We start from the raw sequence: 40,928 nt of genomic DNA on the forward strand, positions 1-40,928 counted from the left end.
CGGTCGGCGCATCGGGGATGCCACCGAGCGGCGTGGTCTCCCGGAACCGGTCCTGCACCGTGTCGGTGGCTTTCGTCCTGATGAGCTCCCATGTGGTTGGAAGGCACGAGAGGACGGTCAGTGTGCGCCGGGTCATCTCCCGGAGCGCCATCAGGCCGCCCGCGATCCCGTCCAGGACCGCCGTCTGAGGCCAGGACTCCTGGCCGCCGTCCGTCATGGCGACGGACGACTGCGCGATCAGGACGTCGATCTGGTCCACCGCGATGACGGCGGGCCCGGTGAGCGCCACCAGCCGGGACAGGTCTCTGACGATCTCCTGCGGGGACTTGGCGATCGGGGTGAAACCCCAGCGTGCGCGTTCGCCCGGCTCTCCTTCCGGCGCGGAGGTGAGGTAGGCGTCCCCGACATCCTGCGCGGAAAGGTCGCCGCAGGCACGCAGGACGAGGGCCCTCGCGACGTCCTGGGCGACGCCGCCGACGTGCCGGTCGTACCGGCGAAGGGCACGCACGAAGGCGTCCAGGTCCCCCTGGGAGAGCGCCTCCTCACCGGTCACGGGCCGCCGCGCGTCCTCCGGCACCTCGGCCAGCAGGCAGAGGCGCCACAGAAGCTCCTTGAGCTGTGTCCCCGATCCCGGAACCGGCCGGGAAAGGCTGTCCAGCATGGACAGCAGCACGCTCTCCCAGAAGCTCCTGGCGTCGAGCAGACTAACCAGGAAGAAGTAGCCGTCCTCCTCGTGGACCTTCTGCCTGACCCAGCCGAGCAGGTGCGTCTTGCCAGTGCCGCGCTGCCCCTGGACGACGACGCCGATGGGGCTCGCGTCGGCGCTCTCCTCGGCCTCGATGAACCCGTCGAGGATGGTCTGCGCGGTCTGCCGGTGCAGGGCTCCGACGTGGAACGGGAGCGGCCGCCAGACGTCGTCGGGAACCTTGGCGTAGTTGAACCGCAGCGCCGCCAGAGCGTCCAGTTCCTTGCCGGTCATCATGCCCCGATCCAGATGCGGTGCTTGGGCTGGTCACCGATGACGACCGCCGCGTCCCGGTCGGCGGGCGTGAGGGTCTTCTGGTTCTCCCAGGGGACGAGACGCACGTCGGGGAGGGCGATCATCCGGCGGAGGGTGGCGTCGACCTCGTCCCTGGGGGCGTCGCCCAGCAGCGGGCGCAGCCGGGTCAGGCTCACCCAGGCGTTCGGCTTGTCCGCGAGCTGCGCGTACGCCTTGCGGATCAACGTCTCGATGTCGTCGGACGGGCGCGCGAGCACGTTTGAGGTGGCCGCCTCCACTGTCGCGACCGGCTCTGCCGCCGCCTCTGCCGCCGCCTCTGCAGTCGGTGCCTCGGTGACCGCCGGGACGAGGTCCTCCTCCCGGCCGAAGATCTCGGCGAGCGGGGCGCCGCTCCGCTCCAGGTGCCGCTGGAATCCCGAGACCATGGCCCGGACGACCGCTTCGAGCAGTCGTGGGGCGAGACGGCTGGATTTGGGGATGCCCTCACGGAACATCGCGGTGGTCCTGGCCCAGCCGTCGTCGCTCAGCGTGTAGGTGAACGACGGGCCTCTCTTCCCGACCTCGATCAGCTTGAGCCGCTGCAGGTGCTCGCGTTCCTTTTTGCCGATCTCGAAGCCGAACTGCTCGCTGAGTTCCGGGTTGGTGAACTCGCGGGCCTCGGCCATGAGCAGCAGGAGGATGGCGGTCTCGCGCTGGGATAGCGACGTGTCAGGCATGGAGTGACCCTTCGAACGTTCCACGGCGGCACTGGTGGAGGAAGCGTTCCAACTCGGCGAGCACGGTGCCGAGACGCTCCAGCACCTGGTCGTTGGTGAAGCGGCGGACGGCGTAGCCGTCCCGGCGCAGGCGCAGGTCGCGCTGCCTGTCCGAGGCGAGGCGGCGCGGGCTGAGATGCTCGGGGCCGTCGATCTCGACCACGCAGCGCTCGGTCCGCCAAAGCAGGTCGACGCGGATCGGGTTTCTGAGCGGTCCGGAGGCGTGGAGCTGGTTCCACTCGCGGCCCGCCGCCCAGGCGCACGGCGACAGCGCCGCCTCCAGCCGCCGCTCGGCGGCGCTGCCCGGGTGCGGCGACCCGGCGAGAGGCGGGAAGGTGAGCGCCGGCGGCGGAAACCTCTCGGCGCCGCCGGGCGCGACCTCGCGGACGAGGGCGGCCACCGTGTCGGGGATCGGGGCGGACACACTCTCGATCCGGTCCACGAAGCGCGGGGGAGGACCGGTGAGCCAGATGCCGAACCCGCCGTGGTGGGCCAGCCATTCGCACGCCGCGACCAGCACCTCCTCCGCGGACGGAGTGAGATCGGGCGGCATCCGTACGAGGATCGCGGCCTCGGCCCGCCGGTAGCCCGAGCACAGCACCCGGGCCAGCCCCGCGGCGCGGATCTCGGGCGGGAACGTCCCGGCCCGGCCCGCCGTGCCGCCTCCGGCCGTGACCCCGTTCGCGGCGGCCCGCTCGCGCAGTGCTCTTTCGGCCAGGTGGGCGAGGAAGGGCGCGAAGTGCCGGGTGGCGGAGCCCGCACGCAGGGCGTGGGCACGGACGGCGGGGACGGCCGCCCCGCCGGTTCCGGTGATGCCGTCCGCCTCGGGCAGCCAGGCGGGGAACATCGCCAGCGCGGCGGACTCCAGCTCCCTCAGCACGTCGGCGACCACGGCCGCGGGGGTCCCGGCCGGGCGGGGGACGTAGGTGACCAGCGCGGGTGCGTCATCGGGCAGGGGGCCGATCGCCAGCGCGACGGCGTCCGGGTCGCCCTGCAGATGCACGTCCTGTCCCGCGTGCAAGTGCACGTCCTGTTCTGCGTGCAGATGCACGACCCGGCCCGTGGGAAGCTCCCTCCACGAGCGCGCCACGCCGTCCCCGCCCTGTCGTTGAAGATCCGACAATCTTGACCCGGCAGAGGGTATCGGGCAGTGACAGGACCGTCCACAGAATCGGGAATTTCCGGTTCTGTGCTCCTGTGCCCTCGGCCCACACCGCTTGTCCGCAGCTCGGCGGACGGCGGGAGCGGCGATCCCGGGGCTCGCGTCAGTCGGCGCGAGCCGCACGGTTCCCCGGGCTGTGCGGCGAAGGTCGTGACGCGGCCCGTGCCCTCGGCCGGACGGCACGGGCCCCGTCGCCGCGGTTACGGCCGATCGCCGATCTTCTCGACCCAGCCGGAGGATTCGTACCCGGTCTTGGCGCCGTCGGCGGACACGATCGCGGCGCCGGAGCGGCCGATCGGGTCGGTGACACCTCGTTCCAGCCTCAGGCCCGGCTGATCGGCGAGGATCCGCAGCATCGCGGCCCGGGTGGCCGGAGTGGTCGGACCGGACAGCACCAACCTCGTCATCCAGAACGTGAATTCCCCTGCGGGTTCTCCCCGCCGATGGGCCTCCAGCCAGCGGCGCAGGCCTTCGACCTCGCGGGGCAGCCGCCAGAAGTCGTCCTGGGACAGGCTCTCGCCGCCGATGCTCGTCAGCAGCGTCATCCGGAAGTCGCGGGTGCGGGGCGTGGGTTTCGCCTTCGCGGTGGCCCCGCCCACGACGACCTCGGCGTCCAGGCCGCTCGTGGTCCGTCCCCGGCCGGTCTCGCCGTCGTACCTGCCCGGTTCGCCGGGGCGGACGCGACGCCGCCGGCCGGTGCGCCCGCCTGGCCGGGCATTGTGGCACCGGACATGAGGGCCGGGACCGCCAGCGCGGCGGCCACGGCTGCCGCCGCGCCCGCGAGCACCAGCCGGGTATACGGGTGCGGGGCGGCGAGAGGGACGGCCGGCGATCGCGAAATCTCGCGAACTACGCCGTCTCGGATCTGATCAGACGGAGGAACGCCTTGATGCCCGACAGGACCTCCTGGTTGTCGGTGAGGCGGCTGAGGGAGTCCTCGAACGTCCTGCCCATGGCGTCGAGCCGGTGGTCGAGAGCGTCCCCCCGGGCCGTGGCCGTGTGGAACCCGGCGCGCGTCTCCCCCGCGAGGGAGTCGAGGAGCTCGGCCAGCTCGGCGGCCCGGGCCTCGGACTCCTCGGCCCGCGCCTCCAGCGCGTCGACGCGCCCGGTCAGCGTGACGACGTCCTCGCGGGGATAACGGACCTCCTCCAGCATCGTGGTCATCCGGCTGCGCAGGTGGGAGAACCAGGCTCCGGCCGGCCGGAAGAACGTGCCGAGCAGGTAGAAGACGGCGAAGTAGTAGCCGACGGTCTCGCCGGAGAAGTAGGTGATCGCCGCGAGCAGGACGGCCGACACCAGGTGGGCGGCGACGGCGGCCCGGCGCATGCGTACCGCGATGCGACGGGCCTCCGCCTCGCGCTCCGGCGAGACCGCCACACCGCGCTCGCGGCTGACACGTATCTCGTGGATCAGGGTGTGGGCCTGGAAGTACAGGTTCCACGGCACCGTCAGGAGCACGATCAGCCAGAGCAGGCACAGCGCCCCGAAGCCCAGCGAGACGACCACCGGCGGCGGCACGTCCACCACGTAGACGAGGACGATCCCCGCGATCGTGGAGACGATCGTGAGAAAGACGATCCCGCTTCTGCTCACGGTCATCCTTTCCGTCGGTGTCGTGACACGTCAGTGTCGCCGCCGGATCGGCGCGCGGGCATGAGCGCAATCACCCAAGATCGGGTGAGTACGACCGCTCAACGGAAAAAGGGGGTGGCCCGGGACCCGGACCACCCCCCACTGGTCAGTTGAAGACGGGGACCCCGTCGCGGACGAGCTTCCAGTTCGGCTCGGCGAACGTCGCCGGGTCGATCGTGCCGGTCGCGGCGGCGTACTCGATCAGCGCCTGGCGGATCTCCACCTGGGCGTTGTAGACCACCGGAGCGGCCGAGACGTGCGGGAAGCCGCCGCCGCCCGACTGGCGGTAGTTGTTGATGGCCACGACGAACTGCTGGTCGGCGGTGACCGGCGTGCCCTGGTAGGACAGGCCGGCGATGCGCTGGCCGACCGGCTTGGAGATGTCGATGTCGTACGTCACACCGGAGAGCTGGTCGTAGTTGTAGTCGGGCGTGCCGCCGGCGTTCGTGAGCGTGCCGAGGTCGACCGGCGCACCCGGGGCGACCTGGGCGAAGTACTTCGCCGAGTACTCCAGGAAGTCCTTGATCTGGGCGCCGGTCAGCTTGATGCCGAGCAGCGTGTTGTCGTAGACGTACAGTCCGGCCATGTCGCGGACGCTGACCGGCCCGGCCGGGAAGACGGCGGTGCGGCTGAACGGCGCGGCGATCGACAGCACCGGCAGCGAGGCGTCGGCGGTGCCGGCGATGGCCTTGCTCACCAGGTCGGTCTGGACCTTCTGGATGTAGTCGAGGATCGGCGTGTCCTTGTACGGCGACTCGGCCGCCGACAGCTCCTGGGTGGACTGCGCGATGACCTTGTTGACGTAGCCGACGGTCTTGTCGTGCTGCGCCTTCATGAGCGCGACGATCTTCGGGTCCTCGGTCACCGTGTTGGTGTTGAGCGTGGTGGACGACTTGCCGGTGACCGCCCACTTGCCGCGCTGCTTGGCGAGTGTGAAGTCGACGACGCTGAGGCGCTGGCCCCACCTGCTCGGCTCGGTCAGCAGCACCTGCTGACCGGTGGCCTTGTTGGTGACGAAGCGCTGCGGCACGTCGTTGTGGGCGTGGCCGAACAGGACGGCGTCGATGCCGGGCACCTGCTCGGCGACCATGGCGGCGGCGTTCTCCACCGGCAGGTCGGAGCCGTACGACGACAGGCCGTTGTCCCCCGCGTGGGCGGTGACCAGGACCACGTCGGCGCCGAGGCCGCGGATGACCGGCACCCACTTCTTCGCGGTGTCGACGAGGTCGAGGAACTTCAGCTTCCCGTCGACGTTCGCCTTGTCCCAGATCGCGACACCGGGGTTGGTGAGGCCGAGGACGCCCACCTTGATCGGCTTCTCGCCCTTCACCTTCATCGTCTTGAGGACGAACGGCTGGTAGGCCGGCAGGCCGGTCTTGGCCGAGACGGCGTTCGCGCCGAGGACCGGCGCCTTCATCTGCTCGACCCACGCGCCCAGCAGCGGCAGGCCGTAGTTGAACTCGTGGTTGCCGAGCGTCACCGCGTCGTACCCGATGGCGTTCATGGCCTTCGCCATGGGGTGGGTCTCGCCGGTCGAGGTGATCGGCTCGATCTTCGCGTAGTAGTAGTCCAGCGGCGTGCCCTGGAGGGTGTCACCGGAGTCGAACAGCAGGGTGTGGCCGGCGCCGCGGTCGGCACGGATCTGCGACACCATCGTCGAGATCTTCGCCAGGCCCACGTCGTTGTGCGCGCTGTCGTCGTACTCCGCGTTCTTGTAGTAGTCCCAGTTGAGCGCGTTTCCGTGGATGTCGGAGCTGGCCATGATGGTGATCTTGACCGGGTGGCTCGGGGCCGCTGTGGCGGGCGTGCCGGGCAGGAGGAGACCGAGGGCCACGACTCCGGCGCCCGCGGTCAACCTGATCGCTGAACTCATGATGGCTGACGATAGTAAGGCGTAGTTACCGGGTGGTCACGAAGTTCTTAACCGGACATGTCGCTACAAGGTGACACGCTTGTCACTCACGGTCCGCCGCGCGCTGGGTAGGACGAGTGGGATGGCGGACAAACTCGAGACCTACCGGGCCAAGCGCGACGTGACGCGCACCAGCGAGCCGATCCCCGCCGAAGGGCCGCTGCCGCGGGGCGAGGACGACACGTTCGTCATCCAGGAGCACCATGCCCGGTCCCTGCACTGGGACCTGCGCCTGGAGCGGGGCGGGGTGCTGGTCTCCTGGGCGATCCCCAAGGGCCTGCCGCCCGACCCCGCGACCAACCATCTCGCCGTCCACACCGAGGACCACCCCATGGAGTACGCCCGGTTCGAGGGCGAGATCCCCAAGGGCGAGTACGGCGGCGGCACGATGACGATCTGGGACCGCGGTCACTACGCGACCGAGAAGTGGAGCGACCGCGAGGTCAAGATCGTGCTGAGCGGCTCCCGGGTCGCGGGCCGCTACGTGCTGTTCCGGACCCGCGGCCGCAACTGGATGATCCACCGGATGGACCCGCCCAGCGGGCGGTGGGAGCCCCCGCCGGCCTCGCTCGCGCCGATGACGCCGGTGACGCGCGCCCGCGCGCCGCGCGATCCCGGGGCGTACGCCTGGGAGTTCTGGTGGGGCGGCGCGCGGGCGCTCGCGTACGTGGAGGGGGGCAGGCTCACCCTGCGCGACGCGCGCGGCGCGGACGTCACGGGGGAGCACCGCTGGCTGCGCCCGATGGCCGAGTCGTTCGGCAGCAGGGCCGCCGTCCTGGACGGCGAGGTCGTCACGTTCGCGGGCACCCCCGTCTACGTCGCCTACGACCTGCTCCACGACGACGGCCGGTCGTCGCTGGACGAGCCGTTCGAGCGCCGCCGCGCGGGCCTGGAGAGCCTCGGGGTGAACGGGCCGCGCTGGCAGACGGCGCCGTCGTGGCCCGGAGAGGTCAACGCCGTACGGCGGGCGGCGGCGGAGCAGGGCCTGCCCGGCGTGGTGGGCAAGCGCCTCGACTCGGCGTACGCGCCGGGGGAGGAGTCCCCCGCCTGGGTGCGGCTGGCCGGAAAGGCAGCAGGGTAAGGCCACAGGGTGAGGCCACAGGGTAAGGCGGGTGGCGCGGGGTAGGGAGGACGAGGGGAGGTGTCGACATGTCCGAGCAGCACCACCCGGTCACCGGCGAGCACAAGTACGAGCAGGAGATCGGCGCCCCGGACGAACACGAGGAACGCCCGGGCCGCAGCCTGATCACGACCGATCACGACGTCATCAAAGGGTGGGCCGAGGAACGGGGTGCCAAACCCGCCACCGTCCCCGGCACCGAGCACGAGGGCCGTCCGGGGGTCCTCCGCTTCGACTTCCCGGGATACGGCGGCGGCGACCTGCAGGAGATCTCCTGGGACGAGTGGTTCACGACGTTCGAGGAACGCAAGCTCAACTTCATCTACCAGGAGCACCGCAGGGACGGCAGCCCGAGCAACTTCTTCCGGCTGGAGAACCCCGAGCGCGAGGACGCCTGAATCCCTGTCCGCTCAGGTCTTCCCGCCGTCCGGTGCCGCGGCGCTCGCCGACCGGATCAGGCCGAGCTCGGCGGCGTAGTCCTCCAGCTTGGCCCGCAGCTGCCGGCGTCCCCGGTGCAGCCGTGACATGACCGTGCCGATGGGAACGTTCATGATCTGCGCGATTTCCTTGTAGGCGAATCCCTCCACGTCGGCGAGGTAGACCGCCAGCCGGAAGTCCTCGGGCAGCTCCTGCAGCGCCTGCTTCACGCGGGAGTCGGGCAACCCCTCCAGGGCCTCCACCTCCGCGGACTTGAGCCCTGACGAGGTGTGCGAGGCCGCCTCGGCGAGCTGCCAGTCCTCGACGTCCTCGGTCGCGGCCCGCTGCGGCTGCCGCTGCTGCCTGCGGTAGGTGTTGATGTAGGTGTTGGTCAGGATGCGGTACAGCCAGGCCCGCAGGTTCGTGCCCTCGCGGAACTGGTGGAAGTTGCTGAAGGCCCGCATGAACACGTCCTGCACCAGGTCTTCGGCGTCGGTGGGATTGCGGGCGAGCCGTAGGGCGCCGGCGTATATCTGGTCGATGTACGGCAGCGCGTCCCGCTCGAACCGCAGCCGCCGTCGGTCGACCGCCGTGTCGTCGACGATCGTCATACCCCCACCTCCCTGAGAGCCTGCCTCTATCAGTTACGACCGCTTTGTCCGGTCCGGCCGCACGGTCCGCCTACCCCTGGTCTCCCTTTCAACACGGCTCGCGGGGCTGTTTTCGGCTACCGCGGCCGTCCCCGCGACATGGCCGAATGTCCGCGCCGCCGGGGGGTACGCCGAGATGGATGGGCGCGGCCCGAGGAGGAAGCCATGCCGAACGACAACGCGGAGCCGGAAGACCGGATCCCGGAGCGGCTGCCACCGCTGGCGCAGTCACCCGACGCCGAGCCCGGGGCCGAGCCCGGGGGAGGGTCCGGCGACTGGCACGCCGCCGGCGCCGACTCGCCCGACGACGTCGAGGAACCCGCCGACGACTGACCCCGGCGGCGTCCAGGCGGCGTTCAGGCGGCGTCGCGGCGTCCGGCCGGCGGGGCCGCGCCACCGGGAGCAGGGCCTCTGGGAGTAGGGCCGCCGGGAGACGGCGGGGCGAGGTCGGCGCCGCGTGGCGTCCGGTACGGCTCGCGCGCCCGCAGATCCACCGTCTGGATGGTCCGGCTGATGTCGGTCGGGGTGACCAGGCCGACGAGGCGGCCGTCGTCGCCGAGCACCACTGCCCGGCCGTCCGTGCTGCCGCTCATTCGCTGCAGCAACTCGGTGAGCTGGTCGCCGGGGCGCGCGGAGGGTACGTCCGCCGGTGGGCACGCGATGTCCCGCAGCCTGGTGGTCGCCCGGTCGTCCGGTGGCACGCGCCGGACGCGCCCCAGCGTCACCAGCCCGGTGAACCGGCCCTCGTCGTCCACCAGCGGATAGGTGGACAGGTGGTGGCGAAGCACGAGCCGGTCGACCAGGCCGGCCACCGTCTCGTCCGGATGAGCGACGACGGGGTCGCGCGACATGACCTCGCCCACCGTGATCCCGTGGAGGGCGGCGTCGATCTGCGTCTGCTGCTCCTCCGCGGTGGCCGCGTTGACCAGGAACAACCCGATCAGAGCCAGCCAGAAGCCCTGGAGGCCGAGGCCGGAGACGAGGTTGAGGAAGCCCAGCGCGATCAGCGCGTACCCGAAGACCCGTCCGGCCCGGGCGGCGGCGACGGCGGCCCGCATGCGGTCGCCCCAGCGGGCCCACAGGAAGGCGCGCAGCACCCTGCCGCCGTCCAGCGGCGCGGCGGGCACCAGGTTGAACACGGCCAGCAGCACGTTCACCGCGGCCAGGTAGCCGAACATCCCGCTGACCAGCGGTGGTGCCCCGACGACGGAAAGCGCCCAGGACAGGAGGGCGAAGACGCCGGCGAGCACGACGCTGGTCAGCGGCCCCACCCCGGCGATCTTGAGGTCGGCGCCGGGGGAGCGGGGCTCCCCGCGCAGTTCCGCGACCCCGCCGAGCAGCCAGAGCGTGATCCCCGACACCTCGACGCCGTGCCGCCTGGCGACGAACGCGTGGGCCAGCTCGTGCGCGAGCAGCGAGGCCATGAAGAGCAACGCCGACACCAGCGCGGCCAGCACGTACGCCGCGACCGGCAGGCCGGGAAAGGCGATGGGGAAGCGGCCGAAGGCCAGCCCGACCACCAGGATCACGACGATCACGAGGACGCTGATGTTGAGCCCGACCGGGACCCCGCCCACGCGGCCGAGACTGATCGATGATCGCATCCTGCCACCCCCTCGGCCCTCCGCAATGATTGGCTTACCCACAAAGGCGCAGGTCACGCGGTAGTTGGGGATTGGAGACCTCGACGCCCGGTCAGCGGGACGCCGCCGGAACCGCCGTGCGGAAACCGCGTGACCGTGTGGGAACCGGAACCCGCTCGTGGTGCTCCCACGAGGTAATCGTGGGCAGGGCCTGACCGGCCTCTGGCTAAAGTTGCTGCCCTGCGTTACATACCGACCGTCGAAGGACTGTCGCCATGTCCGATTCATGGGCTGTGAAACGCCGGCTGGCCGACGCGCTCAACGAACACGACCTGGAGGGCGTGCTCGAGACCTTCAGTCCGGACGCCGTCCTCGTCTCGCCCTTCGGTGTGGCGGAGGGACATGAGCAGATCGCGTGGATGTACGAGCAGGTCTTCAAGAGCTTTCCCGACTTCCAGCTGATCGTGTGGTACGAAGCCGTCAGCTGCGACGTGCCCTTGATGGTGGAGTGGACGGCCACGGGCACGCACCTCGGGCCTGTCCTGCTGCCGAACGGGAGCGAACTGGAGGGGACCGGTCGCCCGGTCACTTTCCGCGGCACCTGCGCGTCCTTCGTCGAGGACGGCAAGATCAAGACCCACCGGGAGTACTTCGACCAGTTGGAGCTGTACACCCAGCTCGGTCTGTGCCTCACGCAGGCCCCGGGCTGAGCGCTTCTGGCGTGCTCGGCGGCGGCCGCGGACCTCGCCAGGTATGTCCGCGGCCGCCGCCGGGGGATCACCTCAGATAGATGTTCGGTCTGGCGGGCGTGGCCATGCCGTCCCCGAGGAAGAAGCCGGTGTGGGGCGGCTGGTTGTAGGCGGTGTTCTGCCAGGCGATCGCGAGCCGGTACACCGGATCGTGCATCAGCGTGTAGATCTGCCGGCTCGCCGTCGCGGTCGTGCTGTAGATCCGCAGGGCGGTGTTGTCGCTCGTCGGCCAGACGACCTCCTCGCGCCAGTCGCCGAACAGGTCGGCCGACAGCGAGGGGGTGGACTTGGTGCCGTTGTTGGAGTGCACCCCGCTCGCCGTCAGCAGCCGGGTGTCGGAGCCGGTGCCGTACTTGTCGATGTGGGTGCCGTCGAGCAGCTCCCGGACGGGGTCGGCGTCCCACCACGCGAGGAAGTTCGCCGAGCCCGGCTTGCGCCCGACGTTCTGCCCCTTCGTGTTGTAGATGCCGCTGACGGCGGACGACCACGACTCGGCGCCCGGACTGCCGGACCAGACGTCGTCGGAGACGCCGCGCCCGTTGTCGCAGCCGCAGGAGGCGTTGCTCCAGATGATCGAGCCGGTGCGGGCGTCGGCCATCCACGCCGCGGGCTTGCTGGTGTCCTCGTCGACCTTGAACACCTCCAGCCCCGCGCGTGACGGGTCGAGGTCGCCGACGTGCAGCGCGTCGCCGTGGCCGTTGCGGGTGTTCCACAGCGCCGAGCCGTTGTCGTTGATCGCCATCGCGCCGAAGACGATCTCGTCCTTGCCGTCGGCGTCCACGTCGGCGACGGCCAGGTTGTGGTTGCCCTGGCCGGTGTACTGACTGCCGGCGGAGTTGGAGTCGAACGTCCACCGCTTGGTCAGCGAGCCGTTGCGGAAGTCCCACGCCGCGATGACCGTACGGGTGTAATAGCCGCGCGACATGATCAGCGACGGGCGGGCGCCGTCGAGGTAGGCGGTGGCGGCGAGGAAACGGTCGACCCGGTTGCCGTAGTTGTCACCCCAGGAGGAGACCGTGCCGCGCGGCGGGTCGTAGTTCACGGTGGACATCGCCTTGCCGGTCTGGCCGTTGAACATCGTCAGATATTCGGGACCGGACAGGACGTAGCCGGAGGAGTTGCGGTAGTCGGCCGAGGAACTGCCGATGACGACGCCGGTGCCGTCCCTGGTGCCGTCGGCGGTCTTCATGGCCACCTCGGCCCTGCCGTCGCCGTCGTAGTCGTACACCTGGAACTGCGTGTAGTGGGCGCCGGCGCGGATGTTGCGCCCGAGGTCGATCCGCCACATGCGGGTGCCGTTGAGCTTGTACGCGTCGACGAACACGTTGCCGGTGTAGCCCGACTGGGAGTTGTCCTTGGCATTGGACGGGTCCCACTTCAGCACGAACTCGTACTGCCCGTCGCCGTCCAGGTCGCCCACGCTCGCGTCGTTCGCGCTGTAGGTGTAGGCCACCCCGTCGGGCGTGGTGCCGCCGGACGGCGGCTGGATCGGCACGTCCAGGTAGCCGTTGGCCAGGCGCAGCGACGTCTCCGACGCCGCCTGCTCGGCGCCGTTCACCACGGCCCGCACGGTGTACGTGGCGTCGGCGGCGGCCCCGGAGTCGAAGTAGTTCGTGGAGGTGGTGATCGGCGAGGAGTTGAGCTTCGTGGACCCCCGGTAGAGGTTGAACCCGGTGCCGATGTCCTCGGTGCCGAGCAGCCGCCAGGAGACCAGGTTGCCGCTGCCCGACCGCACGCTGATCAGGCCGCGGCCGAGGTCCTCCATCTGCCGTGCGCCCGCCGGGATGCTCGTGGGGCTCGCCGAGGGGCTGGGCGACGGGCTCGGCGACCGCGTCGGGCTCGCACTGGGAGAGGCGCTGGGAGAGGCGCTGGGAGAGGCACTGGGGGACGTACTGGGGGACGTACTGGGAGACGCACTGGGGCTGCTCGTGACCCCGCCGGTGCAGGTGGTGCCGTTAAGCGCGAAGCTCGCGGGCACGGGGTTGGACGAGTTGTTCCACGAGCCGTTGAAGCCGAACGACGCCGTGCCGCCGGTGGGAATGGCCGCGTTGTAACCGGCGTCCTTCGCGCTGACCTGCGCGCCGCTCTGGGTGACCGTGGCGTTCCACGCCTGCGTGACGGTCTGGCCCGCGGCGTACGACCAGGTGAGCGTCCAGCCGTTGACCGCGTCGCCGAGGTTGGTGATCGTGACGGCGGCGCCGAAGCCGTCCTGCCACTGGTTGGTCACCTGGTAGTCCACCCGGCAGCCCGCCGCCGCCGAGGCCGGCAGGGCGGGCAGGACCGCGGCCCCCGCGAGCGCGGCGGCCGAGGCCACGGCGGCGAGCAGGGCGGATCTTCGTCGTGTGGTCATCCAAACTCCAAGGGGTGCCGATGGGAACCGACGGCGGAGCCGTGACGGCGCCCGCGACGCGCGGCGCCGGGACGCGTGGTCGGGCTTGTCCGAAGCGAGACCTCCGGGGGTCGGGCCGAGCCGCGGCGGGTACGGTGCGACAGGGTGGGCCGGGGCGCGTGCGCCCGGGTGCGACATACAGGGTCATGCGGGGGGTGCCGAGGTGCGCCATCACAACGCGAAACCGGCGGTGTGGTCAATCACCCCCGGTTCAGCGATGTGAACGCAATCATCGGATGCGTCCGGATGAGCGGATCTCCGGCTGGTAGGGCCGTGTACCGCCGCTTCACCTGCGCGGGGGTTCCTCTCTGTCGATCACTGAAACTTTCAGTCCGCGCACGTCGTACAGACCTGTGAACGAGCACAGATCTGATCTCTCGCCCCCGCTCTGCGGCCTCCGCGCCGGCGCCGCTGCATCCGCGGCCGCGGCGCGGTGCGAAGTCCCTGAAGGAGCCGTACGGCGGCCGGAAGGGGGGACGCTGATGCCACAGCCAGCCGAGGTGATCGTCGTCGGCGCGGGGCTCGCGGGCCTGGCCTGCGCCTGGCACCTGCACAAAGCGGGTGTGGCGGTCCGGGTCCTGGAGGCGTCCGACGGCGTGGGCGGCCGGGTCCGCACCGACCTGGTGGACGGCTTCCGCCTCGACCGGGGCTTCCAGATCTTCAACACCAGCTACCCCGAGGCCGCCCGGGTCCTCGACATCGGCGCGCTGGACCTGCGGCGGTTCACCAACGGGGCGATGATCTTCCGGAACGGCCGGCGCGAGCGGGTCGCGCTGCCGTGGCGGCATCCCCGGCACGTGCTCAGCGGCCTGCTCGCGCATGTCGGCACACCGGTGGACAAGGCGGTCCTCGCCGCGGTGACCGCCCGCGACCTGCTGCTGCCAGACTCCCTCGTACGGCGGCGCGGCGCGGAGCGAACGACGCTGGCCGAGCTGCGGCGCTGGGGCGCGTCCCCCGAGATCGTCGAGAACCTGTTCCGCCCCCTCCTCGCGGGAGTCGTGCTCGAACGGGAGCTGGAGACCTCCAGCCGGATCTTCCACCTCCTGTGGCGGTCGTTCTCCCGCGGCAGGATCGGCGTGCCGGCCCTCGGCATGGAGCGGATCCCCGCGCAGCTCGCCGCCCGGCTGCCGGAGGGCACGATCTCGCTGGAGACGCGGGTGCGCGCGCTGACCCCCGACGGTGTGGCCCTCGCGGGCGGAGGCGAGGTCCCGGGTGCGGCCGTGGTGGTGGCGGTGGATCCGCCCACGGCCGGGCGGCTGGTGCCCGGCCTGCCGGTGCCCGCGATGCGGCCGGTCACGACCTTCTACCACGCCGCCCCGGCCTCGCCCCTCGGCGAGCCCACGCTGATCGTGGACACGAAGGGAGTGATCACCGACACGATCGTGATCACCGATGCCGCGCCCGAATACTCCGCCGACGGACGTGCCCTGATCTCCACCTCGGTCCTCGGCGTCCACGGCGACCGGGACGAGCGCCGGGTGCGGGCCAGGCTCACCGAGATCTACGGTGACACCTCGTCGTGGGAGCACGTCGCCACCTACGCGATCGAGGCGGCCCTGCCCGCGATGCCGCCCCCGATGCCGCTGCGCCGCCCGGTCCGCCTGGAAGCGGTGGGACTCGGCGGCCGCCGCTACGTGTGCGGCGACCACCGCGACACCGGCTCCCACCAGGGCGCGCTGGTCTCCGGACGGCGGGCCGCCCGGGCGGTGCTGGAGGACCTGCACCGGGCGGCGCGGGTCCGGGGCCGCCGCACCGCCCCCGCGGCGGCCCGCCGGCCCTGAGGGCCGGGCCTACCTGTCGCCGTTGCCGGGCAGGTCCAGCCAGCGCTGCATGCAGACGATGAGCTCCTCGGCGTCCACCGGCTTGGTGACGTAGTCGCTGGCGCCGGACGTCAGGGTCTTCTCCCGGTCGCCGTGCATGGCCTTGGCGGTGACCGCGATGATCGGGAGCTGGGCGAAACGCGGCATGGACCGGATGGCGGCGGTGGCGGCGTAACCGTCCATCTCCGGCATCATGATGTCCATCAGCACCAGGTCCACGTCGTCGTTGCGCATCAGCACCTCGATGCCCTTGCGGCCGTCCTCGGCGTACAGCACCTGCATGCCGTGCAGTTCGAGGATCGTGGTGAGCGCGAAGACGTTGCGTACGTCGTCGTCCACGACCAGCACCTTGCGGCCGACGAGCGCGCTGTCGACCTTCCCGAGCTCCTGCGCCCCCTCCTCCGACGCCGTCTGCACGAGCGGCAGGACGTTGCCGGGCTCCTCTGCGGACAGGTGCAGCGTGATGCGCTCACGCAGCTCGTCGAGGCTGGGCAGGCGCTCCAGCGGCTGGTTGCGGGAGCGCACCTGCAGCAGGTCCTCCTGCGGGCGCGACAGCTTGCGCGAGTGGTGCGCGAGGACCGGGAGCACGCGCAGCGCGGGATCGGAGTCGAGCCCCTTGAGGAAGTCGGCCGCGGTGTCCTGCGGCATGCCGAGGTCGAGCACCACGCAGTGGACGCTCTCCTGCCGCAGCATCGACAGCGCGGACGGGGCGTCGCTCGCGGTCGACACCTGGACCGGGCCGTGGGTGTCGTGCAGGTCGGCCGCGACGCTCTGGGCCAGCATGGACAGCAGGCCGCCGGGCCTGGCCTCGACGACCAGCAGGCGGCGCCGCGCCCTGTCGTCGTCCCTGCCACCCGAAATCTGCGCCACCGCGGGCGCCGGCTGCGGGACGGCCGGCCGCGGCCGCGCATCCCGGGTCTCCGGTTCGTCCCTCTCGGCGTCGTCGACGCGGGCCAGCGGGAGGTAGAGCGTGAACGTGCTTCCCTCGCCCAGCGTGCTGGCCGCGCGGATCTCGCCGCCGAGCAGGGTCGCGATCTCCCGGCTGATCGACAGGCCGAGGCCGGTGCCGCCGTACTTGCGGCTGGTGGTGCCGTCGGCCTGCTGGAAGGCGTCGAAGATCTGCGAGAGGTTCTCGGTGGCGATGCCGATGCCGGTGTCCGCCACGTGGATGGCCAGGATCTCCTGGTCGCCGGCGTCCGGCAGGGCCACACCGGACGCCCGTTCGATGCGCAGCTCGACCGAGCCCGTCTCGGTGAACTTCACCGCGTTCGACAGCAGGTTGCGCAGCACCTGCCGCAGCCGCTGCTCGTCGGTCAGCAGCTCGGCCGGCACGTCGGAGGCCACCGTCACCTCGAACCGCAGGCCCTTCTGCGTGGTGAGCGGGCGGAAGTTGGCGTCCACGTAGTCGAGCAGCTGACGCAGGCTGACCGGCTCCGGCGTGATGTCCATCTTGCCGGCCTCGATCTTGGACAGGTCGAGGATGTCGTTGATGAGCTGGAGCAGGTCGGTGCCGGCCGAGTGGATGACGTTGGCGTACTCCACCTGCTTGGGCGTCAGGTTGCGGGTGGGGTTCTGGGCGAGCAGCTGCGCCAGGATGAGCAGCGAGTTGAGCGGGGTGCGCAGCTCGTGGCTCATGTTGGCGAGGAACTCGCTCTTGTACTTGGACGCCAGGGCGAGCTGCTGGGCCCGGTCCTCCAGCTCCTGACGGGCCTGCTCGATCTCGCTGTTCTTGGTCTCGATGTCGCGGTTCTGCTGGGCCAGCAGCTCCGCCTTCTCCTCCAGCTCGGCGTTCGAGCGCTGCAGCTCCTCCTGCCGCACCTGGAGCTCGGTGGCGAGCCGCTGCGACTCGGCCAGCAGCGCGTCGGTGCGGGCGTTGGCCACGATCGTGTTGACGTTGACGCCGATCGTCTCGACGAGCTGCTCCAGGAAGTCCCGGTGGATCTTGGCGAACCGCCCGAGGCTGGCCAGCTCGATCACGCCGAGCACCTGGTCCTCGACCACGATGGGCAGCACGATGAGGTTGACGGGCCCGGCCTGCCCGAGGCTGGACGACACCGTCAGGTAGCCCGGCGGGATGTCCTCCACCAGGATCGTCCGCCTGGCCTGTGCGGCCTGGCCGACCAGCGAGTCGCCGAAGGCGTACCGGCGCGAGGTCTCGCGGTGGCCGTAGCAGCCGACCACCCGCAGCTCCGCGCCCGCCGGGGTCTCCTCGGCCAGCAGGAACGTGCCGTGCTGGGCGTTGACCAGCGGGGCCAGCTCGTTCATGACCAGCTCGGCGACCGCCGACAGGTCGCGGTGACCCTGCATGAGCCCGGAGACGCGGGCGAGATTGGTCTTGAGCCAGTCCTGCTCCTGGTTGGCCCTGGTCGACTCACGCAGGGACTCCACCATGGAGTTGACGTTGTCCTTGAGGTCGGCCAGCTCGCCCTCGGCGTCGACCGTGATGGACCGGGTCAGGTCGCCGGAGGTCACCGCGCTGGTCACCTCGGCGATCGCGCGGACCTGCCGGGTGAGGTTGCCGGCCAGCTCGTTGACGCTCTCGGTCAGCCGCTTCCAGGTGCCGGACACGCCCTCGACCTCGGCCTGGCCGCCCAGCCGTCCCTCGGTGCTGACCTCGCGGGCGACGCGGGTGACCTCGGCGGCGAACGAGGACAGCTGGTCGACCATCGTGTTGATGGTCGTCTTCAGCTCCAGGATCTCGCCGCGGGCGACGACGTCGATCTTCCTGGTCAGGTCGCCTCGCGCGACGGCCGTGGTGACCTGGGCGATCGAACGGACCTGGTTGGTCAGGTTGTCGGCCATCGAGTTGACGTTGTCGGTGAGGTCCTTCCAGGTCCCCGCCACGTTGGGCACCCGGGCCTGGCCGCCGAGCTGGCCCTCGGTGCCGACCTCGCGGGCGACGCGGGTGACCTCGTCGGCGAACGCGCTCAGCGTGTCGACCATGGTGTTGATGGTCTGGGCGAGCGCGGCGACCTCGCCCTTGGCCTCGACCGTGATCTTCTGCGACAGGTCGCCCTTGGCGACCGCGGTGGCGACCTGGGCGATCGAGCGGACCTGACTGGTGAGGTTGGACGCCATCACGTTGACGGAGTCGGTCAGGTCCTTCCACGTGCCCGACACCCCGCGTACGGTCGCCTGGCCGCCCAGCCCTCCCTCGGTGCCGACCTCGCGGGCGACGCGGGTGACCTCGTCGGCGAAGGAGGACAGCTGGTCGACCATCGTGTTGATGGTCTCCTTCAGCTCCAGGATCTCGCCGCGGGCGTCGACGCGGATCTTCTGCGACAGGTCGCCCCGGGCGACCGCCGTGGTCACCTCGGCGATGCTGCGCACCTGGTCGGTGAGGTTGTCGGCCATGACGTTCACCGACTCGGTCAGCGCCTTCCAGGTGCCGGAGACGCCCTTGACGTCGGCCTGGCCGCCCAGCCGTCCCTCGGTGCCGACCTCGCGGGCGACGCGGGTGACCTCGTCGGCGAACGCGCTCAGCGTGTCGACCATGGTGTTGATGGTCTGGGCGAGCGCGGCGACCTCGCCCTTGGCCTCGACCGTGATCTTCTGCGACAGGTCGCCCTTGGCGACCGCCGTGGCGACCTGGGAGATGTTGCGGACCTGGCTGGTGAGGTTGCCGGCCATGAAGTTCACCGAGTCGGTGAGGTCGCGCCACGTGCCCGACACGCCCTTGACGTCGGCCTGGCCGCCGAGCTGGCCCTCGGTGCCGACCTCGCGGGCGACGCGGGTGACCTCGTCGGCGAAGGAGGACAGCTGGTCGACCATGGTGTTGACGGTGTTCTTGAGTTCGAGGATCTCGCCGCGGGCGTCGACGGTGATCTTCTGGGAGAGGTCGCCGCGGGCCACGGCCGTGGTCACCTGGGCGATGGAGCGGACCTGGCTGGTGAGGTTGCCGGCCATGAAGTTGACGGAGTCGGTGAGGTCGCGCCAGGTTCCGGCGACGCCGGGGACCTGCGCCTGGCCGCCGAGCCGTCCCTCCGTGCCCACTTCGCGGGCGACGCGGGTGACCTCGTCGGCGAAGGAGGACAGCTGGTCGACCATGGTGTTGACGGTGTTCTTGAGTTCGAGGATCTCGCCGCGGGCGTCGACGGTGATCTTCTGGGAGAGGTCGCCGCGGGCCACGGCGGTGGTGACCTCGGCGATGGAGCGGACCTGGCTGGTGAGGTTGCCGGCCATGAAGTTGACGGAGTCGGTGAGGTCGCGCCAGGTTCCGGCGACGCCGGGGACCTGCGCCTGGCCGCCGAGCTGGCCCTCGGTGCCGACCTCGCGGGCGACGCGGGTGACCTCGTCGGCGAAGGAGGACAGCTGGTCGACCATGGTGTTGACGGTGTTCTTGAGTTCGAGGATCTCGCCGCGGGCGTCGACGGTGATCTTCTGGGACAGGTCGCCCTTGGCGACGGCGGTGGTGACCTCGGCGATGGAGCGGACCTGGCTGGTGAGGTTGCCGGCCATCGCGTTCACCGAGTCGGTGAGGTCCTTCCAGGTGCCCGAGACCGCCGGCACCTCGGCCTGGCCGCCGAGCTGGCCCTCGGTGCCGACCTCGCGCGCCACGCGCGTCACCTCGGAGGTGAACAGGGACAGCTGGTCGACCATCCCGTTGAAGACGGTCGCGATCTCCTTCAGCAGGCCGTCGCCGTCCTCCGGGAGCCGGGTGCCGAAGTCGCCGTCCCGTACGGCGGTGAGGCCGGCCAGGAGCTGCCGCAGATCCAGTTCCGGGTCACCGCCGGCGGCGCGCGCGGGTCTCGCGCGCTTCGCGGTGCCTGCCCTCTCGACCATGTCCACCCTCACGATCGCCGTTTGACCAGGAGAAAGAAAGCATACAAAGCACTGCTGAAGGCCACGCCTCCTCTGACCGCGGCCGCGGCCGGAGCGGCACACCGGCCTGCAAGGCTACCCGGCGGACGATCTCTGCGGATCGCCCTCGGAGGCGACGTGTCAGTGGCGATCACGACTTCGGGGTACATCCGCGGCGTGCACGTTCCGCGTCTGTGCCCCGTCTTCGCCGCGCGGTGTACGGCGAGGTGCTGCGGGCCCGGGCGGGAGTCCGTCCCTCCCGGGGCGCCCCGGCCCGAACCTCAGCCGGTGGAGTCGCGGCCGGCGTCGAAGACCTCCTCGTAGTGCTCACGCGCCTGCTCGACCACCGAGTCGTCGAGCCACGCGACCGGCTCGACCTGGTCGATGAGCGGCTCGTGGTCGGGGCCGCGGCCCACCACACGACCGGTCAGCACCCACGCGTGCCGTTCCTCGTCATTCTCGGCCAGATGCGTGTATTTGCAGATCTGGCGGGCCAGCCAGTCACGCAGCGGGAGGGTCCACCAGCGCTCGGCGTCGAGCACGGTCGCCGACAGGCCGGGCAGCTCCAGACGGCTCTCGTAGTCGACGCTCGGCTTGCCGGCGTCGGCCTCGGGCCCCTTGGAGTACCGCAGGTGCAGGCCGGGCCGGTGCTCCACGAGCTCGGTCAGCTCGTCCAGGCTCTTGATGGTGGGTAGTCCGCTCACTTCACCCCTCCGCGGTCCCGCTCCGCCCGATCCGCTTCTGGCGGGGGCCTGGCGCGGCTCTCACGTCCGCCCTCCTTACGGGCCGCCGTGAAGACCGAAAGGGGCTGTCCGCAACCATCCCCCGGCGGTGCTGTCCTCCCCTCCCCGCCCGCCGCGAGGGCAAACCCGCACCATGAGAGTGCGCCGAGGCCGTGCGACCCCGGGGCCGATCGCGCTAGCGGCCGGGCCGGATCGCGCGGACGTAGTAGAGAAGGCCCGGCAGGTCGCCTTCGTCCTCGATCTGGAAGCCGGCGTCCGGGATCAGGGAGCCGAGCAGATCCCGCGGGTCGTGCCGCATGGCCGGCCCGGTCAGCATCCCGACGAGCCGGGCGGCCAGGGGACTGGCCGGAGGCCGGAACTCCGCGATCACCAGACGGCCGCCCGGGCGCAGCACCCGGAACATCTCGCGCAACGCTCGCGGCCGCGCGTCCCCGGGGATGTGGTGGACCGCGAGGCTGGAGACCACCGCGTCGAACGAGCCGTCGGGGAACGGCAGGCTCTGGCCCTCGCCGACGACGTACGTGCAGTTGCCGGGTGCCCGGCGACGGGCGTACTCGACCATCGGGGGAGAGGGGTCGACCCCGGTGACGTGCCCGCTGGGGGTGACGACGGGCGCGAGGATCCGCGTGAGGTAGCCGGTGCCGCACCCCACGTCGAGGATTCGGTGGCCGGCGCGTGGCCTGGCCTGCATGGCGACGCGGGTGAAGGCGGCCCGGCGGCCTCCCCCGTAGCCGATGGAAGTGAAGATCTCGTACGCGCGCGGGTGGTCGATCGTGCCGCCCGCCTCCGCGTGCTCGGCGTGATCGTGCAGCAGCTTGCCCAAGCCCATGGCGGTCCTCCATCGCCGAACTGTCTGTTCGGTAATGAATGCTCTGTTCGCTATGGTGCCCCCGTCAACGATCAGACGAGCCGCGGTGTGCGGAACCGAACAGGAGCCGCGAAATGTCCGACGACAGGCGGGTGCGGCGCACCAGGCGGGCCATCCAGGAGGCGCTCGTGGCGCTGATCCTCGAGAAGGGCTACGACGCGGTCACCGTGACCGACGTCATCGACCGGGCGGACGTCGGAAGGTCGACGTTCTACGCGCACTTCACCGACAAGCAGGACGTCCTGGTCAGCAACATCGAGCAGCTCGCCTTCCTGCGCCCGGAGACCTCCGCTGCTCCAGGGGAGCTCTTCGCCTTCAGCCTGCCGATGTTCGAGCACGTGCGGGAGCAGCGACGGCTCGTACGCGCGTTACTGGGGCGGCGCGGCGGCGGCCTGGTGCCGGCACGCGGCGAGCGGATACTCGGCCGTGTGGTCAGGGACGAACTCCTCGCCGCGGGCGCCCGGCCGTCGCCCGCGCTCGACCGCCTGGTGATCTGCGTGGCCGGCGCCTTCCTGGCACTGCTGCGCGGCTGGGTGGACGGCGACATCGCCGCCACCCCCGCCGAACTCGACGCCACCTTCCGCGCCACCGTCCTCCCCGGCGTGCGGTCCATCCTTGTCCAGCGATAGTCGCCGGGTTCAGAGCCGGGGCTTGTTCGCCTGGTAGAGCCATGCGTCGAAGAAGGAGCGGAGGTTCTGCCCGCTGAGCTTCTCCGCGAGGCTGACGAAGTCGGCCGTGGTCGCCGTGCCGTGCCTGTTCTCCTGCGCCCAGGTCTTCAGCAGGGAGAAGAACACCCTGTCCCCGATCTTCGTGCGCAGGGCGTGGACGGTCATCGCGCCCCGGAGGTACACCGCGTCCTCGTCGAACATGTGCTCCTGGCCGGGATCGCCGGTCTTCAGGTTCCAGAAGTGGCCGGTCTTCCGGTAGTGCCGGTCGAAGATCTCCTTGGCGGACGGCCCGCCGTGCTGCTCCTGGTAGAGCCATTCGGCGTACGTCGCGAAGCCCTCGTTGAGCCAGATGTCGCGCCAGCTCTGCACGCCGACGCTGTCACCGAACCACTGGTGCGCCAGCTCGTGCACGATCTCCGAGTCGTCGGTGGGGCCGCCGCTGTAGACGGGCCGGCCCTGCGTCTCCAGGGCGGTCACGGAGCCGTTGCCGTCGGCGATGCCGCCCGTGGAGGAGAACGGGTAGGGGCCGAAGAGCTTGGTTCCCCACGCGACCGCCTTCGCCGTGACGTCGTGCAGGTTCTTCGACTCCTCGGCCAGCGACGGGTCGTAGGCGGTCACGTTGGGCATGCCGCCGACCGTGCCCTCGCTGACCACGAAGTGCCCGATCGCGATCGTGGCGAGATAGGGCGCCATCGGCTGCCTCATCTCCCACCGCACGGTCTTGTAGCCGTCGTCGTCCGCGCCGTCCGTCCCCGTGTGCTCGCCGTTGGCCAGCACGGTGAGATCCTCGGGTGCGGACACCCGGAAGGAGAAGGTGGCCTTGTCCGCCGGGCTGTCGTTGGCCGGGAACCAGCTGCGCGCGCCGTCCGGCTGGGATGCCACGAACGCGCCGTCCTTGGTCCTGATCCATCCCTGGCGACCGGTCGCGTCCGAGACCGCCTTCGGCGTGCCGGCATAGGAGACCGCGACCGTGAACGTGCTCCCCGACCTCAGTCCCTTGGCAGGGGTGATCACCAGTTCCTGACCGGCGCGGCGGTAGGAGGCCCGGGCGCCGTCCACCGTCACGCCGCTGATCGGCGGCCCGGAGAAGTCGAGGTTGAACCGCGACAGGTTCTGGACGGCGGTCGCGGTGATCGTCGTGGTGGCGTCCACCTCGTGGTCGTCGGGGTCGAACCGCAGGCGCAGGTCGTAGTGCCCGACGTCGTAGCCGCCGTTGCCCTGGAGGGGATAGTAGGGGTCGCCCGCCCCCGCCGACCCGGGGAGGAAGGTGACCGGCTCCGCGGCGGCCGGAGCGGCCGAGGACGCCATCACGGTGAGGCTCGCGGCGAGGGCGGCTAATTTACGCACCATGCCCCCATAATGGGGATTTTTAGCAGAAAGCGGTAATTCGTCCCTAATAGTAACATTTAGGGTGAATTGTCTCATGCATCACACGGGTCACGGGTTCACCCGCTCATCGCCGCGTCCACGAGGTCGAGACCGAGGTCCTGCGCCTGCCGGACCGGCAGACCGGCGTCGGTGAACCAGTCGTCGGTGGCCTCCGGATGCGGGCCGACCACGGCGACCCGGCCCGCGCCGTACGGCGTGACGAGGGCGGCGACGGCGCCATTGGGGTAGGTGGCGAGGACGCTGGCCTTGTTGTCCGGTTCGAGCAGGAAGCAGGGGCCGTCCTGGAAGAACACGCTCCTGTCCCGGCCGCGCCACCGCACGTCGACGAGCGTGTCCTCCTCGTCCTCCACGGTCGCCCCCGGTGTGGCGATGTACTGGTCGGTGTCGCCCGGCAGCAGGGCGAACCCCGGGGTGGCTCCGGCGAGATAGCCGCCGAGGCAGAAACCGAGATAGCGGCCGCCTTTGGCGACGAAGTCACGGAGCAGGCCGCGATGCCGCCTGAGGTGCCGGTAGCCGCGGTCCAGATCCCCGCCACCGGGCTGGGCGTACACGGCGGCCTGGGCCAGCGCCTCCGCCGTGAGCGGGACCTCCTCGTGCGGGCCGGTGTAGCGGACGTCGAAGCCCCAGCGGCTGGCCTCCAGCAATCCGGCGACCGCCTCCGAGCATCCGGCGATGGAGGCCGGGCCCCGGTAGACGAGCGCGATCGGCCGTCCGGAGCGTGGCGGAGGGGCCTTCTCGGGACGGAGGACGCGGCGGAGGGTTTTGAGGATGCCCGTAGTGGATCCCATGTGTTTGTCCCCGATCTCTCAGGCGAGGCCGGCCTGCGCCGGGATGCCTCGCCAGCTCGTGCCCGGCGTGAGCCGCTCGCCCTTCATCAGCAGTGACAGAGCGCCGAGCGACACGTCCTCGCCCATCACCGAGTCGTAGAGCACCACGGCGCGGGCGCCGATGCTCGCGCCGGACCGTACGGTCACCGCGGACATCTTCATGACCCGGTCCTCGAAGAGATGGGTCTGCAGTGACACCCCCGATCCGATCGCGACGTCGTCACCGATCTCCACGAGGTCGAACTCGGTCAGGTAGGTGGTCGCTATACAGGTGCGCCTGCCGATGCGGGCCCCGAACCACCGCAGCACGGGCGGGAGGAACGGGGTGCCGGCCAGGAGAGCGACGCCGGCCGGAACCGCGGCGGCCTCGTACAGCCCGGTGACGAACTCCGTGCGCCGGACGAACCGGCTCCACAACGGCTCCACCCTCGGCCGGTACACGCCGATGAGGAGTCGCTTGGCGGCGACGCAGCAGCCGATCATCCCCAGCCCTGCCGCACCGGCGACGAGCGGCGCGGCGGCCGCGACCGCGGGCAGGGGCAGGACGCGGGCGAGCGCGTGCACGCCCAGCAGGTAGAGGTAGAAACCCGCGCCGAACAGCGTCGCCGGGAGGGTGGTGCGGAAGAACTCGATGCCCAGGCGGTGAAGCACCAGCCCGCGAGCCGGCCGGAACGTCTGGTCCTCCGAGAACGAGCCGCTGTCCTGCCGTACGGGAAGGTGGATCGGGGGAGAGCCCAGCCACGAGGTGCCCTCGGGCACGCCGTCGCGCGGCGGGACCGTGCTGACACCCACCAGGGACCCCGGTCCCATCCGCGTCCCCGCCGGGATGACGGCCGCGTTGCCGACGAACGCGCGCCTGCCCACCTCGGTCGGCAGGAAGGCGACGTGACCATGGGCGAAACTGGCGGCGCCGACGCTGGCCATGTCCGCGACGAAGCTCTCCTCGCTCAGCGTGAGGAGGTCGGGATCGAGTTGTGCGGCCGTGGACACCTCGGCGCGACGGCCGACCCGCGCGCCGAGCAGCCGCAGCCACGGGGAGGTGTACAGCGTGCCGTAGAGCGAGTTGGTCGACCTCAGGCTGAGCTCCAGGAGCTTGTCCACCGCCCACTTGCGTACGCCGAGCCAGGAACGCGCCGGGTGGACGCCGACCGGCGCCTTCGGCAGGACGAGACGTTTGCCGGCGGCCACCGCCGCGCAGACGACGACGACGTACAGCGGGCCCGCCACCAGGACGGCGGCCGGACCGGCCGCGAGACCCCAGGCGGCCACGGCCGCCCAGACGACCAGGACGCTCGGCACGATCGAGGCCAGCATGATCGCCTCAAGGCAGCAGAGGACGGCCACCGTCGCGGCCACGTGACGCGCCTTCCACCCGGGCGGGGCAGGGGCGCGCAGCATCGTCTCCACCACCGGCCCGAGAGACTCCACGGGAGTCGGCGGCGACCCGGCCCACCGTTCGCCCTCCGGCACCGTCTCGCCCCGCGTCAGCGCCGACTGGTCGCCGAGCCCGGCGTGGGCGGCGACCCGTGCGCCCGGCGCGAGCACGACGCCGTTCCCGACGAACGCGTGCGGACCGACCTCCAGGGGGGCGACGACCACCCAGCCGTCCACCACCGCCCACGCGTGCAGGGAGGCCCGGTATCCGATCGAGGCGCCCGCACCGATCCGCAGCAGCGACGGGAGGTTGACGTCGGCCGTAGCGACGGCGGCGCCGGGCCCGACCCGCGCGCCGAGCAGCCGCAGGTACGCCCCCATCATGGGGGAGCCGCTCAGCAGCGGCAGCGGGGAGACCGACAGCAGCAGCTGCAGTGTCCACAGCCGCAGGTAGGTGGCGCCCCACAACGGGTATCGGCCGGGCCGGATCCCGGCAGCCAGCGGTCGCGCGAGCAGGACCGGCAGCAGCCAGCGCACCCAGAGGTAGGCGGTCATCGCGGCCAGCGCCAGCGTGGCGAGCATGCCGGCGCCGGCCGCGGGCAGCAGCAGCCACCCCTCGTCCCTCCTGGGGACCCCGGGGATCGGACGGGGGTTGGTCCACCCGTGCAACGTGACGGAGACCGGCAGCGTGATCACGAGTAGCAGCAGGTAGATGACCGCGCTCTGCGCGGCCCCGGCGAGCGCGATCCGGCGGCCGCCGTGCCGCAGGGGAGCCGGGCGGGGCGGGGCGGCCGGCTCGGGCACACCCGTACGGCCGCCCAGATGCGCGGCGAGGCGGCGCAGGGTGGGGTTGGCGTAGAGGTCGCGCACCGCGAGGCCCGCGCCGATCTCACCGGCGCGCAGCAGCGACACCACGCGTGCCGCCAGCAGGGAGTGACCGCCGAGGTCGGTGAAGAAGTCCGCCTCGACCGACAGCGACTCGGGGGCGAGGCCGAACGCCTCCGCCCACACCTCACGCAGGCGTGTCTCCAGCTCACCTTCGGCGGGCGTCACCGGCCCGGGGCCCACGAGGCGACGGCCGGTCGGCGGGGGCAGCCTCCTGCGGTCCACCTTGCCGCTCGGCATGGCCGGCAGTGCGGCCACGACGTCCAGGAACGAGGGCAGCATGTACGACGGCAGCCTGCGGCGCAGCCGGTCGTGAAGCCGCCCGGCGAGGGCCCGGTCGCCGTCCCCGTTGGCTGCCGCGGGCACGACGTATGCGGCGAGTTCGCCGCCGGAGGCGCCCGTGCCGGGCACGGGCATGAGGGCGGCCACGGCCTCGGCGACGCCGGCGTCCTCCAGCAGCACGTTCTCGATCTCGCCCAGGTCCACCCGATGTCCCCGGATCTTCACCTCGGAGTCGGCGCGGCCGAGATACTCGATCTCCCCGGTCGCGGTCACGCGGCCGAGGTCCCCGGTGCGGTACAACCTGCCGCCGGGGGAGGCCAGCGGATGCCGGATGAAGCGGTCGGCGGTCAGGTCGGGACGGCCGACGTAGCCGCGGGCGACGCCGGGCCCCCCGATGCAGATCTCGCCGACCTCGCCGTCCGGCACCGGGTCGCGCCGCTCGTCGAGCAGCACGACGGAGTAGGTCGGCAACGGCCGGCCGATGGTGACCGGCCGCCCCGGGAGCAGTTCGGCGCAGGTCGCGGTGACGGTCGCCTCGGTGGGCCCGTACGTGTTGAGGATCCGGCGGCCCGGCCGGCTCCACCGCTCCACCAGCCGGGGCGGGCAGGGCTCGCCCCCGACGATCAGTGTGCGCAGGCGCGGCAGCTCACGCGGGATCGTCGCGAGCAGGGTCGGGACGCAGTAGAGCATCGTGATGCCGCTCTGGTCCAGGAAGTCCGCGAGCTCCGCGCCGAACTGCGGTAAGCCGGCCGGGCCCGCGACGAGGGCGGCGCCGGCCGACCACGTCGGCCAGATCTCCTCGATGGAGAAGTCGAAGGAGATCGTCATCCCCTGGTAGACCCGGTCGTGCGGCCGCACGCCGTACAGGCCTGGCACGATGTCGAGGAAGTTGCGGATGCTCGACTGCGCCACCTCGACGCCCTTCGGCCGGCCGCTCGACCCGGAGGTGTACATGACGTACGCGACCGGATCGTCGTCGGCCGCGCCGTCGAGCGGGCGGGTGATCGGCGCGGCGGCGGCGAGGCCGGCGGAGGCGTCGAGGTCGAGCACGCGGTGCCCCAGCGCGACGACGGTCAGCGACCGGTCCGACGTGGTGAGCACGAGGTCGACGCCGGCGTCGTCGAGGATGTAGCCGACCCGGTCCGGCGGCGACTGGGGGTCGATCGGCACGAACGCCGCGCCCGCCTTGCCCACCGCGAGCAGTGCCACGTACGTGTGCACCGACCTCGGCAGCAGGATCGCGACGCGGGATCCGCATCCGATCCCCAGGTCGCGCAGCAGGTGCGCCAGCCGGTTCGCCCGGGCGTCCAGCGCGGCGTACGTCAACCTCAGCTGTCCGCACTCCAGAGCCGTCGCCCCCGGCGTCAGGTCACAACGTGCCTCGAAGACGTGGTGCAGCCGTCCGCGTGATCGCCTGGACGGAATCCGCGGGCCGCTCCCGACCCGTGCTGTTCGCGATGCGTGACTCGGCATGATCACCCTTTGGCCGATCGCGTGTGACTTGGGCGGGTTCGTCGATCCACACGAGAAGTGCCCGGCGCGACCCGCGAGACGGACGCGGGATCATGTCCGCCGCCGGATCCCCTGATGCCCGATGACACCGCCATGAGGCGGTCGTCCTAGGGAGTGTGTGCCCCCGATGCCGCTAGGCTCCGGCAGCGAATTCCCCAGACAGGGCAAAAGTACGGCGATGACGGCCGAGCCGCCCTCAGGGGCGCTGCTCGCGTTCGGCGAGGAGTCGGGCGGTCTCCTCGGAGACGTCGCTGGCGAGGACCGCCGTGACCACGTCGATCAGGTGGCTGGTGAACAGGCGGTCGTCCCGTGCCGGGGCCGCGCCCGCCCGGCGGGCCAGCTCCACGTACGTCATGCGGATCGCCATGAAGCGCTGGTGCAGGCGTACGGCGGCCTCGGGGAGCAGCGGGGCGACCAGCTCCCGCCAGCGGCCGATGCTGCCGCCGCCGTCATCGGGGATGCTGGGCGGCATGCGGTGGAGCAGTTGCTCCATGACACGCAGGTAGGCCCGGCCGCCGTCGGGGTCGGCCAGTTTGGCGGCGGCCGGGCGGACGAGCGCGGCGGCGAGCGTGCGACGTGCCTGGGCCGGCGGCAGCGGGCCGCGTGCCTCGTACTCGTCCAGAAGTTGGTGGCGCCGCGCCTCGATCTCCGGCCGGTGCTTGGCGAGCACCGCCTTCAGCAGCCCGGCGCGGTCGCCGAAGTGGTACTGCAGCGCGGTGGAGTTGCGCTGCCCGGCGGCGGCGTTGATCTCGCGCAGCGAGACCGCGTCGATGCCGCGCTCGGCGAACAGGCGTTCCGCGGCGTCCACGAGCCGCCGGACCGTGGTCTCCGCCGCCATCACGCCTCCCTTGTCGCCCGTACGCCCGAAGGATACGGTATTTCAGGCGATCGCCTTATATGGTGCGGCAGCCGCATTAGCGGGCCCCGAGGGAGGATCATGGCCATCGACTTCACGCTCGCTCCCGAGCACGAGGAGATACGCGCACGGGTGCGGACGTTCGTCCAGGAGACCGTGATCCCGGCGGTGAAGCCGTTCGAGGACTCCGAGGAGAAGGCGCTCACCCGGGACGAGTACCTGCGCACGATCTTCGACCTGCGCCGCCGGGCCAAGGAGGAGGGGCTCTGGCTGCCGCACATGCCCGAGGAGTGGGGCGGCATGGGCCTCGGCCACGTAGAACTGGCCATGGTGCAGGCCGAGGCGGCCAAGACCAGGCTCGGCCCGTGGGTGCTCAACTGCGCGGCGCCCGACGAGGGCAACATGCACACGCTGCTGCACTGGGGCACCGACGAGCAGAAGGAGCGCTACCTGCGTCCGCTGCTCGACGGCGTGAAGATGTCGTGCTTCGCGATGACCGAGCCCGAGGTGGCCGGCTCCGATCCCACGCTCATTCGTACGAGCGCCGTGAAGGACGGCGACGAATGGGTGATCAACGGGCACAAGTGGTTCATCTCCAACGCCCGCAGGGCGAGCTTCGCGATCCTGATCGCCAAGACGGAGTTCGACCTGCCGGAGGGCGCGCGGGGCGCCAACACCGCCTTCCTCGTGGACCTGCCCGCCGAGGGCTGGCACGACGTACGCGAGATCGAGACCATGCACGGCTCGACCGGCCACAGCGAGATCGTCATCACCGACCTGCGCGTGCCGGACTCCGCGGTGCTCGGCGGGCGGGGCAACGGCCACCGGCTGGGGCAGTACCGCCTCGGCCCGGCCAGGCTGGCGCACTGCATGCGGTGGATATCGCAGGCGGAGACGGCCCTCGACATGATGGTGGGCAGGGCGCTGGACAGGTACAGCCACGGGTCGCTGCTCGCCGGCAAACAGGGCGTGCAGTGGATGATCGCCGACTCGGCGATGGAGCTGTACCAGTGCAAGCTCATGGTGCTGCACGCCGCCTCGAAGATCGACAAGGGCGAGGACTTCCGCACCGAGGTCTCGATGGCCAAGCACTTCGTGGCGAACAGCCTCAACCGGATCGTCGACCGTGCCATCCAGATCCACGGGGCGCTCGGCTACTCGACCGACACTCCGCTGGCGCACATGTTCCAGCACGCCCGATGGGCCAGGTTCGCCGACGGCGCCGACGAGATCCACCAGATGCGCATCGCGGAACGGACGATCGAGGCCTACCGGGCCACCGGCTCGACCAGGGCCGCGACGGGAGGGCTCCCACTGTGAACACCGACGACATCTCCGGCAAGGTCGCGCTCGTCACCGGGGGCGCGGGCGGCATCGGCGCGGGTGTGGCCCGCCGCCTGGCGGCGTACGGCGCGCACGTCGTGCTGGCCGACGTCGACGCCGAGGCCGGCGCGCGCACCGCGGAGGAGATCGGCGCCTCGTTCGTCCGGACCGACGTGTCCCGGCTGGAGGACAACCAGGCCGCGGTCGCGCTCGCGGTCGAGCGGCACGGCGGGCTCGACCTCGCCTTCCTCAACGCGGGCGTCGCCTCGGGCTGCGGGCTCGGCGAGGACTTCGACCTCGACCGCTACCGGCGCGTGATGGGGATCAACCTCGACGGCGTCGTCTTCGGCGTGCACGCCGCGCTGCCGGCGATGCGGGCCGGAGGTGTGATCGTGGCGACCGCCAGCATGGCGGGGATCGTGGGCATTCCGCAGGATCCCGTCTACGCGGCCAACAAGCACGCGGTCGTCGGGCTCGTCCGCTCGCTCGGCCCACAGTTGGAGCCCCTCGGCATCCGGGTGCAGGGGTTGTGCCCGTCGTTCGCGGACACCGCGATCCTGGACGGCGACATCAAGACGCTGCTGGACGAGCTGAAGTTCCCGATCCTCGACGTCGAGACGGTCGTCGACGCGTTTGTCTCGCTGCTGGCGAGCGAGGGCACCGGGGAGTGCTGGTTCGTCGTGCCGGGCCGCGAGAGCGAGCCCTTCGCCTTCCGCCGCGCTCCCGGGCCGCGGTGAGCTGGTATGACCGGGTTGTCGGCTTTCGGGCGATGAGGGCGATGATTCGGTAGCGTGCCGCTGTCGATTCGGTCGCGGAACGAGGACGACGATGACCACCTGGGCGGACTTCCAGTACGAGATCTACCTCAACGGCATGACGGGGGCCGTGCCCCGGCTGCCGACCGACCTGACCCGGCTGGAGGAGATGGCCGAGCGGCGGCTCGGCCCGGGCCCGTTCGGCTACGTCGCCGGGAGCGCGGGCAGCGGGCGCACCGGGCGTGCCAACCGCGAGGCGCTCGACCGCTGGCGGATCGTGCCGCGGATGCTCCGCGACGTGCGCGAACGCGATCTGTCGGTGACCGTGCTCGGCAGGAAGCTGCCCGCGCCGCTGGCGCTGGCGCCGATCGGCGTGCTGTCGATCATGCACCCCGAGGCCGAGCGGGCCGCCGCCCGCGCGGCGGCGGCGCTGGGCGTGCCCTTCGCCTTGTCGTCGGCCTCCAGCACGCCGATGGAGGACGTCGCGGCGGCCATGGGGGACGGCGAGCGGTGGTTCCAGCTCTACTGGGGCAAGGACCGCGAGGTCACCCTCAGCTTCCTCGCCCGGGCCAAGGCGGCGGGGTTCACGGTGCTCGTCGTCACCCTCGACACCCCGCTGCTGGCCTGGCGGCCCCGCGACCTCGACCAGGCGTACCTGCCGTTCCTGCGCGGCGTCGGCACGGCCAACTACTTCACCGACCCGGCGTTCCAGGCCGGGCTCGCCCGGCCGGTGCACGAGGACCCGAACGCGGCGGTCCTGCACTTCGTGGGCATGTTCGGCGACCCGGGCAAGACATGGCCGGACCTCGCGCTGCTGCGCGAGCACTGGGACGGCCCGATCGTGCTGAAGGGAGTCCTGCACCCCGACGACGCCCGCCTGGCCGCCGACGCCGGAATGGACGGCGTCGTCGTCTCCAACCACGGCGGACGCCAGGTCAACGGCTCGATCGGGGCGGCCGACGCCCTGCCGGCCGTCGCCGACGCCGTGGCCGACCGGCTCACCGTGCTGTTCGACGGCGGCATCCGCACCGGGGACGACGTCGTCAAGGCGCTCGCGCTCGGCGCCAGGACCGTGCTGCTCGGCCGTCCGTACGCGTACGGGCTGGGGCTGGACGGGCAGGCCGGGGTGGAGCACGTGATCCGCTGCGTGCTCGCGGAGACCGATCTCACCCTGGCCCTGTCCGGCTGCGCCGGCGTCGCCGCGCTCACCCCCGACCTGCTCACGCGGATCTGACCCGGCCCGCGCGCACCGGGCGCGTCGATCAGGTGGCCGAGCCGATGTCCTCGGCCAGGGCCTCCTCCTCCAGTTCCTCCCGCCGCGCGGCGGCCGGGTCGGCGGCGGCCATCTCCGCCTGGGCGCGCTCGGCCTCGCCGAGCTGCCGGTGCGCGGCGGTGAGGACCACCGCGCCGAGGAGCACCGCGGCGGCGCCCAGGTAGAACGGCGCGTGCCGGCTGTCGAAGTGCTCGGCGAGCTTGCCCGCGACGAAGGGCGCGAGGCCGCCGCCGATGAATCGGATGAAGCCGTACGACGCGGAGGCGATCGGCCGCTCCACGGGCGAGACGGTCATGACCGCCTGGGTGGTGACCGTGTTGTTGACGCCGATGAAGATGCCGGCCACGATCACGCCGCAGATCACGACGGTCCGGTTGTCGGTGAACAGCGCGATCACCAGGATGTCGAGGCTGAACAGCACGAGGTTGGCGTAGAGCGTGCGGGCGATGCCGAAGCGGGCCTGCAGCCGCGGGGCGCCGAAGACCGAGAAGACCGCGACGAGGATTCCCCAGCCGGTGAAGACGAGGCCGAGCTGGTGCTCGTTGAGCTCCATCGGGTACGGCGCGTAGCCGAGCACCGTGAAGAAGCCCCAGTTGTAGCAGAGCGCGGTCAGGCCCAGGATGAGCAGGCCGCGATGGCGCAGGGCCTTGATCGGGGCGGTCACGCTGGTCCTGGTCGCCGGCGTGGGCGTCGGCCGCACCAGGGTGACGGTGGCGATCAGCGCGATCGCCATCAGGACCGCGACGCCGAAGAACGGGCCGCGCCAGCTGATGCCGCCCAGCACGCCGCCGAGCAGGGGGCCGACCGCGATCCCGACGCCGAGCGCGGTCTCGTACAGGATGATCGCTCCGGCGAAGCCGCCGCTGCTCGACGCGACGATGACGGCGAGCGAGGTGGCGATGAACAGGGCGTTGCCGAGGCCCCAGCCGGCGCGGAAGCCGACGATGCCGCCGATGCTGCCGGACATCCCGGCGAGGGCGGCGAACACCACGATCAGGGCGAGGCCCGCGATGAGGGTGCGCTTGGCGCCGATCCGGCTGGAGACCCACCCGGTGACCAGCATCGCCACGGCGGTCACGACCAGATAGCTGGTGAACAGCAGGGAGACCTGGCTGGGCGTGGCGTGCAGCTTCGAGCTGAGGGCCGGCAGGATCGGGTCCACCAGGCCGATACCCATGAACGAGATCACGCAGGCGAAGGCGACGGCCCAGACCGCCTTCGGCTGCTTGAAGGGATTGGAGACGGGGGCATGAGCAGAGCTCACCGGACCTCCTGGTAGTAGCGAGGGGGAGCCGACCGGGCCCCTACTCGTCGGCCGCGCTCTGGAGCAGGCGCCGGAGCAGGGGGAGGAACTCGCCGGCGGCCCGCGTCAGCTCACGCAGCTCGCCGGGGGACAGCGTGCCGAGCATCTCGTCGAGCCGCTCCCTGCGCCGGCGGCGCCGCTCGGCCAGCAGCGCGCGGCCGGCGTCGGTGACGCCGACCAGCACGGCCCGGCCGTCCTGGGCGTCGACGCCGCGACTCACCAGCCCTTCGCGCTCGAGGCGCTGCACGAGCTGGGTCATCGACGGCTGGGTGACGCCCTGCTCAGCCGCGAGCACGCTGAGCCGCGCCGGGCCGTTCCTGTCCAGGTACGACAGGGTCGTCGCGGCCGTGAGGCTGATCTCGCGCGTGGACAGCCGCCGTACGGCGAGCACCGCGAGGTCGTCCAGGATGGCCGCGATCGGGTGGGCATCCTCGCGGGAATCGGCGTTCGGGGAGTCGGACACAGGAGTTCCTCCGGACGGGAACCAGATTTACATAGGAAGCTTATACAACTGTCCGGAGCGGGATGCGTCGCCCCCCTGTGGTGAGTGATGGCGTGGATCGCCGGGACACCGCCGGGCAAGGCGGAGGGCCCGGTCCTGGCGAAGCCCGCTACGCACGGACCGGGCCCTCGCCGCGCTGCCGCCGAGGTCAGAAGGGCCAGTCGGCCGACGTGCCCGCCTCCAGCAAGGGGATCATGCGGAAGCAGGCGTCGGAGAAGCCGCCGAACTCGTGCCGGTTCGCCGAGCCGGTCCGCATCGCCGCGGCTCGGTAGCCGCCGAGGTTGAAGCCGTACACCGGCACGCTCGCCGGAACCGCGGTGGTGACCCCTCCTCCGTGGGACCCGGCCATGGTCTGCATGTCCGAGAGGATCACCACACGGTCGTGACCGTGCCACGACCGGGTGAGCGCGTCGGCGATCAGCGTGCCGTGGCCGACCTCGCCGATCCGGGCGCGGAACCGCTCGACCTCACGCAGCACGGACGCTCCCGGCCGGATCTCGTGCCGGAAGACGCCGTTGGCGAAGCCCACGAGGTCCACCCGGTCGCCGCGCGCCGCGAGGGTCACGCCGAACAGCGCCGCCGTGTCGACGGGGGCGACCGTCGACCGCGCGGAGACCGCCCCGGACGCCATGGACGACGACGTGTCCACGAGCACGAGCGTGCGTCCCCGGAACGACGGCACGTTGCGGGTGGCGAGCGTCAGCGCCGTCTCCAGGGCGTGGGCCCAGCGGAGCGACGGCGCGTTCCGGTACGCCGAGAAGAACCGGAACGGCAGCTGCCGGGAACGCGCGACCTCCTCCGGATCGGTGAGTCTCGCGATGACCCGCTCGGCGACGTCGTCGCCCACGCCGGCCTCGTCGAAGTTCCGCAAATTCCTCAAAAGCGCCATATATCCCATCGACGGGATGACCGCCGACCAGGCCTGTGCGTCCATCGGGCCCTGGAGCCAGCCGGCGAGCGCCTCCCAGGTCATGCCCGCCGCGGCGAGGCGCTCCGGCGTGGACAGCGCCGTCCGGCGCTCCTCCGCCGTAAGGGCGAGTAGCGCGGCCCGCTCACGCAGTGTCCGCAGTGACGCCGGGATCGGCTTGTCGCGGTTGTGGCGCCGGTCGAGCGCGTGCGCGAACAGGTCGCCCTGCCAGGCGCGCCGGTCGTCCGCGGGCGTGGGATGGACGAGCTCGACGACGTCGCCGAAGCGGAAGCCGCGCGCGCCGCTGTCGTACTTGACCAGGGAGCGTTCGGTGTAGAGCCGCCGCACGGCGTCGGCGATGCCGCGCTTGACCGGCTTGGGGACGGCCCGGCCGTACCGGGACGTCCAGTAGGCGAGCGCCTCTCCCGGCTCGTCCGCCCGCTGGAGCACGGAGGCGACGAGCTCGCGGTTGCCGCCGTGCAGCCCGGCGGCGAGCCTGGCGTGCACGGACTCCAGGGCGGCGACCAGGGACGCCGAGCGCATGTTCGCCCCGCCCCGCAGCCACGGCAGGAAACGGGCCATCCAGTCGCCGTCCTCCACCGCGACCCGGTGAACGAGGGCGCGGAACCTGCCGTCGCGGTCGCCCGCGCTCTCGTAGAAGGTGTCCTCCCCGGCCATGTTCGACACCGCGAGGACGAACAGCTCCGACCTGGGGTCGCGGAGGTAGCCGGGCGCGCCCTCGTGCGTACGACCGCGCGGGACGGCCTCGGTGGTGACCGGGCTGACCGCCGCGGGCCTGGCCGTGCCGGTGTTGAATTTCGCCATGGAAACGGGCTCCTTCCACGTCAGGGAAGGAGCCCGTCCTCGTTCTCCGGAACGCGCCCGAGATCGGAAGCGGCGGCGGTGACAGCGCTCTGCCGGCTGAGCTACCGGCCGGATTTCCGGCCGGGCAGGACTCGAACCTGCGACCACTCGATCCCGAATCGAAGTAACCGCTGCCTTCGCACCGGGCGCGGCCGGTGAAGTCGTGCTCCTCCCGAGATCGGGGTGACGGCGGTTGGCCCGCCTGTGGGGCCGGCAGCCCATGGGAGCTGTAAGGATTCGAACCTCGAAGTAACCGCTGCCTTCGCACCGGGAGGTGCGTGGTCATTCATGTGCCGGCTCCGGAGACCGGCCACTCTTGTGCTGTTTCCCGAGCCGCCGGATCCTTCGCGGCAGCGGAAATCCTAACCACGCCGCGGTTTCGTGCGCAGTTTGTTTTTCCGGGCCGCGTGGCCGGATCGGCCGCGTGCCCGCCGCGAATCAGCCGTTGATCAGCCGTTGATCAGCCGCGCTCGGCGGGCGGCCAGCCGTGGCCCCAGCCGCCCTGTGCCATCGTCTGGAACGCCCACCCCTCCTCGGTGCGCACCAGCAGGTCGCCGTAGTGCATGCTCTCCCTCCGGCCCTCGACCGTCATCGTCGCCGTGGTCTCCACGAAGACGAGGTTGGGGCTGAGGAAACGCGGCGTTCGCACCGACTCGAGCCCGAGCCCCGCCGTTCCGCCGCCCATGGCCTCCTTCATCGCCTCGACGTACTCCTCGCGCGTCCACTGCCGCACCGCGGCGAATCCGCCCGGCACGTCGGTGACCAGGTTCATCGGGAAGACCGCCAGGTCGGCCAGCTTCTCGATCTCCCCCTGCTCGGCGAGCGCGTCGTACTGGGAGAACCAGTCCTCGACGCTCTTCAGTTCCTCGTCGCTCGGCTCGTACACGAACAGGCCCCTCTCTTGTCGTACGTCATACCGTACAGCATACGGAAGCGAGGACATTCCCGATTTTTCTCCGGGTGCCTACGGCAGGGCTGACGTGCGCCTCTGCCGGGGCGGAGCGTCGCTTCGCGTGCCGGGCCGGACACGCGTCCGGAATGAGACGCGGATCACCGGGTAGCCGTGGGCGTCGTACGTCGCGGAAGGCTCTGAACAGGAGGACCCATGGCCGCTCCGGTCGACTGGGGAAGAGGAGTGGCTGACGCATGGTCGTCGGTCGCCACGTTCGTCCCCAAGTTCCTCGCATTCGTCGTCGTCCTCGCCGTGGGCTGGCTGATCGCCAAGGCACTGCGGAAGGCCGTCGACGCCGTTCTCGAACGCGTCGGGTTCGACCGGTGGGTCGAGCGCGGCAGTGTGGGGCGGGTGCTGGCGCGCAGCAGGTACGACGCGTCCGGCCTGCTGGCGAAACTGGTCTACTACGCGGTCCTGCTGGTCACGCTGCAGATCGCCTTCTCCGTCTTCGGGCCCAACCCCGTCAGCGAGCTGCTCGCCGGAGTGGTGGCGTGGCTGCCCAAGGCCGCCGTGGCGATCGTCATCGTCGTGGTCGCCACCGCCATCGCCAGGGCGGTCAAGGACATCGTCACCGCCGCTCTGGGCTCCCTGTCGTACGGCCGGGCGCTGGCCACGATCGCGTCGGTGTTCATCATCGGCCTCGGCGTCATCGCCGCGCTCAACCAGATCGAGGTCGCGACCACCGTCACGACCCCGGTGCTGATCACCTTCCTGGCCGCCGTGGCCGGCATCCTCATCGTCGGCGTCGGCGGGGGCCTGGTCCGGCCCATGCAGCAGCGCTGGGAGCGCTGGCTGAACCGCGCGGAGGCCGAGACCGACACCATCCGCGCCCAGGCCGCGGCCTACAGCCGGGGCCGTGCCGACGCGATGGAGACGGTCACCGTGCCGCGGACCGAGCAGCGGGTGGGGGCCTTCGCCCAGCCGGCCCCGGCGGCGTACCCGCAGGGTGCCGCGCCGAACGCCGGGAGTGCGCCGAGCGCCGAGGGCGCGCAGGCGCCCCGGCCCGCGTATCCCGAGAGCACTCCCCCGGCCGCCCCGGGCGCACCGACGACCCCTGTTCCTCCGGCCGGCACGGTTTCACCGGGGAGTGCGGTCTCACCGGGGGCGCAGGCGGGATCTCAGGGGGTTCCCGGACCCCAGGGCGCCCCGATGCCGCAGGACGCGCCGGGCGAGGCGCGGCCCACCTCCTCCTGGACGAATCCTCCGGAGGAGCCCCCGTCGCCGCGCGGGTGAGCGCGTCGCCGTTCGTCGCGGGGCGTCCCTCCACGGGGAGGGGCGCCCCGCCGCCGCGTCGTCAGGCCGGTTCGGCCGCGGCGTCGAGCATCAGGCAGACGGCGGTCATGCGCAGGGCGGCGAAGTCGAGCGGCTGGTCCGGTCCCGGCGCCAGCCAGCCCTTCTCCCGCGCGCCGTCCCAGTAGCCGATCAGGTAGGCGACCAGAGAGGCGGGCCCCACGCGCTCGCCCAGCTCCGCGATGGCGTGCCTGACGGCGGCCATGTGCTGGTCCAGCGAGGCGAGGATCCCGGGGTGCTGGTGCCGCAAATCCAGCACGCGCTGCGCGAACTCGGTACGGATGCGGGCAGGCCAGGACTGCTCGGACACAGAAGTCCCCCGGAGGATCAAAGCGATGGATGCCTCATCACGATAAGCGCCTCCGGGAGCACAGCGCTCCAGAATGCACGCTGTCCACACAGGTTTCAGCCGGGCTGGGAGGGAGCGGGCCGGAAGGGAGCGAGGACCGCGGCGAAGGCCCAGCGGAGCGGGCTTCGCGAGGACCGGGGGTTCTTCCGGCGCGGTGACCGGCCCGGACGCGGACCGCGGTGAGGGGCGGGGCTGTCTCCAGCGGGGTGACCGGCCTCGCCGCGATTCCTGAGCATGCGTGAAGAAGCCAGGTTTCAGAGCGGAGGCGTGCTGGAGCCGCGCACGACGAGCGTGGCCGGCAGGATCCGGGGCGGCGGGGCGTCCGCGCCGTTGATCATGGAGACGACCGCCTCCGCGGCGGCGGTGCCGAACCCGTCCTTGTCCTGGGCGACGGTCGTCAGGCCCGGCGGCACGAGCGCCGCCACCTCGATGTCGTCGAACCCGACCAGGGCGATGTCCTCGGGCACCTTCAGGCCGGCCTCGCCGATCGCGACCAGTGCGCCGACGGCCATCTCGTCGCCCGCGACGAACACGGCGTCGGGCCGGTCGCCGGCCTCCAGCAGGCGGCGCATCGCGGCGTGGCCGCCCGACAGGTAGAAGTCGCCCTCGACCACGAACTCGGGCCGGCGCGGCAGCCCCAGCCGGGCCAGCTCGTCCTGGTAGCCCTGCAGGCGCTCGGCGCCCGGCCGTGTGTGCGCCGGGCCGGTGATCGTGGCGATGGCCCGGCGTCCCTGCTCGTGCAGGTGCCGTACGGCCAGGTGGGCGCCGCCGACGTTGTCCGAGGTGACGTACGTGGCGCGGGGACCCTGCACGGGACGGTCGAGGCTGACGCAGGGGATGCCCGACTCGGCCAGTTGCCGCAGTGAGGGGTCCCACGTGCCACTGTCGATCATCACCACGCCGTCGAGGTTGTGCCTGCGCACGGCGCGTACGTAGGCGTCCTCTGTCGGCTCCCCGCTCGTGGCCAGCATGAGCAGGTGGTAGCCGCGGCCGCTGAGCGCGGTCTTCAGGCCGATGAGAATTTCCTGGAAGAACGGGTGCCGCCAGCCGGGGCGGCGGTGGTCGGTGTCCCACACGAGGCCGACCATGAAGGACTTCTTGGTGGCCAGCGTGCGGGCCGACTCGTTGGGCAGGTAGCCGATCTGGCGCGCCGTCCGCAGGACCTGCTCCCTGGTCTTCGCGTTCACCACCTTGGGGTTGTTGAACACGCGGGAGACAGTCGCGGGAGACACGCCGCACAGGCGCGCCAGCTCTCTGATCGTTGCCACGGACCAAACGCTATCGCATCTCGCTGTAACCGGTTTCATGCAACCGGTTTCCCCGAAAATACGCAACCATCGGGCGGCTCGTCAACCAGTAAGCAGAATTTCCCTCCGTCACGTTTTCGTGACTTGACAGCTGCCCCTTCTTTTATGTGTGATGGCGAGCATCGGCCGGCGCTTTCTCGTTGCCACGGGCTCGGCCGCTGTCACGTCTCGCAGCCGCTTCCCTTCCTCCTGCGAGGGGGTTCAGGTGTTCGCTGCGGAACCCCGTCTGCCCGCGTGTGTGCCCGCCGTACGGCTCGGCGGGTCCCGTGGCTGCCGGGGGAACGGTCCCATCGCCCACACGGCCGGCCGCCGTGTCCGGGCTGTTCACCGGAGCGGGCACGGAACCTGGAGCGATCAAGGGATGACGGCGACCGACGAACGCCCCGCCATGCCGCGGACCTTTCCCGCGGGCTTCGTGTGGGGCACGGCCACCGCGGCGTACCAGATCGAGGGGGCCGTCGACACCGACGGCCGGGGGCCCTCGATTTGGGACACCTTCTGCCGGGTGCCCGGCGCGGTGGCACGGGGCGAGTCGGGTGAGTTCGCCTGCGACCACTATCACCGCTGGCAAGAGGATGTCGATCTCATGAAAGACCTGGGGGCGGGGGCCTACCGATTCTCCGTTGCCTGGCCGCGGGTGCTGCCCGACGGCCGCGGGCCGGTGAACCGGCGCGGGCTGGACTTCTACCGCCGGCTCGTGGACGCCCTGC

At 71.4% G+C, this 40,928-nt stretch carries 32 protein-coding genes, 1 tRNA gene and 1 pseudogene (1 of these 34 only partly in view); 11 read left to right on the forward strand and 23 right to left on the reverse strand.

All coding sequences use genetic code 11. The features are described from left to right. The 6 genes from HHX30_RS40935 to HHX30_RS32350 form a co-directional block, all read right to left on the reverse strand. Nucleotides 1–982, reverse strand: the 5' portion of a protein-coding gene (locus tag HHX30_RS40935) for a helicase HerA domain-containing protein (RefSeq protein WP_249350683.1). The gene continues 2,456 nt to the left of window position 1, outside the view; 982 of the gene's 3,438 nt are visible here — the first part of the coding sequence; it begins with the start codon at nucleotides 980–982; its stop codon lies beyond the left edge, outside the window. Further along, a complete protein-coding gene (locus tag HHX30_RS32330) occupies nucleotides 979–1,716 on the reverse strand; it encodes a hypothetical protein (RefSeq protein ID WP_169986766.1) in 738 nt (245 codons plus the stop codon). The genes HHX30_RS40935 and HHX30_RS32330 overlap by 4 nt, the downstream gene beginning before the upstream one ends. Beyond that, the gene (locus HHX30_RS32335) at nucleotides 1,709–2,776 is read right to left on the reverse strand and encodes a DUF559 domain-containing protein (protein WP_169986768.1); all 1,068 of its coding nucleotides are present in this window, start codon (nucleotides 2,774–2,776) and stop codon (nucleotides 1,709–1,711) included. The genes HHX30_RS32330 and HHX30_RS32335 overlap by 8 nt, the downstream gene beginning before the upstream one ends. A gap of 341 nt (nucleotides 2,777–3,117) precedes the next feature. Then, complete coding sequence (locus HHX30_RS32340) at nucleotides 3,118–3,516, reverse strand: hypothetical protein (RefSeq protein WP_169986770.1); 399 nt, start codon at nucleotides 3,514–3,516, stop codon at nucleotides 3,118–3,120. A gap of 250 nt (nucleotides 3,517–3,766) precedes the next feature. Further along, nucleotides 3,767–4,510, reverse strand: a complete 744-nt coding sequence (locus tag HHX30_RS32345; protein WP_211592875.1) for a hypothetical protein — start codon at nucleotides 4,508–4,510, stop codon at nucleotides 3,767–3,769. A gap of 145 nt (nucleotides 4,511–4,655) precedes the next feature. Next, entirely contained in the window at nucleotides 4,656–6,422 is a 1,767-nt protein-coding gene (locus tag HHX30_RS32350; RefSeq protein ID WP_169986774.1) for a 5'-nucleotidase C-terminal domain-containing protein, read from the reverse strand. A gap of 121 nt (nucleotides 6,423–6,543) precedes the next feature. Between HHX30_RS32350 and HHX30_RS32355 the strand changes: the two genes are divergently transcribed. Beyond that, nucleotides 6,544–7,542, forward strand: coding sequence for a DNA polymerase ligase N-terminal domain-containing protein (locus HHX30_RS32355; RefSeq protein ID WP_169986776.1), 999 nt, complete (start codon nucleotides 6,544–6,546; stop codon nucleotides 7,540–7,542). A 68-nt stretch (nucleotides 7,543–7,610) separates the two neighbouring features. Then, nucleotides 7,611–7,979 (forward strand): hypothetical protein, encoded by a 369-nt coding sequence (locus HHX30_RS32360; protein ID WP_169986778.1) that lies wholly within the window; start codon nucleotides 7,611–7,613, stop codon nucleotides 7,977–7,979. A 12-nt stretch (nucleotides 7,980–7,991) separates the two neighbouring features. On the opposite strand, the gene HHX30_RS32365 is transcribed toward HHX30_RS32360, so the two are convergent. Further along, a complete protein-coding gene (locus tag HHX30_RS32365; RefSeq protein ID WP_169986779.1) occupies nucleotides 7,992–8,609 on the reverse strand; it encodes a sigma-70 family RNA polymerase sigma factor in 618 nt (205 codons plus the stop codon). A 204-nt stretch (nucleotides 8,610–8,813) separates the two neighbouring features. Here HHX30_RS32365 and HHX30_RS32370 point away from each other — a divergent pair, with 204 nt between their 5' ends. Next, complete coding sequence (locus HHX30_RS32370) at nucleotides 8,814–8,981, forward strand: hypothetical protein (RefSeq protein ID WP_169986781.1); 168 nt, start codon at nucleotides 8,814–8,816, stop codon at nucleotides 8,979–8,981. A gap of 23 nt (nucleotides 8,982–9,004) precedes the next feature. On the opposite strand, the gene HHX30_RS32375 is transcribed toward HHX30_RS32370, so the two are convergent. After that, nucleotides 9,005–10,252, reverse strand: coding sequence for a site-2 protease family protein (locus HHX30_RS32375; protein WP_169986783.1), 1,248 nt, complete (start codon nucleotides 10,250–10,252; stop codon nucleotides 9,005–9,007). A 254-nt stretch (nucleotides 10,253–10,506) separates the two neighbouring features. On the opposite strand from HHX30_RS32375, the gene HHX30_RS32380 reads away from it, so the two are divergent. Next, complete coding sequence (locus HHX30_RS32380; protein WP_169986785.1) at nucleotides 10,507–10,941, forward strand: ester cyclase; 435 nt, start codon at nucleotides 10,507–10,509, stop codon at nucleotides 10,939–10,941. A gap of 67 nt (nucleotides 10,942–11,008) precedes the next feature. On the opposite strand, the gene HHX30_RS32385 is transcribed toward HHX30_RS32380, so the two are convergent. Beyond that, nucleotides 11,009–13,330, reverse strand: coding sequence for a cellulose binding domain-containing protein (locus tag HHX30_RS32385; RefSeq protein WP_169986787.1), 2,322 nt, complete (start codon nucleotides 13,328–13,330; stop codon nucleotides 11,009–11,011). A 521-nt stretch (nucleotides 13,331–13,851) separates the two neighbouring features. On the opposite strand from HHX30_RS32385, the gene HHX30_RS32390 reads away from it, so the two are divergent. Beyond that, the gene (locus tag HHX30_RS32390; RefSeq protein WP_169986789.1) at nucleotides 13,852–15,150 is read left to right on the forward strand and encodes an NAD(P)/FAD-dependent oxidoreductase; all 1,299 of its coding nucleotides are present in this window, start codon (nucleotides 13,852–13,854) and stop codon (nucleotides 15,148–15,150) included. A 9-nt stretch (nucleotides 15,151–15,159) separates the two neighbouring features. On the opposite strand, the gene HHX30_RS32395 is transcribed toward HHX30_RS32390, so the two are convergent. The 3 genes from HHX30_RS32395 to HHX30_RS32405 all read right to left on the reverse strand — a co-directional run bounded on the left by HHX30_RS32395 (nucleotide 15,160) and on the right by HHX30_RS32405 (nucleotide 21,561). After that, nucleotides 15,160–19,971 (reverse strand): HAMP domain-containing protein, encoded by a 4,812-nt coding sequence (locus HHX30_RS32395; protein ID WP_169986791.1) that lies wholly within the window; start codon nucleotides 19,969–19,971, stop codon nucleotides 15,160–15,162. Between the two features lie 299 nt (nucleotides 19,972–20,270). Beyond that, nucleotides 20,271–20,693: a DUF6098 family protein gene (locus tag HHX30_RS32400; protein ID WP_169986793.1), complete on the reverse strand. Its 423-nt coding sequence runs from the start codon at nucleotides 20,691–20,693 to the stop codon at nucleotides 20,271–20,273. 214 nt (nucleotides 20,694–20,907) lie between these two features. Continuing rightward, a complete protein-coding gene (locus HHX30_RS32405; RefSeq protein ID WP_169986795.1) occupies nucleotides 20,908–21,561 on the reverse strand; it encodes a class I SAM-dependent methyltransferase in 654 nt (217 codons plus the stop codon). A gap of 113 nt (nucleotides 21,562–21,674) precedes the next feature. Here HHX30_RS32405 and HHX30_RS32410 point away from each other — a divergent pair, with 113 nt between their 5' ends. After that, nucleotides 21,675–22,229, forward strand: coding sequence for a TetR/AcrR family transcriptional regulator (locus tag HHX30_RS32410; protein WP_169986797.1), 555 nt, complete (start codon nucleotides 21,675–21,677; stop codon nucleotides 22,227–22,229). Nucleotides 22,230–22,238: 9 nt separating this feature from the next. Here the strand turns inward: HHX30_RS32410 and HHX30_RS32415 are convergent, their stop codons facing one another. From HHX30_RS32415 to HHX30_RS32430, 4 genes are all read right to left on the reverse strand, one after another. Beyond that, entirely contained in the window at nucleotides 22,239–23,618 is a 1,380-nt protein-coding gene (locus tag HHX30_RS32415) for a M1 family metallopeptidase (protein WP_169986799.1), read from the reverse strand. A gap of 95 nt (nucleotides 23,619–23,713) precedes the next feature. Then, on the reverse strand, nucleotides 23,714–24,445 hold the full coding sequence (locus tag HHX30_RS32420) for a BPL-N domain-containing protein (protein ID WP_169986801.1): 732 nt from the start codon (nucleotides 24,443–24,445) through the stop codon (nucleotides 23,714–23,716). An 18-nt stretch (nucleotides 24,446–24,463) separates the two neighbouring features. After that, nucleotides 24,464–28,498, reverse strand: a complete 4,035-nt coding sequence (locus tag HHX30_RS32425) for a Pls/PosA family non-ribosomal peptide synthetase (RefSeq protein WP_169986803.1) — start codon at nucleotides 28,496–28,498, stop codon at nucleotides 24,464–24,466. 235 nt (nucleotides 28,499–28,733) lie between these two features. Further along, a complete protein-coding gene (locus tag HHX30_RS32430; RefSeq protein ID WP_169986805.1) occupies nucleotides 28,734–29,375 on the reverse strand; it encodes a helix-turn-helix domain-containing protein in 642 nt (213 codons plus the stop codon). A 99-nt stretch (nucleotides 29,376–29,474) separates the two neighbouring features. Here HHX30_RS32430 and HHX30_RS32435 point away from each other — a divergent pair, with 99 nt between their 5' ends. From HHX30_RS32435 to HHX30_RS32445, 3 genes are all read left to right on the forward strand, one after another. Further along, nucleotides 29,475–30,713: an acyl-CoA dehydrogenase family protein gene (locus HHX30_RS32435; protein WP_169986807.1), complete on the forward strand. Its 1,239-nt coding sequence runs from the start codon at nucleotides 29,475–29,477 to the stop codon at nucleotides 30,711–30,713. Next, on the forward strand, nucleotides 30,710–31,453 hold the full coding sequence (locus HHX30_RS32440) for an SDR family NAD(P)-dependent oxidoreductase (RefSeq protein ID WP_169986614.1): 744 nt from the start codon (nucleotides 30,710–30,712) through the stop codon (nucleotides 31,451–31,453). Before HHX30_RS32435 ends, HHX30_RS32440 begins: the two co-directional genes overlap by 4 nt. Nucleotides 31,454–31,544: 91 nt before the next feature. Then, nucleotides 31,545–32,705, forward strand: a complete 1,161-nt coding sequence (locus tag HHX30_RS32445; RefSeq protein WP_169986809.1) for a lactate 2-monooxygenase — start codon at nucleotides 31,545–31,547, stop codon at nucleotides 32,703–32,705. A gap of 28 nt (nucleotides 32,706–32,733) precedes the next feature. Here HHX30_RS32445 and HHX30_RS32450 read toward each other — a convergent pair whose 3' ends face one another. From HHX30_RS32450 to HHX30_RS32470, 5 genes and pseudogenes are all read right to left on the reverse strand, one after another. Next, the gene (locus tag HHX30_RS32450; RefSeq protein WP_169986811.1) at nucleotides 32,734–34,008 is read right to left on the reverse strand and encodes an MFS transporter; all 1,275 of its coding nucleotides are present in this window, start codon (nucleotides 34,006–34,008) and stop codon (nucleotides 32,734–32,736) included. Between the two features lie 40 nt (nucleotides 34,009–34,048). Next, nucleotides 34,049–34,510: a MarR family winged helix-turn-helix transcriptional regulator gene (locus HHX30_RS32455; protein WP_169986813.1), complete on the reverse strand. Its 462-nt coding sequence runs from the start codon at nucleotides 34,508–34,510 to the stop codon at nucleotides 34,049–34,051. 799 nt (nucleotides 34,511–35,309) lie between these two features. Beyond that, nucleotides 35,310–36,281: pseudogene (locus HHX30_RS43855) on the reverse strand (TROVE domain-containing protein); the annotation flags it as partial. Nucleotides 36,282–36,396: 115 nt separating this feature from the next. Next, nucleotides 36,397–36,476 (reverse strand) — tRNA-Ser (locus HHX30_RS32465). A gap of 304 nt (nucleotides 36,477–36,780) precedes the next feature. Beyond that, nucleotides 36,781–37,206 (reverse strand): nuclear transport factor 2 family protein, encoded by a 426-nt coding sequence (locus HHX30_RS32470; RefSeq protein ID WP_169986816.1) that lies wholly within the window; start codon nucleotides 37,204–37,206, stop codon nucleotides 36,781–36,783. A gap of 249 nt (nucleotides 37,207–37,455) precedes the next feature. On the opposite strand from HHX30_RS32470, the gene HHX30_RS32475 reads away from it, so the two are divergent. Next, nucleotides 37,456–38,505, forward strand: a complete 1,050-nt coding sequence (locus tag HHX30_RS32475; protein WP_311922961.1) for a mechanosensitive ion channel family protein — start codon at nucleotides 37,456–37,458, stop codon at nucleotides 38,503–38,505. Between the two features lie 61 nt (nucleotides 38,506–38,566). Here HHX30_RS32475 and HHX30_RS32480 read toward each other — a convergent pair whose 3' ends face one another. After that, the gene (locus HHX30_RS32480; protein WP_169986819.1) at nucleotides 38,567–38,872 is read right to left on the reverse strand and encodes a DUF6401 family natural product biosynthesis protein; all 306 of its coding nucleotides are present in this window, start codon (nucleotides 38,870–38,872) and stop codon (nucleotides 38,567–38,569) included. A 293-nt stretch (nucleotides 38,873–39,165) separates the two neighbouring features. Then, nucleotides 39,166–40,179 (reverse strand): LacI family DNA-binding transcriptional regulator, encoded by a 1,014-nt coding sequence (locus HHX30_RS32485; protein WP_211592881.1) that lies wholly within the window; start codon nucleotides 40,177–40,179, stop codon nucleotides 39,166–39,168. Between the two features lie 400 nt (nucleotides 40,180–40,579). On the opposite strand from HHX30_RS32485, the gene HHX30_RS32490 reads away from it, so the two are divergent. Continuing rightward, on the forward strand, nucleotides 40,580–40,928 hold a 349-nt coding region (locus HHX30_RS32490), incomplete at its 3' end, for a family 1 glycosylhydrolase (protein ID WP_169986823.1).

The organism is Microbispora sp. H10836, assembly GCF_012999525.1.
Lineage (GTDB): Bacteria > Actinomycetota > Actinomycetes > Streptosporangiales > Streptosporangiaceae > Microbispora.

Coding starts and splice junctions, on each gene's coding strand:
- HHX30_RS32330 (WP_169986766.1), bottom strand. CDS start 1,716: ATGCCTGACACGTCGCTATCCCAGCGCGAGACCGCCATCCTCCTGCTG.
- HHX30_RS32350 (WP_169986774.1), bottom strand. CDS start 6,422: ATGAGTTCAGCGATCAGGTTGACCGCGGGCGCCGGAGTCGTGGCCCTC.
- HHX30_RS32355 (WP_169986776.1), top strand. CDS start 6,544: ATGGCGGACAAACTCGAGACCTACCGGGCCAAGCGCGACGTGACGCGC.
- HHX30_RS32360 (WP_169986778.1), top strand. CDS start 7,611: ATGTCCGAGCAGCACCACCCGGTCACCGGCGAGCACAAGTACGAGCAG.
- HHX30_RS32365 (WP_169986779.1), bottom strand. CDS start 8,609: ATGACGATCGTCGACGACACGGCGGTCGACCGACGGCGGCTGCGGTTC.
- HHX30_RS32370 (WP_169986781.1), top strand. CDS start 8,814: ATGCCGAACGACAACGCGGAGCCGGAAGACCGGATCCCGGAGCGGCTG.
- HHX30_RS32375 (WP_169986783.1), bottom strand. CDS start 10,252: ATGCGATCATCGATCAGTCTCGGCCGCGTGGGCGGGGTCCCGGTCGGG.
- HHX30_RS32380 (WP_169986785.1), top strand. CDS start 10,507: ATGTCCGATTCATGGGCTGTGAAACGCCGGCTGGCCGACGCGCTCAAC.
- HHX30_RS32385 (WP_169986787.1), bottom strand. CDS start 13,330: ATGACCACACGACGAAGATCCGCCCTGCTCGCCGCCGTGGCCTCGGCC.
- HHX30_RS32390 (WP_169986789.1), top strand. CDS start 13,852: ATGCCACAGCCAGCCGAGGTGATCGTCGTCGGCGCGGGGCTCGCGGGC.
- HHX30_RS32395 (WP_169986791.1), bottom strand. CDS start 19,971: ATGGTCGAGAGGGCAGGCACCGCGAAGCGCGCGAGACCCGCGCGCGCC.
- HHX30_RS32405 (WP_169986795.1), bottom strand. CDS start 21,561: ATGGGCTTGGGCAAGCTGCTGCACGATCACGCCGAGCACGCGGAGGCG.
- HHX30_RS32410 (WP_169986797.1), top strand. CDS start 21,675: ATGTCCGACGACAGGCGGGTGCGGCGCACCAGGCGGGCCATCCAGGAG.
- HHX30_RS32415 (WP_169986799.1), bottom strand. CDS start 23,618: ATGGTGCGTAAATTAGCCGCCCTCGCCGCGAGCCTCACCGTGATGGCG.
- HHX30_RS32420 (WP_169986801.1), bottom strand. CDS start 24,445: ATGGGATCCACTACGGGCATCCTCAAAACCCTCCGCCGCGTCCTCCGT.
- HHX30_RS32425 (WP_169986803.1), bottom strand. CDS start 28,498: ATGCCGAGTCACGCATCGCGAACAGCACGGGTCGGGAGCGGCCCGCGG.
- HHX30_RS32430 (WP_169986805.1), bottom strand. CDS start 29,375: ATGGCGGCGGAGACCACGGTCCGGCGGCTCGTGGACGCCGCGGAACGC.
- HHX30_RS32435 (WP_169986807.1), top strand. CDS start 29,475: ATGGCCATCGACTTCACGCTCGCTCCCGAGCACGAGGAGATACGCGCA.
- HHX30_RS32445 (WP_169986809.1), top strand. CDS start 31,545: ATGACCACCTGGGCGGACTTCCAGTACGAGATCTACCTCAACGGCATG.